We start from the raw sequence: 55,089 nt of genomic DNA on the forward strand, positions 1-55,089 counted from the left end.
CAGGCCATGGACGTGCTGGCCGGCATCAAGCTGGAGGTGCGCGGGCGCGAGCGGCTGCCGCAGGGCGCCTTCATCATCGCCGCCAAGCACCAGAGCTGGGGCGACGGCTTCACCGTCTACGACCGGTTTGAGGACCTCGCCTTCGTCACCGGCGACCACCTCGAGAAATTCCCGCTCATGGCCACGGTGCTGCGCAAGCTGGGGGCCATCGTGGTCAACAACTGCGGCGGCCGTGAAGCCCGCGAGGCGCTCAAGCACCGCGCCGCCGACGCCCATGCGGCCGGCCGCCGGATCCTGATCTACCCCGAGGGCAATCTGGCCAGGGTCGGCGAGAAATTCCGCTACCGGGCCGGCGTCTGGCACATGTACCGCGACTTCGACATGCCGGTCGTGCCGCTGGCCACCAACCTCGGCCTGTTCTGGCCGCAGGAGGCGTTCGAGAAGCGCCCGGGCACGGCGACGCTGGAGTTCCTCGACCCGATCCCGACGGGCCTGCCGAAGGACGAGTTCCTCGCCCGGCTGGAAGCCGCCGTCGAAGGCAAGACCGCCGAGCTGGTCTCCGAGGCGACCGGTCAGCCGCCCACACCGGCTGTTCGGGTTCTGGCCCCCGACGAGGCGGCGCGGGCGGCGCGCGTCGCCGCTACGGCCTAGACCGGGGCTTGCGCGGCTTTTTGGCGGCCGCCTTGCGCAGGGCCGCGTCGATCGATTTTCGCGCCCAGTCCGCGGCCTCGTCCGGGTCGTCCAGCGCGCTCTCCGGCAGCGACCAGTAGGCCATGGCCATCGTCGCCCCGTCCCGGGTCGGATAGGTGAACTGCCGCGCCCCCGCCTCCGCCAGCAGCGGCGCATTGAGCTCGTCGGCCTTCAGCCAGATCACCCCGTCGTCCAGCAGGGCGAAGATCAGCCCGTTCGCATAGACCGCCGCTCCGCCGAACATCCGCTTGATCTCAAGCGGGCCCAGCGCCGCCAGATGCTCGCGCACCCATTCGCCGAAGTCGGGATCGTAGGCCATCCGTCAGGCCGCCGGGATCACCGCGCCGTCGTATTTGGCGGCGATGAAGTCCCTGACCGCCTCGCTGCGCAGCATGGCGGCGAGCGCGACGATCCGCGGGTCGTCCCGATTGTCCGGCCGCGCCACCACGTAGTTCACATAGGGGCTGTCGGCGCCTTCCAGCGTCAGGGCGTCGGTCTTCGGCTTCAGTCCCGCGTCGAGCGCGTAGTTGGTGTTGATCACCGCCATATCGACCTGGTCCAGCACTCGCGGCAGGGTCGCCGACTCCAGCTCCCGGAAACGAAGGCCCTTCGGATTGTCGACGATGTCGCGCAGGCTCTGCAGCGGATTGGCCGGGTCCTTGAGCCGCACCAGTCCGGCCTTCTGCAGCAGGATCAGGGAGCGTCCGATCGAGGAGGCGTCGTTGGGCACCGCCACCTGGGCGCCCTGCGGCAGCTCAGCCAGCGACTTGTAGCGCCGCGAATAGGCGCCCAGCGGCTCGACGTGCACGCCGGCGACTGTGATCAGGTCCGAGCCGCGCGAGGCGTTGAACTCGTCCAGATAGGGCTTGGTCTGGAAATAGTTCACGTCGAGCCGGCGCTCGGCCAGCTGGGTGTTGGGCTGGACGTAGTCGTTGAACACCTTGATCTCGATGTTGACCCCCTCGGCCGCCAGCAGCGGCTTGATGTGTTCGAGGATTTCGGCGTGCGGCACGGCGGTGGCGCCGACGATCAGCGGCCCGCTCGCGTCGGCGGCCTTGTTCGCCCCCGGCCCGCAGGCGGCGAGCGCCCCCGCTGCTGCGACGGCGGCGGCGAGTGTCAGAAGAGTGCGGCGGATCATGGCGGGCCTTTCGGGGGAGCGATCAGCGGTGGGAAACGGCGGCGACCAGCCGGTCGCCGAGCATCTGGAGAGCCTGCACCAGCACCAGCAGCAGGACGACGGTGACGATCATGACATCTGTCTGGAAGCGCTGGTAGCCGAAGCGGATAGCCAGGTCGCCCAGCCCGCCCGCCCCGACCACGCCGGCCATGGCGGTGTAGCTGACGAGGGCGATGGCGGTGACGGTGGCGCCGGCGATGATCCCCGGCAGGGCCTCGGGCAACAGGGCCCGGATGACGATCTGGAACGTCGAGGCGCCCATAGCCTGGGTGGCCTCGACCACGCCCTTGTCGACTTCGCGCAGCGCCGTCTCGACGAGGCGGGCGTAGAAGGGCGCGGCTCCGACGACCAGCGGCGGAATGGCCCCGGCCACGCCCAGCGAGGTCCCGACCAACAGCACCGTCACCGGCAGCATGACGATCAGCAGGATGATGAAAGGCACCGAGCGCAGAATGTTGACGATCAGCGACAGCACCGCGTTGAGCAACGGATTGGCCGCCAGCCTCCCCCGGCCCGACAGATAGAGCAGCACGCCCAGCGGCACGCCCAGCGCCACGGTCAGCGCCATAGAGCCGCCGAGCATCAGCAGGGTGTCCCACGTCGCCCGCCCGATCTCGGGCCAATCGACATTACGGGCCACATTGGCGAACAGGGTATCCATCACGCCGCCTCCACCACGACGCCGCGCGCCGTCAGCTGCGCCACCGCCGCCTCCGCGTCGCCACCGGTGAAGGCGACCACCAGCTGGCCGTAGGGCTCGCCGCGGATGCGGCTGATGCGGCCCGACAGGATCGAATAGTCGACGCCGACCGAACGCGCCACGCGGCTCAGTTCCGGCTCATAGGTCGAGCCGCCGCGGAAGGTCAGCTTCGCCAGCCGCCCTCCGGCCGGAGCCAGGCTGGCGTCGAACGCCTCCTCGCCCTCGGCCAGCATGGCCTGCGTCGCCGGATGTTTCGGGTGCAGGAAGACGTCGGCGGTCGCCCCCTCCTCCACCACCCGGCCATCCTGCATCACCGCCACCCGGTCGCAGACGCGGCGCACCACCTCCATCTGGTGGGTGATGAGCACGATGGTCAGGCCAAGCTCGCGGTTCAGCTTGTCCAGCAGGCTCAGTATCTCGTCCGTGGTCTCCGGGTCGAGCGCGCTGGTCGCCTCGTCGCATAGCAACACCTTCGGCTCCGTCGCCAGCGCCCGTGCGATGCCGACCCGCTGCTTCTGCCCGCCGGACAGCTGCGCCGGGTGCTTCTTCGCGTGCTCCGTCAGCCCCAGCCGCTCCAGCAGCTCCGCCACCCGCCGGTCCGCCTCCGCGCCCGGCCGCCCTTCCAGCCGCAACGGGAAGGCCACGTTCTCGGCGATCGTCTTCGCGTTCAGCAGGTTGAAATGCTGGAAGATCATCCCGATCCGCCGCCGCGCTGCGCGCAATTCAGCCGGCGCCAGGGCGGTGATCTCCTGACCGTCGACGGTCACCCGCCCGGCGTCCGGCCGTTCCAGCAGATTGATCGTCCGGATCAGCGTCGACTTTCCCGCACCCGAGCGTCCGACCACGCCGAACACCTGTCCGGCCGCGACCGTCAGATCGACGCCATCCAGCGCGACGCGCTCGCCCGCGGCGCTCCGGAAGCGCTTCGTCACGCCCTCGAGCTTGATCATCAGCCGGCGTCCAGGGCCTTGGCGGGGATGATGGTGACGCTCTCGCCACAGCCGCAGGCGTCGGTCTGGTTCGGGTTCCGGAAGACGAATTTCGACGCCAGTTTCGTGGTCTCGTAGTCGATCTCCGAGCCGATCAGGAACAGCACCGCCTTCGGATCGATCAGGATGGTGACGCCCTTGTCCTCGACCACCTCGTCCAATGGCTCGACCGCCTCGGCGTAGGCGAAGGTGTATTCCTGTCCCGCGCAGCCGCCGTTCTTCACACCCACGCGTAGGGCGACGTAGGGCTTGTCCGCGTTGACCATGATCTCGCGCACACGGGCGGCCGCGGCCTCCGTCAGCGAGACGACCTTGGGCCGCGGACGGCGGGGACGGGTGCTGGTCTGAAGCTCGGTCATCGCGTCCTCAGAACATGTTCAGGGCCAGCTTGGCCTCGTCGCTCATCTTCGACGGATCCCATGGCGGGTCGAAGGTCAGATCGGTAGTCGCCGAGCGGATGCCCTCGACCTTCATCACCGCCTGCTCGACCCAGATCGGCATCTCGCCGGCCACCGGGCAGCCCGGCGCGGTCAGGGTCATCTCGACCGCGACATCGCGCTCGTCCGACAGGTCGACCTTGTAGATCAGCCCCAGCTCATAGATGTCGACCGGGATCTCCGGATCATAGACGGTCTTCAGCGCGGCGATGATCTCGTCGGTCAGCCGGTCCAGCTCGTCCTGGCTGATCTTGCCCGAGGCCACAGCCGCGGTCCGGCCGCCGTCGTCCTGCGGGGCGTTCTCGAGAGTGGTCGTCTGGTCGCTCATGCAAAGAACTCACGGGCCTTGATCAGGGCGTCGGCGAAGGCGTCGGCGTCCTCGAGGGTGTTATATAGGGCGAAGGACGCGCGGGCGCTCGACGTCAGGCCGAACCTTTTCGCCAGCGGTTCGGCGCAGTGCAGGCCGGCCCTCACGGCGACGCCGTAGCGGTCCATCACCTGGGCGATGTCGTGGGCGTGAGCGCCATCGACGGTGAAGGTCAGGATCGCGCCCTTCCCCTCCGCCTCGCCGATTACGCGCAGCCAGTTCACCCCTTTCAGCCGCGTCCGGGCGTGGTCGTACAGCGCCTTTTCGTGGGCCGTGATCGCCGCCTTGTCGAACTGGCTCAGCCATTCGACCGCCGCGCCCAGGCCGATGGCCTCGACAATCGGCGGCGTGCCCGCCTCGAACCGGTGCGGCGGCCTGGCATAGGTGACCCGTCCGGCCTCGACCGTCTCGATCATTTCGCCGCCGCCCTGATACGGCGGCAGGGCCTCCAGCGCCCCGGCCGTCCCGTACAGCGCGCCGATGCCCGACGGGCCGTACAGCTTGTGGCCGGTGAAGACGTAGAAGTCGCAGCCGATGGCCTGCACGTCCGGCGCGGCGTGCACCGCGCCCTGGCAGCCGTCGATCAGCACCTGCGCCCCGGCCGCGTGCGCCATTTCCGTGATCGCCCCCGCGGGATTGATGGTGCCCAGCACATTCGACATGTGTGTCACCGCCACCATTCGCGTCTTCGGCCCCAGCAGCTCGGCGTAGGCCGCCATGTCCAGCGAGCCGTCGTCGCGCGTCGGTATCCACCGGATCACCGCTCCGCGCCGCTCGCGCAGCAGGTGCCACGGCACGATGTTGGAGTGGTGCTCCATCTCCGAGACGATGATCTCGTCGCCCGGCTGGATCGACTGGCCGATGCCCGAGGCCACCAGGTTGATCGCCTCGGTGCCGCCCTTGGTCCAGACGATGTTGGTCGCCGCTTCCGCGTTGAGGAACCGCGCCACGCTCTCGCGCGCGGCCTCGAACGCCTCGGTCGTCTCGTTGGCCAGCGTATGCAGCCCGCGATGGACGTTGGCGTAGCTGCCCTCCATGGTCCGCACCATGGCGTCGATCACCGCCCGCGGCTTCTGCGCCGAGGCGGCCGAGTCCAGATAGACCAGCGGCTTGCCGTTTACCGTCCGCGACAGGATCGGGAACTGGGCGCGCGCGGCATGGGCGTCGAACGTCTTCACAAGCGAGCCGTCAGCCATTCCCGCACCACCTCTTTCGCGCCGTCATGTTCGATGCGATCGACCACCTCGACCAGAAACGCCTCGGTCAGCAGCGCCCGAGCCTCGTCGGCCGGGATGCCGCGCTGCTGCAGATAGAACAGCGCCGCGGGGTCCAGATTGCCGACCGTATTGCCGTGCGCGCACTGCACGTCGTCGGCGTAGATGACCAGTTCCGGCTTGGCGTCGACCTCGGCCCGCTCGCCGAGGATCAGGGCGTGGTGCCCCATCCGCGCATCCGTGCCGTCGGCGCCCCGCTCGACCACGATCCTGCCCTGGAACACGCCGCGGGCGGTGTCGCGGACCACGCCCTTGGTGAGCTGGGAGGTCTGGCCGTCGGCCGCCACGTGATCCACCACGGTCGTCAGATCCGTCTGCCGCGCGTCCGATAGCAGATACAGGCCATCGAGACGCACATCCGCGCCCTCGCCCCGGTGCGTCACCTCGGTCTCCAGCCGCTGCAGCTTCGCGCCGGAGGACACGATGGTCTGCCGGTAGCGGCCGCCCGGTTCGACTCGCGCCTGTGCCTGGGTGATCGATATGGCGTCTTCGGGCTCGTCGGTCAGAACGATCCGCGTCACCTCGGCGCCGCGCGCGACATCCAGATCCAGCCGATTGTGCGCGACATAGGCCGAGCCTTCGCCCTCATGGGTCTCGAGCAGCAGCAGCTTCGCCCCAGCCCGCACCGAAATCCGGACGGCGGCCGCGTGGCCGGTCGCCTCGGCCTTCGAAATGAAGCGTAGCCGCACGGTCTGTTGGCCGGAGACCACAAGGGTGTTCACGCCAACGGCCCGGCCGTTGACGAACACCATCGCCTCGCCGCCCAGCGTCTCGAAGGGCCCGCCGCCGGCCACCGGCACTTCCGCCGACGGCGAGGGCGTGGGCGCCTCGCGCAGGTATTTGCGCAGGTCGCTGTATTTCCACGCCTCGACGCGGCGCGAGGGGAAGCTCGACGCGTCCTTCAGATCAATGAGCGGAAGGGCGTTCACGCCGCCTCCGGAAGGTATTTGTCGTAGCCCTCGGCTTCCAGTTGGTGCGCCAGTTCCGGCCCGCCCGAGGCCACGATGCGGCCGGCCGCCAGAACATGCACCCGGTCCGGTTTGATGTAGTCGAGCAGCCGCTGATAGTGGGTAATGACCAGCATGGCCCGCTCCGGCGAGCGCAGGGCGTTGACCCCGTCCGCCACGATGCGCAAGGCGTCGATGTCGAGGCCGGAGTCCGTCTCGTCGAGGATCAGCAGCGACGGCTCCAGCAGGGCCATCTGCAGGATCTCCATCCGCTTCTTCTCGCCGCCCGAGAAGCCGACATTGAGCGGCCGCTTCAGCATGTCGAAATCCATCCGCAGCGCCGCCGACGCCGCCTTGACCATCTTCAGGAAGGCCGGCGCCGAGACCTCGTCCTCGCCGCGCGCGCGCTTCTGGGCGTTCAGCGCCGTGCGCACGAAGGTCAGGGCCGGAACGCCGGGGATTTCGATCGGATACTGGAACGACAGGAAGACGCCCTTCGCCGCCCGCTCGGCGGGTTCAAGGGCCAGCAGGTCCTCGCCCTTCCACGACACGGCGCCCTCCACGGCCTCATAGCCGGGCCGGCCCGACAGGGCGTAGCCCAGCGTTGACTTGCCGGCCCCGTTCGGCCCCATGATGGCGTGCACCTCGCCCGCCGGCACATCGAGCGTCAGCCCCTTGAGGATCGGCTTGTCGCCGACGGAGACGTGGAGGTTGTTGATCTTCAGCACGCGATTGAACCTTGAACCAGAAATTCCGTCGCCCTCGGGCTTGTCCCGAGGGCCCATTCGTCAGCACACGTGGACCGCCGATCATGGCACGCGAACCGCAGGGCCGAACTCGAAGGATTCGGCCGGTTGAACCACAGGTCCTCGGGAGAAGCCCGAGGGTGACCGCGGGTGGGAGCGCGAGCGGGACCTACTCGTCCGTCCGCCCGTGCTTCCAAACCGGCGGCTGAGCCCAGTCCAGTGACAGGTCCAGCCAATGAGGGTTGTCGCGCTCGATCAGGTTGATCTTCCAGTCGCGCAAATACCGCTTGATCGACTTCTCGCGCTTGATGGCCGTGGTCATGACCTCGAACGTCTCGAACCAGACCAGCCGTTTCAGCCCGCAGGTCTTGGTGAAGCCACCGAATGTCTCCTCGCGATGCTGGCGCACTCGCTGGTACAGGTTGCTCGTCACCCCGACATACAACGTTCCGTACGGCCCGTGGATGTAGACGGCGATCAGGACGCGTTCCCTGCCCATATGGTCGAGCTTGCGCCGCAATGGGTCCTCGGGACAAGCCCGAGGATGACGGACGGAAGGGATCAGCCAACGGAACCCTCCAGCGAGATCGCCACCAGCTTCTGGGCCTCCACCGCGAACTCCATCGGCAGTTCCTGCAGCACGTCGCGTACGAAGCCGTTGACCAGCAGGGCCACCGCCTCCTCCTGCGACAGGCCGCGCTGCTGGGCGTAGAACAGCTGGTCGTCGGACAGGCGCGTCGTCGTCGCCTCGTGCTCCAGATGGGCCGAGCCGTTGCGGGCCTCGATATAGGGCACGGTGTGCGATCCGCAGTCCTTGCCGATCAGCAGGCTGTCGCACTGGGTGAAGTTGCGCACCCCGGTCGCCTTCGGATGCACCGAGACCAGACCGCGATAGGTCGAGTCCGACTTTCCGGCCGAGACCGCCTTGGCGATGATCCGGCTCTTCGAGTTCTTGCCCAGGTGCACCATCTTGGTGCCGGTGTCGGCCTGCTGGCGCCCGTTGGTGATGGCGATCGAATAGAATTCGCCCGAGCTGTCCTCGCCCTTCAGGAGGCAGGAGGGGTATTTCCAGGTGATGGCCGAGCCGGTCTCGACCTGGGTCCAAGACACCTTCGAGCGGTCGCCGCGGCAGTCGGCGCGCTTGGTGACGAAGTTGTAGATGCCGCCCTTGCCGGTCGCCGGATCGCCCGGATACCAGTTCTGGACCGTGGAGTATTTCACCTCGGCGTCGTCCAGGGCGACGATCTCGACCACGGCCGCGTGCAGCTGGTTCTCGTCGCGCATCGGAGCGGTGCAGCCCTCCAGATACGAGCAGTAGCTGCCCTTGTCGGCGATGATCAGGGTCCGCTCAAACTGGCCGGTCTGGCTGGCGTTGATACGGAAATAGGTCGACAGCTCCATCGGGCAGCGCACGCCCGGCGGGATGTAGACAAACGAGCCGTCCGAAAAGACCGCGCTGTTCAGGGCCGCGAAATAGTTGTCCGAGACCGGCACCACCGATCCCAGGTATTTCCGCACCAGCTCCGGGTGCTCGCGCAGCGCCTCGCTGATAGGCATGAAGATCACGCCGGCCTTGGCCAGTTCGGCCTTGAAGGTGGTCACCACCGAGACGCTGTCGAACACCGCGTCCACGGCGTAGCGCGGCGCGCCCTCGACGCCGGCCAGCACCTCCTGCTCCTTCAGCGGGATGCCCAGTTTGGCGTAGACGGCCAGCAGTTCCGGATCGACCTCGTTGAGGCTCTTCGGCCCCTCCTTCTGCTTCGGCGCGGCGTAGTAGAACAGGTCCTCGTAATTGACCGGCTCGTATTTCACCGAGGCCCACGTCGGCTCTTCCATCGCCTGCCAGCGCTCATAGGCGGCAAGGCGCCATTCCAGCATCCAGTCCGGCTCGCCCTTCTTTTCGGAGATGAAGCGCACGATGTCGGCGTTCAGCCCCCTGGGTGCGAACTCGGTTTCGATGTCCGAGGTGAAGCCGTGCTCGTATTTCTCGAGCGCGGCGACCGCTTCGATGGTTTCCTTAACAGCGGCCATGACTTACGCGACTTCCCTCACGCGGTCCGAATGGCGCGCGCGGTACTTCTGATATGAGGTCACCCAGGCCTCGGCGAACCGCGACCAATCGTCCTCGACCGTGCCCCAGCCGCCCGAGACCCGGACGCCGCCGGTGGCCAGGTGGTCCAGCCCCATCGCCGAGATGGCCTTCGAAGGCTTGGTCTTGCCCGACGAACAGGCGCTGCCCGCCGACACCATCACGCCCATCAGGTCGAGGGTAATCAGTTGCTGGGGACTGTCCCAGCCCTCGACGGCCATGAACAGGGTGTTGGGCAGCCGCTCGACCGCGCCGCCGATGATGGTCGCGCCGGCGGCCCTGACCTTCGCCTCGGCCGCATCGCGCCACGCCTTGTGCGCCATGGCCGACGGCAGGTCGCGCGCCGCGCAGTCCGCGGCTGTGCCGAAGCCGGCGATGCCCGGCACGTTCTCGGTGCCGGCGCGCAGCCCGCGCTCCTGCCCCGCCCCGTGCAGGGTGCGGATGATCGGCGCGCCCTCCTTCGACACCAGAGCGCCGACGCCCTGCGGCCCGCCCAGCTTGTGCGCTGACAGCGTCAGGGTGTCCGCGTCCAGCGTCCGCATGTCCACCGGGATCTTGCCGGCCGACTGGATGGCGTCGACGTGCAGCCAGCCGCCCGCGGCCCGCACCAGCTTCGCCGCCCCGGCGATCGGCTGGATGACGCCGCTCTCGTTGTTGGCGTGATGGATGGCCACCACCGCCCGGCCCGGTCGCTTCAGCGCCCCGGCCAGCCAGCCCAGATCGACCACGCCGTTGCTGTCCACCGGCAGAATCTCCACCGGCTTGCCGCTGACGTTGGCCGCCTCGGCCACGCACGGATGTTCGGTCGCGCCAACGATCAACCGTTCGCAGCCCGCCGCCAGCGCGCTCAGGATGGCCTGGGCGTTCGACTCCGTGCCGCCGCTGGAAAACACCACCGCCGTCGGATCGGCCCCGACCAGATCGGCGACCTGCGCCCGGGCCGTCTCTATGCGCGCCCGCGCCCGCCGCCCGGCCGCGTGCACCGCCGAGGGATTGCCGTTGTCGGCCAGCGCCCTGGCGATCACGTCCTGCACTTCCGGCCGGACCAGACCCGAGGCGTTGTAATCGAGGTAGACCGGACTCACGCCGCCACCCCCACGCCGGCCGCAGCCTCGCGGCGGCGCCCCGTGCGGTTCATCACCACATCCTCCAGCGACACGCCGGCCAGATAGCGGTGGATCTCGTCGCCGAGGTCTTCCCACAGATTGTGGGTGATGCAGCGTTCGCCGGCCATCATGCAGCCCTTGGGCGAGGAATGGCCGATGCAGCGCGTGGCCCGGATCGGCTCGTCCACCGCCAGCACGATTTCGGCCACGACGGTCTCGTGCGCGCCCTTGGCCAGCCGGTAACCGCCGCCCGGTCCGCGCACGCTCTGAACCAGACCGCTCTTCCTGAGCCGGGCGAACAGCTGCTCGAGATAGCTCAGCGAGATTTCCTGGCGCGCCGCGATCTCGGCCAGCGACACCGCCCGCTGCACCCCGTCCGTACGGCCGTTCTTGGCCAGATCGGCCATGGCCATCACGGCGTATCGTCCCTTGGTCGACAGTCGCATCGCGCACCTTCAAAAATCGCGCGCTTTTCGAGGGTCCTGTGCTAGAACCCGCGCCTTCGCAAAAGCGCTGGCACGCAGGGCGGACTTAGAAAGTCCTACCGCTGCGGTCAAGTATTACGCAGCTGCGAAATGATGTTTGAACACGGGAATTCGCGCCGCCCATGCCTGAAGTCATTCTGCCCGGGGCCTCGGGCCGCATCGAAGGCCGTTATTCGCCGGGCAAGCGCCCGAACGCCCCGATCGCCCTGATCCTGCACCCGCACCCCAAGGCCGGCGGGCACATGAACAATCCGGTCACGGTGACCCTCTACCAGCTGTTCGTGAAGCGCGGCTTCGCCACCCTGCGCTACAACAGCCGCGGCGTCGGCAAGTCGCAGGGCGAGTTCGACTCCGGCATCGGCGAACTGGCCGACGCGGCCACGGCGCTGGACTGGCTGCAGGCCTCGAATCCCGCCGCCAGCCAAACCTGGGTCGCCGGCTACCAGTTCGGCGCCTACATCGGCATGCAGCTGCTGATGCGCCGGCCCGAGACCGACGGCTTCATCTCCGTCTCGCCGCCGTCCAACATGTACGACTTCAGCTTCCTCGCCCCCTGCCCCGCCTCGGGCCTGTTCCTGCACGGCGCCGCCGACACCATCGTGCCGCCGGTCGAGGTCGAGCGCGTCGTAAACAAGCTGCGCACCCAGAAGGGCATCGTCATCGACTACGAACTGGAAGAGGGCGCGACCCACTTCTGGCAGGACCACATCGACGCCGTTGACCGCCGGGTCGGCGCCTACCTGGACAAGCGGCTGGAAGAAAAGCCGGCGTAAGGCTCTCTCTTCCCCCTCTCACCGCCGTCACCCTCGGGCTTGACCCGAGGGCCAGACCATCCGGTGCTCCGTCGAAAACGATGGGTCACCGCGCGCGCGGCCCTCTGCGATGGCCAGTCACGCCACCACGTCTGATCCTCGGGTCAAGCCCGAGGATGACGGGTCAGGTGGTAGTCCTCAGTACAGCAGGAACCGCTTCCGCTCTTCCCGCCACGCCAGCTCGTCCGGCACGGCCAGCGCATCCAGCTCGGCCGGCGTCGACCCCGGCGCATCGACCCAGTCGCGCAGCGCCGGCCCGCCGTTGATCACGTCGATGGCCAGCTTGCCGAACTCGTATTCGTACGGGAAATCCCGCCACAGATCGTAGTCCGGATACAGCCGCCGGATGGCCTTGAAGGCCAGCGCCTGCACCCGCCACGGCCTGAACGCCGCATGGTCGTAGCCCGGCCCGGCGACATGCATCTGCACCCCGTTGCACAGCGTGCCGACGTGCTTGTGGAAGGTCGGCTCGAACCAGATGTCGCGCAGCACGCAGCCCTTCAGCCAGTCCGGCGCCAGCGCCTGCATTTCGGCGATCACCGCCCGCGCGTCGATATCCGGCGCCCCGAACAGCTCCAGCGGCCGGGTCGTGCCGCGCCCCTCCGACAGCGTCGTCCCCTCCAGCATCACCGTGCCGGCGTAGGCCCGCGCCATCGACACGTTCGGCGCGTTGGGGCTGGGGTTGATCCACTCCCGCCCCAGCAGCGGCCAGCCGTAGCCGGGGCCTTCCTCGGGCCGCCACCCTTCCATCTCGATGACCCGGTAATCGACGTCCAGCTTGAACCGGTCGATGAACCACAGCCCCAGCTCGCCCAGCGTCATGCCGTGCCGCATCGGCATCGGCCCGGCCCCGACGAAGCTCTCCCAGCCGGGCCGCAGCGTCAGCCCCTCGACCGGCCGCCCGGCGGGGTTCGGCCGATCCAGCACCCACACCGTCTTGCCGTGCTGCGCCGCCGCCTCGAGCACATAGAGCAGCGTCGTGATGAAGGTGTAGATGCGGCAGCCCAGGTCCTGCATGTCGACCAGCAGCACGTCGAACGTGCCCATCGCCTGCCCCGTCGGCCGCCGCACCTCGCCATACAGGCTGAACACCGGAATGCCGTGCCGCGGATCGGTGAAGTCCGGCGACTCCATCATATTGTCCTGCAGGTCGCCGCGCATGCCGTGCTGCGGCCCGAAGGCGGCGGTCAGCTTGATGTCCGGGCAGGCCGCCAGCGCGTCCATCGCGTGCGTCAGGTCCGCCGTCACCGAGGCCGGATGCCCCAGCACGGCCACCCTTTTCCCCTTCAGCGGGGCCCGCAGTGCGGGATCGGACAACAGGCGGTCGAGGCCGGTCTTCATGCGGGCTCCAGGGGCGGCAGGGTCAGGGCGAAGGAATCGGGGTGGTGGAAGTCTGGCTTATCGGACGGATGCGCCAGGGCCCAATAGGAGATGCCGCCGTCGATGTCCTCGATGACGGCGGACAGGCCAATCCGCCAGTCCGGCGCCGGCAGATCAGGCCGAGCAAGCCGACCGGTCTCGATCTCGATCGAGAGCCAGCCGTCTCGAGCCGACCCTTCGATGAGGCAAGGCTCAACGGCGGCCTCGACCATGCCTTCCCGATAGCCCGAGAAGCGGTAGGCGGCCCACTGAAGCCCGGCAAAATTGCACTCCAGATAGCCCTCGCCGCCTTCGGGTTTCACGAAGGCCTCGAAACAGGTGCTCCGCCACAAACCGTCCGTCCGGCCTGCATGCTCGAAGTCCGGTGGACGTATTCGGTCTAGGTCGCCGAACACCTGATAGCGCAGCTTCAGCCCGACCTCGCCAAGGCGTTCGATCTGGACTTCGATTCGGTCCACCGGCGTCGGGCCCGTCGTCGGATGAGGCGTCAAAACGTGCATCCAGGCTGTCTGCCACGGGCCCTGCGCAGACGCCAATGGCCGGCCCGCGCTTCCGACAATCGCTCAAATCCTTTCGTCATCCGGACAAGCCGCACAGCGGCGCGATCCGGGACCCGGCGGCGCCGAAGACGGCGGCGAAACACCGGCCCTGGTGAACTGGGGCGTTCGGCGGCATCGGCGCTCCCGACAGCTTCGCGCTCGCGCGCGCCGCTGGGTTCCGGGTCTTCGCTGCGCTTCGCCCGGGATGACGAAAGCAAGGGAGCGCCAAGCGTTTCAGCCCGGCGCGGCTCCGTGCTACACGCCCCTTCCCTCCCAAGCCAAGCCTGATCCCCCGCCATGACCGCCGAGCCCGCCTTCAAGTCCGACTTCCTGCGCACGCTCCGGGACCGCGGCTACATCCATCAGATCACCCACCCGGCCGAGCTCGACGAAGCCGCCGCCTCGGGCGTGGTCACCGCCTACATCGGCTTCGACGCCACCGCCCCGTCACTGCACGTCGGCAGCCTGATCCAGATCATGATGCTGCGCCGCCTGCAGCAGGCCGGACACAAGCCTGTCGTGCTGATGGGCGGCGGCACCACCAAGGTCGGCGACCCGACCGGCAAGGACGCCTCGCGGCCCCAGCTGACCGACGAGACCATCCAGTCGAACATCGCCTCGATCCGCACCGTCTTCGAGCGCTTCCTGACCTTCGGAGACGGCCCGACAGACGCCGTCATGGTCGACAATGACGAGTGGCTGTCGACCTACGGCTATATCCAGTTCCTGCGCGACTACGGCACGCATTTCACCGTCAACCGGATGCTGGCCTTCGACTCGGTCAAGCTGCGCCTCGAGCGCGAGCAGCCGATGACCTTCCTCGAGTTCAACTACATGCTGATGCAGTCGGTGGACTTCCTCGAACTGAACCGCGCCCTCAACGTCACCCTGCAGATGGGCGGCTCGGACCAGTGGGGCAACATCGTCTCGGGCGTCGACCTGGTCCGCCGCGTCGACCAGAAGGCCGCCTTCGGCCTGACCACGCCGCTGCTGACCACAGCCTCCGGCGGCAAGATGGGCAAGACGGCCCAGGGCGCGGTCTGGCTCAACGCCGAACAGCTGAGCCCGTACGACTACTGGCAGTTCTGGCGCAACGTCGACGACGCCGACGTCGGCACATTCCTGCGTCTGTTCACCGACTTGCCGCTGGACGAGATCGCCCGGCTGGAGGCCCTGCCCGGCGCCGGCATCAACGACGCCAAGAAGGCGCTGGCCGACGCCGCCACGACCATGCTGCACGGTGCCGACGCCGCCGCCCACGCCCGCGGCGCGGCCGAAGCCGCCTTCGAGCAGGGCAAACTCTCCGCCGATCTGCCGACTGTCGAGATCCCGCGCGACGAGGTGATCGGCGCCATGATCGCCGCCGTCGCCGCGCGCGCTGGCCTGACTGCCTCCAACGGCGAGGCCCGCCGCCTCGCCCAGGGCGGCGGCCTGCGCCTCAACGACGAGGCCATCGCCGATGGCGGCCGCCCGATCGGAGCTGCCGACGTCAACGCCGACGGCGTCTTCAAACTGGCCGCCGGCAAGAAGAAGATCGTGCTGGTGAAGCCCCTCTAACCCGCCGTCACCCTCGGGCTTGACCCGAGGGCCGGACGGTCCGGTGCTGCGTCGAGCGTCAGGCGCACCCCGGTCCAGGGGCCGTCCCGGACCCACAGTCCGCATCAACATCTGATCCTCGGGTCAAGCCCGAGGATGACGGGAGAAGAAGATGGAAATCACCGAAGGCCAGACGGCCCCCGCCTTCGACATGGCCACGGCCGACGCCGGCCGCATCTCCTCCGCCGCCTTCGGCGGCCGCCCCTACGTCCTCTATTTCTACCCCAAGGCCGACACACCCGGCTGCACCTCGGAGGGCCAGGACTTCTCCGCCCTCGCCGACGACTTCGCCGCCGCCGGCGTGCCGGTGATCGGCGTCTCGCGCGATCCGGTGAAGAAGCTCGACCGCTTCAGGGCCAAATACGACCTCCGGGTCGTCCTCGCCTCCGACGAGCCCGGAGATGTCACCGAGGCCTTCGGCGTCTGGGTCGAGAAATCGCTCTACGGCCGCACCTACATGGGCGTGGAGCGCGCCACCTTCCTGATCGACGGCGCGGGCGTCGTGCGCCGCGCCTGGCGCAAGGTCCGGGTCAAGGGCCACGCCGCCGAAGTGTTGGCTACCGTACAGGCGCTCTGACGACGCGCGAATCTACACACGCCCAGTTGTAACAGCTGTTCCATAGATTCGCCGTTTCGCCTGACAGGCGAAGACTGGCGGCGAATACCGGCCAAATTCAACTGAACACCATTCAGGATGGTTAACAGGTCGTAAACAGACTTGTCCCCAGCGCCAAAGGTGGCGCATAACCCGTCCCCGTGCGTGGGGGCGTAGCGTAATGACCAAACAGGCGACTGGCGGAAGGTCTCTGATGGGTCGGTGGTTTCCGACCCGGTATGTGTATCTGAGGGACGGCGACGAGGTTCGGGCCTGGGCCCTGACCCCCCGCCGGCAGGCGCTCGGCGCCGTGGCCGCCGTCCTGGTCGGCGGCTGGTGCCTCGTCGCCTCGGGCGGTTTCGCCCTCGACCTGTTCATGCAGAGCCAGGCCGACCGCACGGTCGCCCGCGCCCGCGCCGCCTCTGAGCGCCTCAACGCCGATCTGCAGGCCCGGCTGGACAGCGCCGTGGTGCGCATGACCGCCACCACCGGCTCGCTCGACGAGATGGCCCAGATGGTCGAGCGCCGCCACGCCGCCCTGACGCAGGTGATGGGCATGTTCCGCGGCGTCGACGGCGCCGAAACCGCCCTGGCACCGGCCCCCTCGCTGGATCCCGCCGAACACACGCCGGTCCAGCGCATGCTGGCGGTGCGGATGGATCAGGAACGTCTGATCGACCGCGCCGAGTCCGTGGCCCACACCCGCGCCGAGCGTCTGCGCCTCGCCTTCCGGCTCGCCGGCCTGAATCCGTCGGCCTATTCGCCGACCAACGGCTCAGGCCTCGGCGGACCCCTGGTCGAGGCCCGCGATCCCCGCGCGCTCGCCGCCATCCTCGACGTCGACGAGGCCTTCGCGGTGCGCATCCGCAGCGCCGCCGACAATCTGTCGGACATGCGCGGTCTGGCCGACGCCGCGGAGGGCATGCCCTTCCATCGCCCCACCAGCGCCCGCACCACCTCGGGTTACGGCGTCCGCTTCGATCCGTTCAACCGCCGCCCGGCCCTGCACCAGGGCCAGGACTTCGCCGCCCCGCTCAACACCCCGATCCACGCCCCCGCTCCCGGGATCGTGTCTTTCGTCGGCGTGCGTTCAGGGTATGGCAACACCGTCGAGATAGATCATGGCCGAGGTTTCAAGACGCGTTACGCCCATCTGAACTCCATGGCCGTCCGCCCCGGCCAGCGTATCGCGCTGGGCCAGCGCATCGGGGCCATGGGCACGACCGGACGCTCCACCGGCGTTCACCTGCACTATGAGGTGTGGATGAACGGCCGCCCGCAAAACCCCGCCCGCTTCATGAGAGCCGGAGACCAACTTGTTCAACAAGACTAAATCCCCCGCCCCGCAGCCCCGCTCCGACACGGGCTCCGCCATTCCGCCGCTGCCCGACCTGCCGATGCCGGGCGCGCCCGCCGCGGCTCCGGCGGCGGCGTCCGCCGCGCGTCCCGCCCCGTCGCCGGTGTCGCAGCGCGGCCTCTCGACCCTGTCCTCGGACCTGCAGTTCGACGGCAACATCTCGGGCGGCGGCGACCTGCAGATCGACGGCGCCATCAAGGGCGACGTCCGCGTCGGCCGCCTGATCGTCGGCGAGACCGGTGCGGTCGAGGGCAGCGTCTCGGCCGACTATGTCGAGGTCCGCGGCCGCATCGTCGGCAATGTCTCGGGCAAGCAGGTCAAGCTGATCGCCACGGCCTATGTCGACGGCGACATCACCGCCGAGCAGCTGTCGATCGACATCGGCGCCTATTTCCAGGGCCGCGTCCTGCAGGGCCGCCGCGACGCCCCCGCCGCCGCGGCCAAGCCGTCGACGCCGGCCGCCAGCGCCACACCCCCGCACGGCGACGACCGCCCGCAGATCATCGACATGAAGCCCGGCGCGTAATGCTTCTCCCTCCCCTTGGGGAGGGTCGTCGCACAGTCACGGGGTTGGGGCGGCTCGAAAGAGCCGCCCTTTCCTTTTGAGGTCGTCCCGACCCGACTTCGCTGCGCTCAGCCACCCTCCCCGAACGGGAGGGAGAACGCCCTATTCGACGGTCGAACCGCGCGTCTCGCCCACCCGGGCGGCCAGCGCCGCGCCCATGAACTGGTCGAGGTCGCCGTCGAGGACGCCCTGGGTGTCCGAGGTTTCGACGTTTGTCCGCAGATCCTTGACCATCTGGTACGGCTGCAGAACGTAGGACCGGATCTGGTGCCCCCAGCCGATGTCGGTCTTGGCGTCGGCCAGCGCCTGCGCCGCCGCCTCGCGCTTCTGCAGCTCCAGCTCGTAGAGCCGCGCGCGCAGCATCTTCCACGCCTGTTCGCGGTTCTGATGCTGCGAGCGCCCGGCCTGGCACGCCACGACCGTATTGGTCGGGATGTGCGTCAGCCGCACCGCCGAGTCGGTCTTGTTGATGTGCTGGCCGCCGGCCCCCGAGGCCCGGTAGGTGTCCGTGCGCACGTCGGCGGGGTTGATATCGATCTCGATGGCGTCGTCGACCACCGGCGAGACCCCGATCGAGGCGAACGATGTGTGCCGCTTGGCCGCCGCGTCGTACGGGCTGATGCGCACCAGCCGGTGCACGCCCGATTCCGACTTCAGCCAGCCGTAGGCGTTCGGGCCCTTGATCAGGATGGTGGCCGACTTGATTCCGGCCTGTTCGCCGCCCTCCTCCGCCTCGACCTCGACCTCGTAGCCGTGGGCTCGGGCCCAGCGGCTGTACATGCGCAGCAGCATGCCGGCCCAGTCGTTCGACTCCGTGCCGCCGGCCCCGGAGTTGACCTCCAGATAGGCATCGTTGGCGTCGGCCTCGCCGGAAAGCAGGGCCTCCAGCTCGGCGCGGGCGGCGCGTTCCTTGATAGCCTTCAGCTGGGCGCGGGCCTCCTCGAGGGTGGCCTCGTCGCCCTCCTCGTCGGCCATGTCGGCGAGCATGACGCCCTCCTCAAGACCGGTCTCCATGTCGCGGACGGCGTTGATCTGCGTCTCGAGCCGCGAGCGGTCGCGCGACACGGCCTGGGCGGCCTCGGGATTGTCCCACAGGGTCGGGTCCTCGACCCGGGCGTTCAGCTCATCGAGCTTTCGGACGGCGACATCCCAGTCAAAGACGCCTCCTGAGCAGAGCGATGCTCTGCTCGATGTCGGCCTTCATGGCCTCGACATCCGGTCTCATCGCGAACTCCTGCGATACAAAGGGAGGCGCGACATAGGCCGCGCCGGGGGAAAGGGAAAGGGGCTAGGGACCAGACTCTGATGCCGGGGACGGGCGCGGCTTTCCCCTAGCCCCTGGACCCAGGACCCCAGCCGCTAGTAGAGCCCGCTCAAGTCCTCGGCCGGCTCCTTCTTGGGCGGCGGAGGCGTCGTCGGGGGCGGCGCCGGGGTCGGCGTCGTCGGCGGCAGGCCGGCGGCCTCCTCGCGCTCGCGGCGCAGCACGTCGTTGTAGTTTTGCGGCCCGGTCGGAACCTCCGGCCGCGGCGTCTCCTCCTCGCGGCGGCGCTCGGTGCCGGGGCGGAAGGCCTCCTCGATCCCGTTGACGGTGCGGAACACCGCGTTGCGAGGCCGCACGAACGGCCGCGCCGGCCGCTTCTTCAGCGCCACCTGCATGAAGTCGTTGAACACCGGCACCGGCCCGGTCGCGCCTGTCTCGCCGGAGCCCAGCGGGCGGTTGTCGTCGAAGCCGATGAACACCCCGACCACGATGTCCGACGAGAAGCCGACGAACCAGGCCGAGCGGTATTCGTTGGTCGTGCCGGTCTTGCCCCCGACCCACCGGCCGAGGCCGCGGGCGCTCGCCGCCGTGCCCCGCTGGACCACGCCCTCCAGCATCGAACTTATCTGATAGGCGGTGATCGGGTCGATGACCTGTTCGCCGCGCGGTTCCAGCCGGGGCGACTCCTGGCCGCTGAACGGCCGGCTGCACTCGCGGCAGCGGCGGTCGTCGGCCCGGAAGATGGTCTCGCCATTCCGATCCTGCACCACCTCGATCAGATAGGGGTCGACCCGGCGCCCGCCGTTGACGAAGGCGGCATAGGCGGCGGTCAGCCGGTAGGGCGTCGTCTCCCCCGCCCCCAGAGACACCGAAAGATTCGGCTGCAGCGTGTCCGAGACGCCCATCTTCTTCGCCAGATCGACGACGTTGCGCATCCCGACCGCCTGGGCCAGCCGCACCGTCATGACGTTGCGCGACAGCTCCAGCCCGCGCCGCAGACTCTGCGGCCCGTAGTACTGCCGGCTGTAGTTCTCCGGGCTCCAGCGCGTGCCGTTCGGCCCGCCGGCGAAGCTGATCGGCGCGTCCAGCACGATCGAGGCCGGGGTGTAGTCGCCCTCCAGCGCCGCGGCATAGACAATCGGCTTGAAGGCCGAGCCCGGCTGCCGCTCCGCCTGGGTCGCCCGGTTGAAGCTCGACAGGGCGTAGGAATAGCCGCCGACCATCGCCAGCACCCGCCCGGAGTGCGGCTCGATCGCCACCAGCGCCCCGTTCACCGCCGGCACCTGCTTCAGGGCGAACTGCCCGCCCCTCGGCTCGACGAAGATCAGGTCGCCACGCTTCAGCGGCCGGTTGGCGTTGGCCCAGGCCGCGTCCTCGGCCAACAGGCTCCCCGAGCCGCCGTTGTCGGCCCGGCGCACCCGCACATTGTTGCCCGAGACGCTCTCCACCGCCGCCGCGCGCCACGCCCGGCGCTCCGGCGGCCGGGTCTGCGCCAGCGCCTTCTCCTGCCAGCCCTCGGCGAAGTCCGTCGTGCCCCACGCCCCGCGCCAGCCGTGCCGGCGATCATAGTTCTCCAGCCCCTTCATCAGGGCGTCCCGCGCCGCCGACTGCAGCTCCGGATCCAGCGTCGTGCGCATATAGTAGCCGCCGCGGTTGATCTCCTCGCGGCCGAACTGGCGGATGGCCCGCCGGCGCGCCTCCTCGACGAAGAAGTCGGCGTCGGCGTACTGGGCCCGGCGCGGCGCGTCCTGGGTCACCAGCGGCCGGGCCAGCGCCACGGCCAGCTGCTCCTCGGTGATGAAACCGCTCTCGCGCATCTCGCCCAGCACCCAGTCGCGGCGGTTCCTGGCCGCCTCGGGGTAGCGCTTCGGATGGTAGTTGTTCGGCCCCTTCGGCAGGGCCGCCAGGAAGGCCGCCTCGTCCGGCGTCAGCTGGTCCAGCGACTTGCCGAAATAGTTGTAGGCCGCCGCCGCCACGCCGAACGACCGGTAGCCGAGGTAGATCTCGTTCAGATACAGCTCGAGGATCTGCGGCTTGGTCAGGGTCGCTTCCAGCCGGTTCGCGAGAATGGCTTCCTTGACCTTGCGGTTGATGCTCGATTCCGGCGTCAGCAGCACGTTCTTGGCGACCTGCTGGGTGATGGTCGAGCCGCCCTCCAGCCGCCGCCCCGTTGCGGCGTTGAAGATGTTCTTGAACATGGCCCGGCCCAGGCCCGAGACGTCGACCCCGCCGTGGCTGAAGAAGTTGCGGTCCTCGGCGGCGAGGAAGGCCTGCACCACCGGCTCGGGAATCTGCTCGTACGACACATAGATGCGCCGCTCGTCCGAGAATTCGCCGATCAGCGTCCCGTCGCCGGCGTAGACGCGCGTCGCCGTCGCCGGCCGGTAGTCGGCCAGCTCCGAGGCGTCGGGCAGGGCGTGGAACAGCCAGGCGGCGTAGATCGCCACGATCATCCCCACCAGCGCGATCCCGGCCAGCAGGGCGACGCCCGCCATCACGAACCAGCGTTCGGCAATCTTCACCTGTTACTCCGAATGACGCGCCCGGCCGGCAGGTTTAGCCCGCGTCGGCGCCCGCCGCCAGTGTCCCTGTCGCTCCGCCGGCGCGACGGTCCAGTTCCTGTCGCGCCGCGGCCACGACATCGGCGTCCATGTCGCCCTGCCCCGTCATCCAGCGCAGATAGTCGTCCGGCGCCTCGGCCCACGCCCGCCCACGATGCTTACCGAACGGAATCCGCTCCAGCCGCCGCGGCTCGCGCGTCCACTCCAGCATCTGCTCGACCGTCGCCTCCTTCAGCAGGTCGATCAGGATATGCGCCGTCACCCAGGCGTCCGGCCCCGCCCGGTGCGGCGGATTCGCCAGCGCCGGGTCCAGCCTCAGCCCGCGCCAGTAGCGCAGCACCTGGTTCGAATGCCCCGGCGCCTGCGGCCACACCTGCTTGGCCGACCGCACCGTGCAGATCCACGGCAGCCCGCCCGTCGCCGTATCGGCGATGAACCCGCGCTCAAACCGCGCCGAATGCGCCACCATCACCTCCGCCGGCTCCGCCATCAGCATTTCGCGCAGCCGGTATTCGTCGCAGTGCGGATCGTCCTCGCAGAAGTCGCCCGGCGTCAGGTGATGCACCGCCATGGCGTGGAACGAGATCGGCCCGCGCGGCCGGAACAGCCTCGAAACCGGCGGCAAGGCCCGCCACCCGCCGGCGCCGTCCCCCACCACATCCACCACCCCGACCTCGATGATCTCCGAGGCCCGATCCCCGCCGGTGGTTTCCAGATCGACAACACGCAGGCGCATGGGCAAGAGATAGAGGCCGGCGGGCGGAAGTGCGAGACGCGGGCCATGCTCCCCGAGCCCGCGTCAGAAAACGCGCACTTCGGACACCATGGCGGCGTGCCGTTCGGAACTCCTGGTCGGCTCAGATGTTGGAGTGTTGGGGCCGCATTGTGCGCGCCTGTCTTGAGCGTTGACGGCAGGCGTTTTGCAGTGCGTCCGGGCGATAGGGGGGCATAGTTCCACGATGGTTCAGCCTTTGATTGTGACGCGACCGGTCTCCGTGCCAAGGGACACGGCCGGAGTTCGCCCCGGAAACCGGTCATGACCCAAGCCGAAGTCCAGTATTCGCAAGCTTCGCGCCTCACCGAGTTCGAGGCGCTCGTCGCGGCGGCGCCCAGCGCCATCGAAGCCATTCCGGGGGCGGTCTATCTCTGCGACGCCGACGGGTGGCTGGTCCGGTACAATCGCGAAGCCGTGGCGATGTGGGGACGGGATCCGGCACAGCATGGGCCGCAACGGTTCTGCGGCTCGCACCGGTTGTTTCTGCTCGACGGGACCTTCCTGCCCCACGAGGACTGCCCGATGGCCGAGGCCGTCGTGTCGGGAACCGAAACGCGCAATGTGGAAGTCGTCGTCGAGCGTCCGGATGGTTCGCGTCTCACGGCGCTGGTGAACATAAGGGCGCTCCGCGATCACAACGGGAAAATCCAGGGCGCCATCAATTGCTTCCAGGACATCAGCGCCCACAAGGAACTCGAGAAGGCGATGACCCGGTCGAACCGGGATCTCGAGGATTTCTTCGAGAACAGCGCCGTCGGCCTTCACATCGTCAGCGGGGACGGGATTATTCTCCGGGCGAACAAGGCGGAACTCGCCCTGCTCGGCTATACGGCGGACGAGTACGTCGGCCGCCACATTGCGGAGTTTCACGCCGACGAGCAGACCATCGGCGAAATTCTGACGTGCCTGTCCCATGGCGGCACGCTGGACCGCCATCCCGCGCGGCTGCGGGCGAAGGACGGCTCGCTCCGCCACGTCCTGATCACCTCGAACAGCCGCTTCGAGGACGGCAAATTCCTGAGTACTCGCTGCTTCACCGTCGACGTCACCGAGTTGCAGCAGTCTGAAAGGGCTCTACGGGAGAGCGACGAGCGGCTCGCCGCAACCTACGAGGCCGCCACCGTCGGGATCGCTGAAGTCGACGAGTCCGGCCGCTATATCAGGGTGAATGACGCCCTCTGCGGCATTCTGGGCCGCTCCCGCGAACAGCTCCTCGCCACCACCCTGCTGGACATCACCCATCCGGACGATCGCGAGCTGGAACGCGAGCAGTATCAGCGTCAGGTGCGAGGGGAGCAGCCAAGCTACACCACCGCGAAACGGGTCGTCCGACCTGACGGCGAGATCGCCCACGTGGAGGTGTCCAGCTCATCCGTAAGGGACGACGAAGGCCGGTTCAGATATGGGGTTCGCGTCCTGCAGGATGTGACCGAGCGGTTGCGCATGCAGCGCCGGATCGAGGACGACGAACGACGGCTCCGGGAGTTGCTGGAGTTCCTCCCGGCCGCGATCTACACCACCGACGCTGACGGCCGGATAACCTTCTACAATGAGGCCGCGGTTCAGCTCGCCGGACGCGAACCGGTCCTGGGCAGCGACACCTGGTGCGTGACCTGGAAGCTCTACTGGCCGGACGGCACGCCGATGCCGCACGACCAGTGTCCCATGGCGGTCGCCCTTCGCGAGAACCGGCCCGTTCGCGATGGAGAGGCGGTGGCCGAACGGCCGGATGGAACCCGGGTCCCCTTCATCCCCTATCCGACCCCGCTGCGCGACGGCGACGGCCGACTGGTGGGTGCGATAAACATGCTGGTCGACATCAGTGACCGGAAGGAGGCCGAAGCTCGCCAGAAGGTGTTGATCGACGAACTGAACCATCGGGTGAAGAACACTCTCGCGACGGTCCAGTCGCTGGCGCTCCAGACGCTGAAACATTCAGACGACCTGCCGGATTTCGCCAACAACTTCGAGTCGCGCCTGATCGCGCTGGCGAGGGCCCATGACCTGCTGACCGAGCGGAACTGGATGAGCGCTCCGCTCTACGCCCTGGTGCGCGACATCGTCGCCCCCTATAGCGCCGGCACGGACAGGCTGCGCATCGGCGGGCCGACCATAGCCCTCAATCCACGCGCTGCGCTCGCCCTGACGATGGTGTTCAGCGAACTGGCCACGAACGCGGCCAAATTCGGCTCGCTCAGCGAACCCGACGGCGCCCTCACGGTAAGGTGGGAAATATCTCCGTCACCAGAGAGTGCTGTCACCCTTGAGTGGCTGGAGGCCGCCGGACCCGAGGTTTCCCTGCCCACCCGCCAGGGGTTCGGCACCCGACTGATCCGGAGGTGTATCGAGCGGGACCTGGACGGCGAGATAAATCTCCATTTCGACCCGGCGGGTTTCCGCGCCGACATCCGCATTCCCCTGGGAGTCGTCGGCGCCGATGGCTGAGTTCCCGGGCGTTCGGGTTCTGCTCGTGGAGGACGAGGGGGGCGTCGCGCTTCTGCTCGAGAGCCTGCTCGAAGACCTCGGGTGCGAGGTGACCGCTTCGGTCGCCCGCCTGTCCCGCGCTTTCGACGCCCTGGAGTCCCAAGACTTCGACCTGGCCGTTCTCGACGTCAATCTCGGAGGTGAAACGTCCTTCGATCTCGCGCGCGTGCTGCGACACCGGGGCATCCCCCTTGTCTTCAGCACGGGCTACGGCACGTCCGGCCTGCCGGACGATCTCAGGGCCTGCGCGGTTCTGTCCAAGCCTTTCACCCTCACGAGTCTTCAGCAGGCCATCGCCGGGTCCATGCTCCGGCGTGAGGTCTGACGTCGCCGCCGATGCGGCGCCCTCGAGTCGCGGGGCCCGCTGCTGCACCCCGGATGCGCCGCCGCGAAGAGGCCTGGCGGCTCATCCATGCCGACGGCAGCCGTGTCTGAAGAAGTCGGAGTGGTGATCCGGGCGCACCGACATCCCCGGAGCGGACCCCGGGGACGACGGCTGACGCGCTGTGCCGGCGGCGAGCCTCCGGCTACTGCGCCGGGCGGACCTCCACCGGCAGGCCCAGGCTCTCCAGCTGCGGGCGGACCACCGAGGCGTCGCCGACGACCACCCAGACGAACTGGTCCGGCTTGATGACCTGACGCGCGGCCTCGTCCAGCTGGGCGGCCGTGAGGGCGCGGGTCCGGCTGGCGATGGTCTCCTGATAGTCGTCGGGCCGGTCGTAGAGATCGTTGGACCGCAGCGCCGCGAGGATCTGGGCCGAGGTCTCGAAACCGCCGGCCAGCGAACGGGTGTTGCCGTTGACGGTCCGCTCCAGCTCCTGGGCGGTGACCCCGTCGGTCTCCAGGAAACGTTCGTACTGGGCGATCAGGGCGGCGACCGATTCCCCGGTCCGGTTGGCCTGCACCGGCGCGTTGACGATGTAGGGCACACGGTGCTCCAGCGCGTTCACATTGCCCCGCACCCCGTAGGACCAGCCCTTGGTCTCGCGCAGGTCCGCGTTGATCCGCGACAGGAAGTCCGAACCCAGGGTGACGTTGGCGGCGTTCAGCGTCAGCAGGTCGTCGGTCCCCGACACCGGCAGGACGGCGCCGCCATAGATCAGGGACTGCGGCGACTGCGGACGGTCGATCAGGACGATTCGGCTGCTCGGAGCCGGGATCGTGTCGCTGAACGCCTTGACCCCCTTGGGCGTGGACGGCACGCGCCAGTCGCCGAAGGCGGCTTCCAGCTGTTGCGTGATCTCGCCCAGCGGCTCGTCGGAGACGATGAAGATGGTCGCATTGTCCGGCCGCACCCAGGCCGCGTGCTCGGCGGCCAGGTCGGCGCGCGTCAGGGCGCCGACGATGCCCGGGTCGCCCGTGCCGGTGAAGGAGCGGCCATAGGGGCTGTCGGGGCCGTACAGCAGCGGCGGCAGGGCGCGGGCGGCGATGGCGCCCGGCTGCGTCGCCTCGCTGGCCAGCGACGCCAGCCGCTGGGCTCGCAGCCGCTCGACCTCCGACGGGGCGAAGGCGGGGTTGCGCACCACATCCGACAGCAGGGTCAGCGACGGCTCCAGATTGGCGGAAACCACCGACAGGCTGGCCGCGCTGCGGTCCATCGAGGCGCCGACGTTGATCGAGGCGCCCAGCCGCTCCTGCTCCTCGGCCAGCTGATTGGCGTCGCGCATCGTCGTGCCCTCGTCCATCAGGTCCAGCATCAGGCTGTGCGCGCCCAGGCGGTCGGCCCGGTCGGCGGCGTAGCCGGCGTCGAACTCCACCGCCACACGGGTCACCGGCACGGTGTCGACGTGGGCGTAGATCACCTTCACGCCGTTCGACAGGGTGGCGCGCTCGACCGCGGGGAAGTCCAGGTCGGACACCGCGCCGATCTCCGGCATCGGCGGACGGGCGACGCGCTGGATCTCGGCGGCGGGGACCGGCGTCGCACCCGACGGGGCGGCGGCGGCCTCGACATAGGCTTCGCGCTCCCCGGGAGCGATGGTCAGGTCGAACACGGGACGCGTCAGCCAGCGCTGCATGGCGGCCGTGACCTCGGCAGGAGTCACCGAGGCGTACTCGGCCAGCTCTTTCTTGTAGTGGTCGGGATCGCCGGCATACAGCTGGCCCTCGGCCAGCACATTGGCCTTGCCGTTGACCTGTTCCAGGCTCTGGATGCGGCCGGAGACATAGCGGGTGGCGACGCGGGCGACCTCTTCCTCGGTCGGGCCGTTGGCGATGAAATCGGCCACGATGGCGTCGAGGCGGCGGCCTACCTCGGCGGCGTCCTGGCCGGGCTTCACGTTCACCGAGATGTCGAAGATGCCGACGCGGTGGAAGTCGGAGAGCGACGACGACACGGAGACGGCGCTCTGCTCGCCGCGCACCAGCTGGTTGTCGAGACGCGAGGAGGCCAGGCCGCCCAGCACCTGGGCGGCGACGGACAGCGGCACCGCGTTGTCGCTCAGCAGGCCGGGCACGGCCCAGCTGCGTGTCAGACGGGTGGTGGCTACGCGGTCATGCATCGTGTCGATGATCGACGCGGCCAGCGTCGGCACGTCGGCCTCGGCCGGGGTGTTCACCGGGCCGCGCGGAATGGCGCCGAAATAGCGCTCCATCAGCGGGCGCGCGGTCGCCTCGTCAATGTCGCCCGACAGGACCACGACGGCGTTGTTGGGTCCATAGTTGTCGCGGAACCAGTTTCGCACCGTCTCGAGGCTGGCGGCGTCCAGGTCGGCCATCGAGCCGATGGTCGAGTGACGATATGGATGACCCTCGGGGAAGAGGGCTTCCAGCTGGGCGTAATCGAACAGGCCGTAGGGCTCGTTGTCGCCCTGGCGCTTCTCGTTCTGGACAACGCCGCGCTGCAGATCGAGCACCTCCTGGCCGACCGCGCCCAGCAGATAGCCCATCCGGTCGCTTTCCAGATACAGCGCCTGTTCCAGCGCCGGCGTCGGCACTGTCTGGAAATAGTTGGTGCGGTCGAACCAGGTCGTGCCGTTCAGATTGCTCGGCCCGAGGTTGCGCATCCGGCCCAGATAGCTTCCCGGGGCGTTCTCCGAGCCGCCGAACATCAGGTGTTCGAACAGGTGGGCGAATCCGGTCGACCCGGCGGGCTCGTCCTTGGAGCCGACGTTGTACCAGACCGACAGCGCCACGACCGGCGCCTTGCGATCCTCGTGCACGATCACCGTCAGACCGTTGTCGAGCGTGAAGCGCTCCCACGGGATGCTGACCTCCGAAACCAGCTCGGCGACGGGCGCGGCGCGCAGTTCGGGAGCCTGCGGCGACGTCACGGCCGCCGGCGCGGCCGAGGTCTGCGCCAAAACGGGCGCGGCAGGAGCAAGCGCGGCCAGAATGGCGGCGAGCGAGACGGAGCGAAGACGCATTGGGAACCGGGTCCTATTTCTTGGGCGGAGGGACCTTACCCGACAGCCGCACTCGCGCAATCGCCCGATTGTGGAAGGACGACAGGCGCCCGGCACTGGCAGGAGTTCAGTTCGCGCCCGCCGCCCCGGTCCCGGCCATCTGCAGATCGCCCGACGGTTCGCGGAAATAGCGGTCGATGCCCTCGGCCACGGCGCGCATCATCCGCCGCCGGGCGCGGGCGTCGTTGAGCAGGCGCTCGTCCTCGGGGTTGGTGATGAAGCCCATCTCCAGCAGCACCGCCGGTACGTCGGGGGCCAGCAGCACGGCCAGACCCGCATCGCGGTGGCTGCGGCGCAGCAGCGGGTGGTCGGCGCTTTCCAGCTCGCCCAGCAGCGTCCGGGCCAGCTGAGCGGAGCGGTTCTGGGTGGCGCGCTGCGTCATGTCGAGCAGGATGCGGTCGACCGAGGCGTCGCGCCCCGGCAGATTGAGGCTGCGCTGCCAGTTCTCGCCCCGGGTGAATTCGCGCACAGCCCGGCCGGCGCCCTGTTCCGACAGGGTGTAGACGCTGGCCCCGCGCGTCGCCGGGTCGGCCCCGGCGTCGGCGTGCAGGGAAATGAACAGGTCGGCCCCCGCCTGCCGGGCGATGGCCACGCGGCGGTAGAGGTCGACATAGGCGTCGCTGTCGCGGGTCAGGCGCACCCGGTAGCGGCCGCCGCGCTCGAGCTCCTGTTTCAGGGCCTGGGCGGCGGCGAGGGTGACGGCGCTCTCGCGGGAACTGGCACCCATGGCTCCCGGATCGCGCCCGCCGTGACCGGCGTCGATAAAGATCAGCGGCCGTTCCGCCGGCCGCGCCGGGGCGGCCCGCTCGGTGCCGGGGGCGCTGCGCGTCGGGGCCCGGCCGGTGGCCTTCAGGTCGATGACGTAGCGGTAGTGGGCCACCCCGTCGCCGGGCGGCAGCAGGAAGCGGCGCTCGATCTCGGCGCTGGTCGCCAGGTCCAGTTCGATGCGCGAGGCGGCCCCGGCGCCGGCGACGCGGAAGTCGCGCACCAGCCCCTGCCCCGTCCCGCTGCGGCGCTCTGGCGGCGACACGTGCGCCAGGCTCAGCACCACCCGGCCGTCGTCGCCGGCCTGGATGACCAGGCCGCGGGAGGTGCGATCGAGGTCGATGACCACCCGGGTGCGCTCGGCGTCGCCGCCGAACCGGACCCGCAGGATCTCGCCCATGGCTCCGGACGCCAGCCCTCGCCCCGCCGCCAGAAGCGCGACGGCGAACACCAGCAGGCCCACGGCGGCGATGACCCGCTCGCGGACGCTCCAATCGGACAGCTTGATACGCGACAGCCCGTGCATTCGACGGAGACCCACCTTCCTGGTTGGCCGGATCATGCCGCAACGTAGTGGCCAACGGGTTAAAGCCGGCGTGGCTTTTCATTCGCCTCCGGCATCCCTATGCTTGGTCCGCTCGCGAACGATCGCGTCCCCTGCTCCGCCAGGCCGGACGCGCCCTCCTCGCGGCATGACTTTCACTGATCCGAGAGCCGGCCGGGCCCGTCCCGCCGATTCGACGACCGGGTCCGGGACGCCCCTGTCAACGGCGCGTCCGGTCCCAGGACCGTACTGAACCCTCATGGGCCAACCCGCCTGCGCTCCCTTCCGGTCTGATCTGACCGACCTCGCCACCGGCCTTCGCCGCGGCGACGGGATCGCGCTCGCGCCTGCCCGCAATCCCATTCGGCGAGCCGCCTGCCTCCTTCGCGGGGATGGCCGAGCGCGCCAGAAAGAAACACTCCATGTCAAAGACCATGTTGATCGACGCCGCCCACGCGGAGGAGACCCGCGTCGCGATCGTCGAGGGCCGTCAGATCGAGGAATTCGACTTTGAATCCCGCTCGAAGCGCCAGCTTCGGGGCAACATCTATCTCGCCAAGGTCACCCGCGTAGAGCCGAGCCTGCAGGCCGCCTTCGTCGAATACGGCGGCAACCGCCACGGCTTCCTGGCCTTCAACGAGATCCACCCGGACTATTATCAGATCCCGGTCGCCGACCGCGAAGCCATCATGGCCGAAGCGCCGTCGGAAGAGGACGAGCACGACGATCTCGGCCGCGAGAGCGACGAGGGCGAGCACGAGGGCGGCCTCGCCGAGGAGGAGCGCCTCAAGCGCCGCCTGATGCGCCGCTACAAGATCCAGGACGTCATCAAGCGCCGCCAGGTCATGCTGGTGCAGGTCGTCAAGGACGAGCGCGGCGGCAAGGGCGCGGCCCTAACCACCTGGCTGTCGCTGGCCGGCCGCTACTGCGTTCTGATGCCCAACACCGGCAAGGGCGGCGGCATCTCGCGCAAGATCACCCAGGCCACCGACCGCAAACGCCTCAAGGCCGCGGCCGCCTCGCTGGACGTGCCGCACGGCATGGGCCTGATCATCCGCACCGCCGGCGCGAAGCGCACCAAGGCGGAGATCAAGCGGGACTACGAATACTTGCTCCGCCTGTGGGAGACGATCCGCGAGACGACGCTGCGCTCCAACGCCCCCTCGCTGATCTACGAGGAGGAGAACCTCGTCCGCCGCGCCGTGCGCGACATGTTCGACAAGGATTTCGACGGCATCCAGGTTGAGGGCGTCGAGGGCTTCAAGGAAGCGCGCGACTTCATGCGGGTGCTGATGCCCTCGCAGTCGAAGAAGGTGCACCTGTACCAAGGCGCGCGCCCGCTGTTCGCCTCCAACGGCATCGAGGAGATGCTGACCCAGATTCACCAGCCGACGGTGCCGCTGAAGTCCGGCGGCTATCTGGTGATCAACCAGACCGAGGCCCTGGTCGCCATCGACGTCAACTCCGGCCGCGCCACCAAGGAGCGCAACGTCGAGGCCACCGCCTTCAAGACCAATATGGAAGCGGCCGTCGAGGCCGCTCGCCAGCTGCGCCTGCGCGACCTCGCCGGCCTGATCGTCATCGACTTCATCGACATGGACGAGTCGAAGAACAACCGGGCGGTCGAGAAGGCGCTGAAGGATGCGCTGGCCAAGGACCGGGCCCGCATCCAGATGGGCCGCATCTCCGGCTTCGGCCTGATGGAAATCAGCCGTCAGCGCCGCCGTCTCGGCGTCATCGAGGGCGCCACCGAGGTCTGTCCGCACTGCCAGGGCGCCGGCCGCATTCGTTCGGCCGAGAGCGCCGCCCTGATGACCCTGCGCGGCGTCGACATCGAGGCCGGCCGGAACGGCGCCGGCACGGTCAACCTGCGCGTCTGCACGGCGGTGGCCCTCTACATCCTGAACCACAAGCGCGACTATCTGCAGCGCCTGCTGACCCAGCGCGGCCTCAACGTCATCATCCAGATCGACGACAGCCTGTCCCAGGGCGAGCACGCCATCGAGCGCACCGAAACCAACGAGGACTTCACCCCGCCGGAAGGCGTCGAGGCCTTCATCGACCTCGACGACGACTTCGACGACAGCGCCTTCGCCGATGAGGAAGAGGACGAGGACGAATTCGTCGACGATGTCGTCGAGGACGACGAGGACGCCCTCGGCGACGAAGACGCCGACGGCGAGCCCCGCGAACGAGCCGAGCGCGCCGAAGGCGAGCGCGGTCGCGGTCGCGGCCGTCGCCGGCGCGGCGGACGTCGCGAGGACGGCGAGGCTCCGGCTGGCGAAGCCGCCGCCCCGGCCGCCGAGGACGACGATGACAGCGAAGCCGGCCGCCGGCGCCGCCGGGGCCGCCGCGGCGGCCGCCGTGTGCGCGAGGAAGGCGGCGAGCGCGACGCCTTCTTCTGGGTCCGCGGCCGCACGCCGTCGCTCGAGGACCCCTACGTCTGGTTCGATCCCATCAACCCCGGCGCCGCGCCCCGACCGACGGCCGAGGCCGAGCCGGCGGAAGCGCGCCGCGACCGCGTCGAGGCCGAAGGCGCCGAAACCGGCGAACGGGCCGGCCGCTCGCGCCGCCGCCGCGGCCGGGGCCGGGGCCGCGACCGCGGCGACCGGGAGCTGACGCCCGAGTCCGCGGCCGCCGACGCCGTCGCAGGCGAAGCTCCGGCCCTCGAAACCGCCGACGAGGCGCCTGCCGCGCCTGCCCCGGCGGCCGTCGAGGAACCCAAGCGCCGCCGCGTGCGCCGCAAGGTCGCGGCGGAGTCCCCCGCCGACATCGCCGAAGCCGCGCCCCGGCTCGAGGCCCCGGAAGCCGAGGCGGTGGAAGCTGAATCGGTCGAGGCCGAAGCGCCGGAACCGGTCGTGGAGCCGGTCGCCGAGCCCGCCCCGGTCGTCGAGGCCGAAGCGCCCCCCGCGCCGGAGGTCGACCTCGCCGCCCTGGTCGCCGAGGATCCCGCCCAGATCGTCGCGCCGCCCGAGAAGCCGAAACGCGGATGGTGGCGCCGTTGAATGGCCGCGATTAGATAGTGAGGATCGGGGCGGGGGCGATCGACGGTACCGGGAGTACGCCATGAGCTGGCTGACCAGACACGCCGCCCGCCTCGTCGGGGCCGCCGTCGCCGCCGGCCTGGTGCTGTCCGCCGCCGCGCCCGCTTCGGCTCAGAGCCGGAGCGCCATCCGCGACACCGAGATCGAGACCATCATTCACGAATGGGCCGATCCGGTGTTCGCGGGCATGGGGCTGGAGCCGTCCGAGGTCGAGATTCTCCTGATCGCCGAGCAGGACCTGAACGCCTTCGCCACCCGCGGCCGGATCATGGGCCTGAACACCGGCCTGATCCTGCGCACCCGCAATCCGAACGAGCTGCTCGGCGTCATCGCCCACGAGGCCGGGCACATCCGCAACCGGCACACCCTGCGCGACGGCGCGCAGGACGCCGGCATGCAGCCGATGCTGATGACCATGGCCCTGGGCGCGCTGGCCATCGCCGCCGGCGCCCCCGACGCCGGCGCCGTGCTGCTCGGCAACAGCCAGTATTTCGGCACCCTCAGCGCCCTGCGCTATATGACCCACCAGGAAGGCGAGGCCGACAACACCGGGGCACGGGCGCTTGAGGCCGCCGGCGAGTCGGGCCGCGGCCTGCTCACCTTCTTCGAGAATTTCCGCTCCCAGGAGGTGTTCTCGGACGCCCGCCGCTATCCGTATTTCCGCAGCCACCCGCTGTCGTCGGACCGCATCGAGAACCTGCGTCGCTTCGTGGCGGAACAGTCGAACTACGGCCGCCGCGACAGCCCGGAGCGGATGGCCCAGCACGCCCTCATCCTGGCCAAGATCCACGCCTTCATGGACCATCCGCGCGACACCCTGCGCGACTATCCCGAGACGGATGCCGGCCTGCCCGCGCGCTACGCCCGCGCCATCGCCTGGTACCGCGACGGCCAGACGGACCGGGCGCTGTCCGCGGTCGACGCCCTGCTGGCCGAGCAGCCGGAGAATCCGTATTTCTGGGAGCTCAAGGGCCAGATCCTGTTCGAGGAAGGCCGGCCCGAAGAGGCGATCGGCGCTCACCAGCGTTCGGTCGACCTCCGGCCCGACGCGCCCCTGCTGCGGATCAACCTGGGCCACGCCCTGATCGAAACCCGCGACCCGGCCAGGCTCGACGCCGCCGTCGAACACCTCAAGCGCGCCACGGCGCTGGAGAAGGACAACAGCATGGCCTGGCGGCTGCTGGCCCAGGCCTATGACAGCCAGGGCAAGGAGGGCGAGGCTCGCCTGGCCTCGGCAGAGATGTATTTCGCCGCCGGCGCTGAACAGCAGGCCACCCAGTTCGCCCTTCGCGCCCGCGACATGCTCGAGCCGGGCACGGCCGAATGGACCCGGGCCATGGACATCGTCTTCGCCTCCGGCGCCACCCAGGAAGACGTGGACGACATGGACCGCCGCAACGAACGCCGACGTCCCGCCGTCATCCCGGCCGGCGGCTGACCTCCTTTCGAGAGCCTGAATGACCGAGACGCCCGAACCCCGGCCCACGCCGACCCTGTTCAACCGCCTGCTGGGTGAGGGCCGGGCCGGCGTGGCCGCGCTGGCGGTGTCGGTCGTGGCGCTAATCGTGGCGCTCTCCCCCTACGCCTCCGGGACCGACTTCGGCTCGCGGGTGAAGGCCTACCTGATCCAGAATCCCGAGGTGCTGCAGGAAGTGAGCGTCGCCCTCGACCAGAAGGCGCAGCAGCAGCAGATCGTCGACCAGCGCCAAAAGGCCGTCGAGATCACGGCGCGCGTCGCGGCCAATCCGGGCCTTCTCGCCATCGACGCCGGCGACCCCGCCTTCGGCCCCGCCGACGCGAGGGTGACGGTGATCGAATATTTCGACTTCCGCTGCCCCGGCTGCAAGGCGACCGCGCCGGACGTGCTGCGTATGATCCAGGCCCACCCGGACGTCCGCTTCGTGTTCAAGGACTGGCCAATCCTCGACGGCCCGACCAACGGCGTGTCCCACTACGCCGCCCGCGCCGCCCTCGCCGCGCACCAGCAGGGCAAATACCTTCCCGTCTTCCAGGCGTTGATGGCCGAACCGGCCCTGTCGGAGCCGGCGATCGACGCCATCCTCGAGGCCAACGGCGTGACCCTGCCGCAGGCCGAGGCGGCCATGGCCGGTCCGGCGATCGCGCGGCGCCTCGCTGACACCCAGACTTCGGCGACGGCGATGGGTCTGATCGGCACGCCGACCTTCTTCGTCAATGGCACGGCCATGGAGTCGATTCAGCCCGCCGCCCTCGACCGCGCGATCCGCGAGGCCAAGGCGCGCTGACGGTACCGGCCAATCAGGCCAGCTTCAGGCTCATCGCCCCGCCCACCCATTCGACCCGCGAGCGCCGCTCCGCCTCGGCCGCGGCGGCCGCGTTCCCGAGGGCGGCCTCGGCCTGCGCGAGCACGAAATAGCTGTAAGGATCGTTCGGCCAGTCTTCCAACAACTCCAGCACCTTGGCGCGCGCGCCTGCGGCGTCGCCTGAGCTCAGCATGGCCGCCGCGAGGCTGCGCCGCGTGGGGAACCAGATCACCGGCGGATCGCCCCCCTCGTCGTCCATCCCCTGCAGTTCCGCCGCCCGGCCGTAGGCCGCAATCGCCGCTGCGCTGTCGCCCTCGATCATCGCCGCCCGCCCCTCCAGCACCCGCTGGGACAGTTCTGTGAACGCCCGGCGGGCCTCCTGCATCGGCCCGGCGGCGAACGACGGGTCGCCGCGCAACTCCGCAATGGCGGCCGCCTCGGCGCGCACGGCGTCCGCGTCACCCGCCCTCGCTGCGGCCTCCCCCCGGGCGTAGCGCCAGCTGATGCGCAGCATCGGATGGCTGGCTGGCGGTTCCTTCAGCGCCGCCACCCGTTGCGGATCGGCGAACCGGCCGTAGACGGCGTAGGCGTTGTTGGCGACCATCTGGCGCCACAGGTTGTCGGCCGGAATGTCGGGATAGGTGGCCAGATACCAGTCCGCCAGCTTTAGCCCCTCGACGTCGCCGCCCGCCATCAGCGCTCCGCCCATGCCAAAATGGATGTTGTGCCCGTGCAGCGGCATGCCCGGCACCCCGCCCGGCGGTCTCGCCAGTTCGTCGTAGCGACGGTCCAGCGCCACCGCGGCGACATTGGACATCATCGCGTCCCTGTAGCGTCCGACGCGGTAGAAGGTGTGCGACGGCATATGCACCAGATGGCTCGCGCCCGGCGCCAAGGCCGCCAGCCGCTCGCCATACGGAATGGCCTTGTGCGGATCGTCCGACCATTCGGTCAGGTGGATGTAGAGGTGGATGGCGGCCGGATCATCGGGCGACCGCGCCAGCGTCTGTTCGAGGATTTCCATGGCCCGCACGATGCCCGGGTCGGCCGGCCTGCCCTCGTCGTCCCACCAGCGGTCGGCCTTCAGCATCCAGGCGTCGGCGGCGATGGCTGCGACGGCCACATCGCCCGGATTACGCCGGGCGATCCGGTCCATGCCTTCCGCGAACCGCCGCGCCCGCGAATCCTCGCGGCCCGAATAGCGCTGCACCAGCGCGTCGATCATCTGGCGCTGTACCGGCGCGGCGTCGCGCGCCAGCCGGCGGGCGTCGCGGGCGGCCTTCAGCGCGGCCAGCCGGGTCTCCTCCCCGCCGCCCCCGCCGTTAAGGTTCGGACCCATGGCCCACGCTTCGCCCCAGGCGCACATCCCGCAGGTCGGGTCGAGCATCCGCGCCTTGCGGAAGGCCCGCACCGACTCGCCATGCTCGAAGGCCCAGCGCAGCCGCACGCCGTGGTCGAACCAGGCCTGGGCCTCGGCATTGGCGGTGTCGACCCTGAAGCCGCCCGAGCCGAAGCCGTCGACCATGACCATCGCGGCCACCGGCGCGCCGTCCACGTCATCCGCCCCGCCCGGTCCGCAGATTCGCGGCCGCTCGATCAGATCCATGACAGCCCGGTCGGCCGTGGCGTCGGCCAGGGCGGATGGCCCGATCAGCACGGTGGCGGCGGCCGCGCCAAACATCAGAAGGCTGCGCATCGGCGAATTTCTCCCCTGTCCCCAGCCCATAGTGACCTAACCCCAGAGCGAGACCAAGCGGCGCTTCTCCCTCCCGGCGGATCAGCCCATAGTTCCGGGTCCATGCCCATCCGCCGACTCCCGCCCGAGACCGTCAACCGCATCGCCGCCGGCGAGGTGGTCGAGCGCCCGGCCAGCGCCATCAAGGAGCTGGTCGAGAACGCCCTCGACGCCGGCGCGACCCGGATCGAGATCCAGGCCGACGGCGGCGGCCTCAGCCGCATCCTGATCGCCGACGACGGGCATGGCATGGCCGCCGACCAGTTGGCGCTGGCCGTCGAACGCCACGCCACCTCCAAGCTGGAGCCCGACGACGCGGGCGACGTCGACCTGCTGCGCATCCACACCCTCGGCTTTCGCGGCGAGGCCCTGCCCTCGATCGGCTCGGTCGCCCGACTGACCATCACCAGCAGGCCTCGCGACGGCGGTGACGCCCACCAGATCACCGTCGAGGGCGGCGATCAGCGCCCTGTCGCTCCCGCCGGCTTCCCCGGCCCGCACGGCGCCCGCGTCGAGGTCCGGGACCTGTTCTACGCCACCCCGGCCCGGCTCAAATTCATGAAGTCCGAGCGCGCCGAGGCCATGGCCATCTCCGAGGAGATCAAGCGCCAGGCCATGGCCCACGAGGCCGTTGCCTTCACCCTCGATCTCGACGGCCGCACCACCCTGCGTCTGCCCGCGGAACACCCGGGCGACGGCGGACGGCTGAAGCGGCTCGCCGCCCTGCTCGGCCGCGACTTCGAGGCCAATGCCCTGTTGATCGACCAGGAGCGGGATGGGGTCCGCCTGACCGGCTACGCAGGGCTGCCGACCTACTCGAGAGGTAACGCCGGGCACCAGTATCTGTTCGTCAACGGTCGCCCGGTCCGCGACCGCCTGCTGCAGGGCGCGCTGCGCGGGGCCTATGCCGACTTCCTCGCCCGCGACCGCCATCCGGCGGCGGTGCTGTTCCTCGATGTCGATCCGCTCTACGTCGACGTCAACGTCCACCCCGCCAAGGCCGAGGTGCGCTTCCGCGATCCGCAGCTGGTGCGCGGCCTGATCGTCGGAGCCCTGCGCCACGCGCTCGCCGGCGCCGGCCACCGCGCCTCGACCACGGTCGCCGCCGACGCCCTCGCCGGCTTCCGCACGCATTCGGGTGTCGGCTCCGGCCCCGCCTTCAGCCCCTCCTCCCCTTCGGCGCAAGGCTGGAGCGGCTGGCAGGGCTGGGCCGGTTCGGCCGCGACCGCCGCCCAGGTGCTGCCGGGCCTCAACGAGCGCTCCGCCCGGGTCGAGGCGCCGGACCTCGCGACGCCTCATCCCGTTTCCGGCGGCGCGGAGGTCATCGACCCGCTCGATTACCCGCTCGGCGCCGCCCGGGCCCAGCTGCACGGGACCTACATCGTCGCCCAAACGCGCGACGGCCTCGTGGTCGTCGATCAGCACGCCGCCCACGAACGCCTCGTCTACGAGCGGATGAAGGCCCAGATGGCCGCCGGCTCGGTCACCCGTCAGGCCCTGCTGACGCCCGAGGTGGTCGAGCTTGATCCCGCCGAGGCCGAGCGCGTCTCGGCCCGCGCCGAAGACCTCGCCCAGCTCGGCCTCATCGTTGAGCCGTTCGGCGCCGGGGCGGTGCTGGTCCGCGAGACCCCCGCCCTGCTCGGCGACACCGACGTCCAGGGCCTGATCCGCGACATCGCCGACGATCTGGCCGAGCACGGCGCGGCCCTGGCCTTGTCCGAACGCCTCGGCGAGGTCTGCGGAACCATGGCCTGCCACGGCAGCGTCCGCGCCGGCCGCGTCCTCTCGGCCCCCGAAATGAACGCCCTGCTCCGCCAGATGGAGGCCACGCCCCACTCCGGCCAGTGCAACCACGGCCGCCCGACCTACGTCGAACTCAAGCTCGCCGACCTCGAGAAGCTGTTCGGGCGGCGATGATCCCGTCGGTCCTGTTCGTCTGCCTCGGCAACATCTGTCGCTCGCCGCTCGCGGAGGCGGCCCTGCGCGTCGAGGCCGAACGGAGCGGCCTCGATCTCATCGTCGACTCGGCCGGGACCGGAAACTGGCATGCGGGCGAGCCGCCGGACCGCCGCGCCATCGCCGTCGCCCGGCGCCACGGCGTCGACATCTCGGGCCTGCGCGCCCGGCAGGTGCGACCCGACGACTTCCGGCGCTTCACCCACATCGTGGCCCTGGATCACGACAATCTGTCCGACCTGCGTAAGCTCGCCCCCGCCGACGCCATGGCCGAACTCAGCCTGCTGCTCGATCATGTGGAGGGCCGCGCGGGTCAGGCCGTGGCCGATCCCTGGTTCGGCGACGAGGCCGCCTTCGATGTCACCTGGGCCGAGGTCACAGCGGCCGCAAAGGGGCTCGCCGCGCGGCTACGCGCCGGACGCTAGAGCCTGAACGCCTCGACCACGCTTCCGGCCCGTCCGCCGGAGACCACTTCGCCGCCGGCGATGGCGTAGACCACATCGCCCACCGCCGCCGCGGCCAGCCCGTGCCGCGGCGTGCGCATCGGCGGACCGGCGTCCCAGCGGTCCGCGGCCGGGTCGTAGATCCACGTCTCCGCGAACACGCCGCCGCCCCCGCCGCGCTGGAACCACTCGCCGCCGAACGCGACCAGCCTGCCTGCGGCCGCCGCCATGGCCAGCCCGCCGCCGACTTGCTGGCCCGTCGTCGGCGAGGGCGGGATCGGCGCCAGCGTGTCCCAACGATCTTCCGCCGGATCGTAGCGGTCCAGCCTTCCCGTGCCGCCGCCGCTGACCGTCCGCCCGCCCGCGACCCAGATGGCCCCGTCCAGCACCGCCGCCGCCGCGCTGTTGCGCGCCATCGGACAGGGTCGGGCAGTCTCCCAAACATCCGCGCCGGTGATATAGACCCGATGCGCATCGGTGTCGGCCTGATCGTTCCAGTTGCCGTTCGCCGCGCCCCCGGGCGTCCGGCCCGTGATCAGATGCAGCAGACCGTCAAGGGCCACCCCCACCGCCTCGCTCTGCGGCGCGTCGAGCGGAATGGTCGCGACCCATGCGCCCTCGTGCAGGACCCAGCAGTCCCGCATCGAGGTCCACTCTCCCGCCGAGCGCCCGTATCCGCCGAACACGAACAGTTCGCCGCCGCTGGCGAAGACCATCGGATGATGGCGCGGCGACGGAAGCCTCGGCAGTTCGCTCCAGCCATCCGTCGACGGGTCATAGAGTCCGACCCTGTCCTCGATATGCAGCGGCTCGCCTCGCCGCGAGACCAGCCCGCCGCCGGTGACGATCCTGCCGTCATGCACTGCGGCGTAGATCTCCTGCACCGGCCACGGCATCGCGGCGCGCGGCGTCCAGCCCTCCGCAGCTTCCTGCGCGCAGGCGGCGAACGGAACGGCCGCCGAGGCTCCGGCGGCGGCGAGGAAGGCGCGGCGGTCGAGGGTGCTCATGCCGCCAATCTGGCGCAGAACCGCCACCTGCGCTATACGCCCGCGCTCAACCCCCTTTCGGGAAGCCTATGTCCGAGATTGCCTGCAAGGCCTGAGGCCTCACGGCGACGCCTGTGAAGAGCCTCTGAACCCGCTGACGCCACCGGCGCCGGCGCACGCGTTCACGCCTTTCGGACATTCCACCCATGAACATCTCCCGTGCGGAGCAGCGCACGCTGCACGCCCTGGCGCAAGGCGGCGGCATCCTGCTGATCCGCGACGAAAACGGCGGCCTCGTGCGCGCCGACTGCTTCACCCGCGACGGCCTGCTGCTCACCGACTGCACCCTGTCGGTATGGCGCAAGCTGAAGAAGAAGGGGCTGATCGCCTCGGTCGGCGGCGGACCCTACCGGGTCAACCGCGACGGTCTGGCGCGCATGCGCAGCCAGCTCGACAACCGGGTCTCAGAGCGCCGCTGGTGACGCCCTGAGAAAGAGGACACGCGCGGCTCCGTAGTCGCGCGCGTCCAGCCGCTCGTAGCCGGCCGTGTCGATCTCCGGCTCGTCGGAGCCGCGCTCGAACACCACGATGGCTCCCGGTTTCAACCAGTTCCCCTCCAGCAACCGCTGGAGCGTCTGCTCGCCCAGTCCCTGGCGGTAGGGTGGATCGAGGAAGGCCAGATCGAAGGCCTCGCCATCGGAACCCGGCCGCACGCCCAGATCCGTGGCGCTGCGCCGGTGCACCCTGGTCCGACCCATGAGACCATAGGCGTCGGCGTTCTCCCGGATCGCGCCCCTGGCGTCCTCGTCGGTCTCGACGAACAGGCAGAAGGCCGCGCCCCGGCTGATCGCCTCGAAGCCCAAGGCGCCCGATCCGGCATAGACGTCCATCACCCGCGCGCCCTGCAGGCCGTCGGCCCACGCGGCGTGCTCCAGCACGTTGAACACCGCCTGCCGCGCCCGGTCCGACGTCGGGCGCGTGCCCTGGCCCTCCGGCGCGACGATGCTTCGCCCCTTCAGGCTGCCTGCGACGATCCGCATGACTCAGCCCTTGGAGCGGGGACCGCGCGGACTGCCGCGTCCGCCCGCGGGCCCTGCGCCGGGACGGGACGGACGCGAACCACCCGGCGGATTGCTCCGCGTCCCCCCGCCCCGCTTGAAGCCGCCGGACGGCCCTTCCCCACGCGGAGCCCCGCCCTCGCGCGGCGTGAACGGTCGCTTCGGACGGTCGCCGTCGGCGGCCGGCCTGGAGAACGACCGCTCGCCGCGCGGCTTGTCGATGAACTGGTCCTCGCGCGGCTTGAAGGCCCGCTTCGGCCGGTCGCCGGTCTCGCCTTCCGGCCGGGCCCGGGGCGTGAAATTCTTCTTCGGGTGCTCGAACCTGGGCTTGGCCTTCGCCCAGCCGGGCTTCTTCTGAACCCGTTCGGCGCCCTCCGCGGCGGCGGTTTCGGCGGCCCGCACGCGGCTCGGCTTGCGCGACGGATCGGAGATGGCCGAGCCCGAGACCCCCTTGACGATGGGCGTGGAGACGCGCCGTCCCGGGATCGGCGCCGGCGTGGCCACCGTATTGCCGGTCGGCAGGTTCTCGGGCCGGATATGCCCGGCCAGCAGCTCGCGGATCACCCTCGGCCCCACCTCCTCCACCGACCCGACCGGCAGCGTCCCCAGCTGGAACGGCCCGTAGGCCAGGCGGATCAGCCGGTTCACCGTCAGGCCCAGATGCTCCAGCACCTTGCGGACCTCGCGGTTCTTGCCCTCGGTGATCGAGACGCTGATCCACAGATTGGCCGACGACTTCTCGCCCTCGGCCTTGTCCTTGACCTTGTCCAGCGTCGCCTCGATCGGCCCGTAGCGGACGCCGTCGACCGTCACCCCGTCCTTCAGCGTATCCAGCTGCGCCTGCGTCACCCGACCGCGCGCCCGGGCCCGGTACTGGCGCACCAACTCGGTCTGCGGCAGCTCCAGCGCCCGGCTCAGCTCGCCGTCGTTGGTCAGCAGCAGCAGGCCCTCGGTGTTGAGGTCGAGTCGGCCGACCGAGATCACCCGGGGCAGGCCGCTGGGCAGGGCGTCGAACACCGTCGGCCGTCCGGCGGGGTCGGTATGCGAGGTCAGCAGGCCGGCGGGCTTGTGATAGCGCCATACCCGGGTTGCCTGGACCGAGCCGATCGGCTTGCCGTCGACGGTGATGACGTCGTCTCGGGTCACCAGCGTCGCCGGTGTGTCGAGAATCTTGCCGTTGACCGCCACCTTGCCCAGCCCGATCAGCCGCTCGACCTCGCGGCGGGAGGCGATGCCGGCCCGGGCCATGGCCTTGGCGATGCGCTCGCTGCGCTTCGGACCCTCGTCGGCCTTGGGCGCCGGCTTGCCGTCCTTACCGCCGGCCTTGCTGAACGGCTTCCCACCCCCCTTGGCGAAGGGTTTGCCGCCCTTCGGCGGGCCCCGGTCGTCAGCGCCCTCGGCGCGTTTGACATAGGGTTTGCGGGGGCCGTCGCGGTCGCCGTCTTGACGCGGGCGCGGCTTCTTGTCGTTGTCTCGGGGATGGAAGGCCATGATGAGCGGTTCATGCACATGGCCTTGGCCTGTGCGCAAGCGGCGGCGGACGCGGGCGAGACTCCCGTCGGCTGCGTCATCGTCGACGAAAGCACCGGCGAGGTTGTCGCCGAGGGCCGCAACGGGCCGATCGGCGCCCACGATCCGACCGCCCACGCCGAGATCGTGGCCCTGCGCGCGGCCGCCGCGAAGCTTGGCAACTACCGCCTCACCGGCCTGACCCTGTATGTGACGCTGGAGCCCTGCGCCATGTGCGCCGGGGCCATCAGCCACGCCCGCATCGGCCGCGTCGTCTGGGGCGCCGACGATCCCAAGGGCGGCGCCGTGGTCCACGGACCCCGTTTCTTCGACCAGCCGACCTGCCACTGGCGGCCGCAGACGACCGGCGGCGTGCTGGCGACCGAGGGCGCCGACCTGCTGCGCGCCTTCTTTCGGGCCCGGCGCAAAGGAACGGCCGCCTGAACGGCGCGTTCAACCGCCGATCCGTACCGCAAGGCTTGTCTGAATGCGTCTGACGCCCCTCGCCGCCGCGGCCGCCCACGTTCTGATGGCCCTCGCCCTGACCGCCTGCGGCCCGAATCCGTCCGAAGCGCCCGACGACGGAGACGCCGTCCGCGACCGCGCCGAAAAGGCCCAGACCGCGCGCCGCCGCACCGGGGCGGAAGTCCAGCAGCGGGCGCTGAATCGCGTTATCCGCACCACCTACCTGTGCAACAACGGCGAACGGCTGACGGTCGATTTCGACAATCCACGGGCCATGGCCACGGTGCGCAACTCGTCCGGCGAGGCGGTGGACCTGTTCCAGGAGCGGGCCGCGGACGGCCTCTGGTATCGCGCCTCGGGCTACGAGCTGCGCGGCGAGGGTGTCATGGCCACCTGGACCGGCGACGGCCGCGAGCCCACCGACTGCCGCGCCATCGACTAGAGCGAAATCGGTTGGGTTGGGCCCGTCCAACCGGGCTCAGAGTTCGCTCCAGCATGGGTCTGGACCATTTTTTGGATTCAGGACGATCCAACCTGAAGCAAAAATCTAGCCGAACGCCGCCAGCCGGGCGTCCAGCCGCGCGCGCACCTCCGGCCAGTCCTGATCGGTGATCGCGAACATCACCGTATCCCGCACCCGCCCGGTGTGGGTGATCTTGTGCCGGCGCAGCACCGCCTCTCGGACGGCGCCCAGCCTGGCGATGGCCGCCTGGCTGCGGGCGTTGATCGCGTCGGTGATGATCTCGACCCGCACGATGCCGCTGTCGAAGGCGTGCTGCAGCAACAGCCGCTTGCTGGCGGGATTGACCGCGCCGCCACGGGCGTCGGGATGATAGAAGGTCGAGCCCAGCTCCACCCGCCGGTGCTGGGGAAACAGGTCGTGCAGGCTGCTGGTCCCGACGATGCGGCCGTCCGACTGGCGCCGCACGGCGTAGGGCGTGTCCCGCCCGGCGGCCATGCGTTCGACGAAGCCGTCCCACCACGGATCGAAATTCTCGCCATAGGCCGTCGAGACCATGATCGACCAGGCCTCCGGATCGACGCTGATCGCCGCGCGTACCGCCTCCTTCTGCTCCGGCGCGAACGGCTCAAGCCGCACCCAGCGATTCTCCAGTACGACCGGCTCGATCCTCATCCGCCCGCAATCTCCCGATCGAGAAAGGTCGTAACCGCCGCCGGATCGACGTCCCTGGCCACAAAGGCCTCGCCGATCCGCCGGGCGAGAATCAGGGTCAGCCGCCCGCCCTCCGCCTTCTTGTCGCCGGCCATGCGCTTCAGCAGGGCCGCGCTCCGGAAGCCTCCGGCCTGCGCCAACCGTGTCGGCAGCTTCGCCGCCTTCAGAACCGCCTCGACCCGCTCGGCCTCATCCGCCGCGCACAGGCCGCTCGCCACCGAGAACCGGAACCCCAGGGCGCAGCCCAGCGCCACCGCCTCGCCGTGCGTCAGCTTCGTTTCGTCGAAGCCGAGCTCCGCCTCGATGGCGTGGCCGAAGGTGTGGCCGAGGTTCAGCAGGGCGCGCCGACCCGCCTCCCTCTCGTCCTCGCCGACGATGGCGCTCTTGATCTCGACCGAGCGCACCACCGCCCGCTCCAGCCCCTCCGGATCGCCGGCCGCGCCCGCCGCGCCCTCGCCGGCCAGCCAGTCAAAGAAGCCGGCGTCGCAGATCAGCCCGTGTTTCAGCACCTCGGCCCAGCCCGAGCGCAGCTGCCGCTCCGGCAGGGTCGCCAGCACATCGATGTCGGCCAGCACCAGCCTTGGCTGGTGAAAGGCCCCGACCAGGTTCTTGCCGCGCGGCGTGTCGATCGCCGTCTTGCCGCCCACCGACGAGTCGACCTGGGCCAGCAGCGTCGTCGGAACCTGCACGAAATCGATGCCGCGCATGAACAGCGCCGCGGCCAGCCCGGCCAGATCGCCGACGACCCCGCCGCCCAGCGCCACGACCACGTCCCGGCGGTCCAGCTGGAAGGCCAGCAGCCGGTCGATGACCCGCTCCAGTTCCGAGAACGACTTGGAGCCCTCGCCGGGCGGCACCGTCAGCAGCCGCCCGTGCACACCCGCGGCCCTCAGTGACGCCAGCGCCGCCTTGCCGTGCAGCGCCGCCACCGTCTCGTCGGTGATCACCACGGTTCGGCCCTGCGCCAGCGGCGCGACCCTCGCGCCCAGTTCCGTCAGCAGTCCGCGGCCGACGATCACCTCATAGGGCCTGAAATCGCCGCCCGAGACCGGCACGGTCGTGGTCACGATTCCACCTCCGACTGGTGGGCGGCGAAATGCGCCTGCAGGGCGTCGTGGATGGCCTCGACCGCCTGGGCGTGAGCCCCGCCGGCCACGTCGACGACCAGATCGGCGGTGGCGTAGACCGGGTAGCGCACCTCCGCCATCGCCTTCAGCGCCGTCAGCGGATCGCGTCCGCGTAGCAGGGGCCGGGTGTCGCGCCGCTGGACCCGCTGCGCCACCGTCTCCAGATCGGCCCGCATCCACACGGTCACGGCGCGCTCCTTGAGCAGGCCCCGGGTGTCGGGGTTGAGGATGGCCCCGCCGCCGGTGGCCAGCACCATCCGCGGCCCCTCCAGCAGCCGTTTCATCACCCGCGCCTCCCCGGCCCGGAATTCCGACTCGCCCAGTTCGGCGAAGATGTCCGAGACGGTCATGGCCGCCGCCGCCTCGATCTCGATGTCGCCGTCGGCGAACGGCAGGTCGAGCCGCTTGGCCAGCCGCCGTCCGACCGTCGATTTCCCCACCCCCATCAGCCCGACCAGAGCTATGGTGCGCTCATGGACCGGAATCGCCGCGCCGCCCGTCATGACCGGCCTCGCGAGAGGCGGCTGAGCGGCGGCGGGACGGACGGCGGCAGGCAAGGCGGCATGACCCGACCACCCTCTACACCAAGCGTCGCCGACGCAAAGCGGTCCCGCGCATGACCACGCCCCCCGCGACCCCGCAAATTGAGGCCTTTCTGGAAATGATGGCGGTCGAGCGCGACGCCTCGCCTCACACCCTGTCCGCCTACGGCCGCGATCTCGCCGACGCCGAGGCCGCCCTGCCCGGCGGCCTGATGCGGGCCGACGAGGCCGCGGTCGAGGCCTGGTACGGCGGGCTGGGGGCACGGGGTCTGTCCGCCGCGACCCAGGCCCGCCGCCGCTCCGCCGTGCGGCAGTTCTACCGCTTCGCCCTCGGGGAAGGCTGGCGGCAGGACGATCCCTCGCGCCGCCTGGACGCTCCGGAGCAGGGCCGCAGACTGCCGAAGACTCTCAGCCGGGACGAGGTCGGGCGCCTGCTCGCCGCTGTCGCGGCCCGCGACGGCGCTGCGGGCCTGCGCCTCGTCGCCCTGGTCGAATTGGCCTACGCCTCCGGCCTGCGGGTGTCGGAACTGCTCGGCCTGCGCGTCGAGGCGGTGCGCCGCGACCCGGCCTTCCTCATTGTGCGCGGCAAGGGCGGCAAGGAACGGCTCGCCCCGCTCAACGCCTCGGCCCGCGAGGCGGTGAAGGCCTGGCTCGTGGCCCGCGACGCCGCCCGCCCGGAGAAGGCCCCCGACAGCCCCTGGCTGTTCCCGTCGTCCTCCGCCAAGGGGCACCTCACCCCGCGCCGCTTCGCCCAGCTTCTTGATCAGGCGGCCGTCGACGCCGGCGTCGATCCGGCCCGGGTCAGCCCCCACGTCCTGCGCCACGCCTTCGCCACCCACCTGCTCGAGGGCGGCGCGGACCTGCGCGTGGTCCAGACCCTGCTCGGACACGCCGACATCGCCACCACCCAGATCTACACCCACGTCGCTGTCGACCGCCTCGCCCAGGTGGTGCGCGACAAGCATCCGCTCGCCCGTGACGACTGAACCCCGCTTGCCCCCCGGCGTTGACCCCACTAGGTTCCGCCGCCTCCCGATGCGCCGCGTGGCGCGCCTGATCCGGACGCCTTGATGGCCGTGCACTACCTCGAATTCGAAAAGCCGATCGCCGACCTGGAGGCGAAGATCGAGGAGCTGAACCTGCTCTCCTCGACTTCCGGCTCGTTCGACGCCGAGGTCGAGGGCCTGCGCAAGAAGGCCGAGCAGCTGCGCAAGAAGACCTACGCCGACCTCGATCCGTGGATGAAGACCCAGGTCGCGCGCCACCCGCAGCGGCCTCATTTCGTCGACTTCTGCGAAGGCCTGTTCACCGATTTCGTCGAGCTCAAGGGCGACCGCCAGTTCGGCGACGACCAGGCCATTCTCGGCGGCCTCGCCCGCTTCCGTGGCGAGCCGGTGGTCGTCATGGGCCATGAGAAGGGCCACGACACCCAGACCCGCCTGACCCACAATTTCGGCATGGCCCGGCCCGAGGGCTACCGCAAGGCGGTCCGGCTGATGGATCTCGCCGAGCAGTACGGCCTGCCGGTGCTGACCTTCGTGGACACCGCCGGCGCCTATCCGGGCCTCGGCGCGGAGGAGCGCGGCCAGGCCGAGGCCATCGCCCGCTCGACCGAGCGCTGCCTGACCCTGGGCGTGCCGTCGATCGCCACCGTCACCGGCGAAGGAGGTTCGGGCGGGGCCATCGCCATCGCCGCCGCGGGCCGGGTGCTGATGCTCGAGCACTCGATCTATTCGGTCATCTCCCCCGAGGGCGCGGCCGGCATCCTGTGGCGCGACGGGGCGCGCGCCCGCGACGCCGCCATGGCCATGAAGATCACGGCGCCCGACCTCCTTGAGCTCAAGATCATCGACCGGATCATCCCTGAGCCGGTCGGCGGCGCCCACGCTGATCCGGCCGCCGCCATCGCCAGCGTCGGCGACGCCCTTGCCGAGGAACTGGCCGCCCTGTCCGCGCTTTCGCCCGATCAGATCCGTCAGGCCCGGGCGGACCGCTTCTACGCCATCGGCCGCATGGGCTGAGGGTTTCGTTAACCAATCAGCGACGGTTGCCTGACTACTCTATCGCGATGCTGGGTTGCAGCGGGGCGACCAGCTGGAGTTGTTCAGGATGAGCGTCGTCGGCGAGGCCCTTCGCGAGAGCGCGATCATCAACCTCACGGGCGCCGTGACCATGGTGGTGGATGATTCCACCTTCGCCGCCGACATCACCTCCAGCGCCCTGCTCGGCTTCGGAATCAAGACCCGCTTTTCGATGCGCAGCGCCGCCGAGGCCATGGAGGTCCTGAGCGAGACCGAGGTCGATCTGCTGGTCGTGGACTGCGAGATGCCGGGCATGGACGGCTTCGAGCTGGTCCACTGGCTGCGACGCTCCGGGCCGCCCAACGCCTTCGTGCCGGTGATCATGACCGCCGCCCATATCCGCCGGTCCATGGTGACCAGGGCCCGCGACTGCGGGGCCAATTTCGTCATCACCAAGCCCTTCAGCGCCTCCCGCCTGCTGGAGCGCATCGTCTGGGTCGCCCGCGACGGCCGGCCCTTCCTCGAGGTCGGCGAATACTTCGGTCCTGATCGTCGCTTCCGCGAGGCCGAGCCTCCGGGCGAAGAGCGCCGGAGCGACGTGATCCGGCGCGCCCGCTTCGAGGCCGAGAAGGCGGCCGCGCTGGCGGCCTCGTCCCAATGACCGCCATCACCCACCCCCGCCGCACATCCCGCCTGGCGAAGATGATCGACAGCGCCGGCGGGATCAGCATCGGCGTCGCCCTGACCCAGGCCCGCGCCAACATCGCCGCCCTGCGCGCCCGCGGGCTGGAAGAGGTCAGCCGCCATATCGACGAGCTCGTGGCGCTCGAACCGCCGACCGATCCCGAGGCGACGATCCGCACCCTGCAGCAGGTCTACCGCTCGGCCAATCACGTCATCGACGCGGCCGCGCCTTTCGATCTCGAGGAAATCTGCGCCGTCGCCATCAGCCTGTGCGACGTCGTCGATCGGACCTCGGGCGGGGCCGAGTTCGACTGGCGCATCATCACCGTGCACATCCAGTCGCTGCGGCTGCTGAACACCCTGCCGCCCGGCGCCGCCGCCGAGCGGGCCCAGGTCACCACCCGCCTGTCCGAGATGGTGGCCAGGAAATTCGGTCAAGCCGGCTGACGGTCGGTCCGCGCGCCCCGCGTCTGCTTGCGCCACAGCGCCGCATATTCCCCGCCCTGCCGCGCCACCAGTTCGTGGTGCGCGCCGCGCTCGACGATCCGCCCGGCCTTCAGCACCACGATCTGGTCGGCGTCGGCGATGGTCGACAGCCGGTGCGCCACCACCAGCGTGGTCCGGCCCGTCCGCACCCGCCGCAGGGTTTTCTGGATCGCCGCCTCGGTGCGGCTGTCCAGCGCGCTGGTCGCCTCGTCGAGGATCAGGATGCAGGGATCGGCCAGCAGGGCCCGGGCGATGCCCACCCGCTGGCGCTCGCCGCCGGACAGCTTCAGCCCCCGCTCTCCGACCATGGTGTCCAGCCCCTGTGGCAGGGCGCGGATGAAGTCGCCCAGCTCGGCCGCGTCGGCCGCCGCCCAGATCGCCGCCTCGTCCGCGTCGGGCCGGGCGAAGCCGATGTTGGCGCGTATCGTGTCGTTGAACAGGGCCACGTCCTGCGGCACCAGCGCCACGGCGGCGCGCAGCGACTCCTGCGTCACCCGGCGCACGTCGACGCCGTCGATCAGCACCGCCCCCTCCTGCGCGTCGAGCAGGCGCAGGGCCAGTTTCACGATCGTGGACTTGCCTGAGCCCGACGGCCCGACCAGCGCCGTCGTCGTCCCCGGCGCGGCGACAAAGCTGACGTCCTCAAGCCCGTTCGCCCGCGCGTCGTGGCGGAAACCCACCTGCTCGAAGGTCAGGGCCGCGCCCCGTGAATCCGCCGGTCGCGGCAGAGGCGCCGCATCGGGCGCGTCGGCCACCTGCGGCGTCTGACGCGTCACCTTCAACATCTCTTCCATGTCTATGAAAGACTGACGGATTTCGCGATAGGCGAAGCCGAGAATGTTCAGCGGCGCGTACAGGGAGATCATGATCAGCACCGCCGCCATTACGTCACCCGGCCCCATCCGCCCGGCCGCCGCCTCGAACCCGGCCATCACGGCCATGACAGCCAGACCGAGGTTCATGATCACCGCCTGCACGATGTTGAGCAGGGCCAGCGAACTGTTCGCCTTCAGCGCCGCCCGCGTGTAATCGCCCAGCGCCATGTCATAGGCCCGCGCCGCCCGCGCCTCGGCCCCGAACGACTTGACCGTCTCATAGTTGAGCAGGGCGTCGACCGAGACCCCGGCCGCCTGGGTGTCGGCGGCGTTCATCTCGCGCCGGTGCTCGATCCGCCAGTTCGACAGGGCGAAGGTGCAGACGGCGTAGATCGCCACCACGGCCACCGCCACGGCCCCGAATCGCCAGTCGTAGCGGCCCGCCAGCACGCCCGCCGCCAGCACCAGCTCGACCCCCGTGGGAATCAGGTTGAAGGCGAGTATCCGCAGCAGGAAGTCCACCGCCCGCGCGCCCCGGTCCATGGTCCGCGACAGCGCGCCCGACCGCTTGGTCTGGTGGAAGTCCAGCGACAGGCTCAGGGCATGCGCGAAGGTCTCGGCCGCCGCCGTCCGCTGGGCCGCCGACCGCACCGGGGCGAACACCACGTCCGAGGCGTTGGGCGCGATCGCCGACAGCAGGCGCACGAAGGCCCAGCCGAGGGCGAACGCTCCGAAGCCCCAGGCCAGGGCCACGCCCGTCCCCTGCCCCGCCGCCAGCCGGTTCACGGCCGCGCCCAGCACCAGCGCCGCAAGCACGCCCAGCGCCTTGCCGCCCAGCGTCATGCCGATCGCCGCGATCAGTCTCAGGCCCAGCTGCGGCGCGTTCGACCGCCGCACCAGCTGCATCAGGTCCAACAAGGCCCGGCCGGTCGGTGGTCCTTTCGGAAGCTCGGCCGGAGGCGCGCCCTGCGCCGCCTTCGCTATCGAATCGCCCCGCCGCCCCGTCCGCTCGCCCGTTCTCGCCATGGCGCCCATATGGCCCCGCCCCGCCGGCTTGGCAAAGCCAGGCGCGGATGAAACCGTCGCCATACTCTGGCATGATGGCCGCATGTCCTTCTGCGCCGCCCCCGCCGAAGCCGCCGTCGAGACCGCGTTCGCGCCGGCCTCGGCCAAGGCGGCGGCGGGCGCCGTCGACCGTCCGCTGGTCTGCGCCGTCAACCACCAGCAGGACCGCGAGCGCGACGGGCGCACCACCGTCGTCGTCATCCAGCCCTTCGGCTACATCAACGAGCGCACCGCCCGCGCGATCTGGGTGCCCGCCGGCTATCTGACCGACTTCGCGTCCATTCCGCGGGTCGGCCGCTGGCTGATCCCGCCCTTCGGCCGCCACGCCATCGCCGCCGTGGTCCACGACTGGCTGTATTCGATCGGCGAGCCCGGGCGGCGCGGAGAGGCCGACGACATCTTCCGCGACGCCCTGCAGGAGCTCGGCGTCGACATCGCCCGGCGCAACATCATGCACGGCGCGGTCACCGCCTTCGGCGCCGGCGGCTACGCGCGCGCCGGGGCCACCTGGGGAACCCAGTTCATGGACTGGCGCACCGGCGAGCATCTGCCGCCGCCCGCCCCCCGCGAGGATTTCTTCGGCGACGGAGACCCGGCCCTGATCGAACGGATCAAGTCACAGCCGCCCGCGAACTGCGGCCCATAGCAGCCGCAGCCGCTTCCCCAGCGGACCCGCGTTCGGCCGCCGCGCCAGCGTGGCGGGCAGGACCGCCGGAAACCCCGCGACGGGCAGGTTCCGGGCGGCCCGCGCCGCACCGGGAAGCGTGGCCCTCGCCTCCTCGAAACGACCGGTCTGCGCCAGACCCCAGACCCGGCCGGCCTGCGCCGCCGCCGCGTCATGTCCCGGGCCGGAGAGGATTCGCACCGCCGCCTGCATCGGTCCGGCGTAGAAGGCGTCCAGATCGTGCGGTTCGCCATGCACGCGGTCGATATGCGCCTCGATCAGGGCGTCGAACGGCGCCCGCTCCAGCCCGCGTCGGGCCACGACGTCGGTCAGCGCCTCCAGCACAGGATGGCCCTTGCGCGCCACGCCCTCGAACACGCCGTCCATCTGATCGCGCCACCAGACGTAACGCATCTCCGCCAGCAGCGGCTGGGTCACCCGCGTCGGAATCGCCAACAGTTCCGCCTCGAAGGCGTAGAGGACGATCAGGTCCGCCCGTGTCTGGGGATCGGCCACGAACCGGCTCGAAAGCCATCGGTCGGGATCGGCCGCGCGGACCTGCTCGTCGAGGGAAGTCGTCACTCTCTGCCCGCTCCGGCCAGGGCCGGCCTCAGATACGAAAACGCCGCGCCCGAACGGACGCGACGTTTCCTTAGGTCATCCCGGGCGCCCGCAACAGCAGTGGAGCGATGGCAGTCAGCCGACGAGCGTCTGATACATCGCCATCGAAGTGAGCATCGGCAGCGACAGCAGCATGTTCGTGCGGCTGGCCAGCATCGCCACGCGGGCGGCCTTCGCCTTGGCCTCGTCATCCACCACAACGATTCCCAGCGCCCGCTTCTGGTTCGGCCAGATGATGCCCCAGACGTTGAGGAACATGATGATGGCCAGCCAGACGCCGATGCCCATCAGGGTGAAGCCCTTCTGGTCCTCGGTCAGGCCCTGCGCCAGGCCGAAGCTCAGCACCTCGATGGCGTAGGCGTGGCCGCGGGTGAAGGCCAGGGCCAGACCCGCCAGCACCGTCGCCAGCGCCGACCAGCGGAACCAGAACAGCGCCTCGGGCGCGATGTGCTTGCCGATCGCCGGCTTCAGCTCGGCCGGGATCGACGGCATGACCCGGATCTGGACGAAGTTGAAATACCACAGCAGCCCGATCCACAGGATTCCCGCCGCGACGTGAATCCAGCGGAAGATCGCCTGCCAGGTCGTGGAGTCGTTCCACTCGTGCGGGGTCACCTGAACGAAGGCGTAGATCATCACGCCGGCCAGAACGAGGCTCAGCAGGACGGTGGTGCGGAAGTTCGAGAGCAGCTTGCCAAACATGTCGGTCGCCCCTCCCCGGGCGAGAATCGTTGAAGCGCGATCATACATCTCCCTCCCCGTCCCGGGGAGGGTGGTCGCGCAGCGACCGGGTGGGGACGGCTCAGGAAAGCGCGTGCCTTGGCCGTCGCCCCCACCCTGTCTCCGCTTTCGCGGCGACATCCCTCCCCGGGACGGGGAGGGAGAAAGTCACCTACGGCCGGCTCGCCATGCCCAGCTTGACCGGCGACGCGTCGTCCGCCGGGCCGCCGCGCTTGACGCCCCACAGCAGGATGATCGGCGCAGCCACATAGACCGACGAATAGGTGCCGATGATGATGCCGGCCATCAGTGCGATGGAGAAGCCGAACAGAGCCTCGCCGCCGAAATAGGCCAGCGCCGCCAGCACCATGATCGCGGTGACTCCGGTGATGATGGTCCGCGACAGCGTCTCATTGATCGACAGGTCGATCACCTCGCGCAGCGGCATCTGCTTGTACTTGCGCAGGTTCTCGCGAAGGCGGTCGAACACCACCACGGTGTCGTTCATCGAATAGCCGATGACGGTCAGGATGGCGGCGACCATGTTCAGGCTGAACTCCAGCCGCATCAGCACGATCAGACCGAAGACCAGGATCACGTCGTGGACGAGACCGGCGATGGCCCCAAAGCCGAACTGCGGCTCGAACCGGAACCAGATGTAGGCGAACATCAGCACGACGGCGAGGCCGAGCGCCAGCATGCCGGAGGTGAACAGCTCGCCCGACACCTTGGAGCCCACGACGGCGACGTCCGAGTAGGTGACCTGGCCGACCGCTCCGGTGATGGCCGCCTCGACCTGCCGGACCACCGCGGTCTGATCGCGTCCCTCGGGAATCTGGAAGCGGACGATGGCGGTCGAGCCGTCGTTCACATCGGTGCCGCGCCGCGCGATGCCCTGCACCCCGACGTCGCCGAGGCCGAGTTCACGAACCGCTCCCCGCAGCTCTTCGAGGGCCACCGTCTGGCCCGCCGGCTTGGAGACTTCCATCGAGGCGCCGCCGCGGAAGTCGATGCCCATGTTCAGGCCGGGATAGAAGCAGCCGATGATCGAGGCGATCACCAGCACGGCGGAGAGAATACCGAACGCCTTGGAGAACTTCACGAAATGGAAGTCGGTCTTGACCGGCAGCAGTTTGATGAGGGGCCATCCACGCATCGCCATCACTCCGCGATCGGCAGTTTTTTGGGCTTGGCGAGCTTCAGCCACCAGGCCAGTCCGACCTGTGCGACCAGAACGGCCGACAGCATCGAGGTGAAGACGCCGATAGTCAGCGTCCAGGCGAAGCCGCGCACCGGGCCCGCGCCGAAGATGAACATGATCAGCGCCGCCACCAGGGTCGTCAGGTTGGCGTCGACGATCGTGCCCATGGCCTTGTTGAAGCCGGCGTCCAGCGAGGCGATGACGGACCGTCCGGCCCGCGCCTCGTCTCGCATCCGCTCGTAGATCAGCACGTTGGCGTCAACGGCCACGGCGAAGGTCAGCACCAGGCCGGCGATGCCGGGCAGGGTCAGGGCCGCGCCGGTCATCGACATGGCGGCGATGATCAGCAGGCCGTTCAGCACCAGGCCGATGACCGAGATGCCGCCGAACAGGAAGCCGTAGGCCAGCAGCATGAAGACCACGATGATGACGGCGCCGATCGCGGTCGACAGCGCGCCCGCGGCCACGGCGTCGGCGCCCAGTTCAGCGGTCACCGTGCGGCGTTCCTCAACCTTCAACGGCGCCGGCAGGGCCCCGCCGTTCAGCAGGTTCACCATCTCCGACGCTTCCTCGATCGTGAAGCTGCCCTCGATGATGCCCGAGCCGCCGGTGATGGCGCTCTTGATGTTCGGGGCCGAGATGACGACGCCGTCGAGGATGATCGCGAACGGCTTGCCGATGTTCTGGGCGGTCGCCTCGCCGAAGCGCTGCGCCCCCGCTCCGTCGAAGCGGAAGCCGATGGCGGTCTGCCGGTTCTGGTCGGTGGTCACCTCGGCCTTGGTCAGGTTCTCGCCCGACACGAGGATGCGCTTCTTGACCAGCATGGGGGCGCCACTGGCGTCCGGA

At 69.9% G+C, this 55,089-nt stretch carries 53 protein-coding genes (1 of these 53 only partly in view); 21 read left to right on the forward strand and 32 right to left on the reverse strand.

From position 1 onward, the window contains the following. Nucleotides 1–651: lysophospholipid acyltransferase family protein (locus tag VEC04_RS03245; RefSeq protein WP_324773781.1), on the forward strand; the 651-nt coding region annotated here is incomplete at its 5' end. Here VEC04_RS03245 and VEC04_RS03250 read toward each other — a convergent pair. From VEC04_RS03250 to VEC04_RS03310, 13 genes are all read right to left on the reverse strand, one after another. Further along, nucleotides 641–1,009, reverse strand: a complete 369-nt coding sequence (locus VEC04_RS03250) for a TfoX/Sxy family protein (protein ID WP_324773782.1) — start codon at nt 1,007–1,009, stop codon at nt 641–643. The genes VEC04_RS03245 and VEC04_RS03250 overlap by 11 nt on opposite strands. A gap of 3 nt (nt 1,010–1,012) precedes the next feature. Next, nucleotides 1,013–1,828 carry a MetQ/NlpA family ABC transporter substrate-binding protein gene (locus VEC04_RS03255; protein WP_324773784.1) on the reverse strand — a complete coding sequence of 272 codons (816 nt, stop codon included), beginning with the start codon at nt 1,826–1,828 and terminating at the stop codon, nt 1,013–1,015. A gap of 22 nt (nt 1,829–1,850) precedes the next feature. Beyond that, nucleotides 1,851–2,528: a methionine ABC transporter permease gene (locus VEC04_RS03260; RefSeq protein WP_324773786.1), complete on the reverse strand. Its 678-nt coding sequence runs from the start codon at nt 2,526–2,528 to the stop codon at nt 1,851–1,853. Then, the gene (locus tag VEC04_RS03265) at nt 2,528–3,517 is read right to left on the reverse strand and encodes a methionine ABC transporter ATP-binding protein (protein ID WP_324773789.1); all 990 of its coding nucleotides are present in this window, start codon (nt 3,515–3,517) and stop codon (nt 2,528–2,530) included. The genes VEC04_RS03260 and VEC04_RS03265 overlap by 1 nt, the downstream gene beginning before the upstream one ends. Continuing rightward, nucleotides 3,517–3,915, reverse strand: a complete 399-nt coding sequence (locus VEC04_RS03270) for an iron-sulfur cluster assembly accessory protein (RefSeq protein ID WP_324773791.1) — start codon at nt 3,913–3,915, stop codon at nt 3,517–3,519. The genes VEC04_RS03265 and VEC04_RS03270 overlap by 1 nt, the downstream gene beginning before the upstream one ends. Before the next feature lie 7 nt (nt 3,916–3,922). Continuing rightward, entirely contained in the window at nt 3,923–4,321 is a 399-nt protein-coding gene (locus VEC04_RS03275) for an SUF system Fe-S cluster assembly protein (protein WP_324773793.1), read from the reverse strand. Continuing rightward, a complete protein-coding gene (locus tag VEC04_RS03280) occupies nt 4,318–5,556 on the reverse strand; it encodes a cysteine desulfurase (protein WP_324773795.1) in 1,239 nt (412 codons plus the stop codon). The genes VEC04_RS03275 and VEC04_RS03280 overlap by 4 nt, the downstream gene beginning before the upstream one ends. Beyond that, entirely contained in the window at nt 5,535–6,563 is a 1,029-nt protein-coding gene (gene sufD, locus VEC04_RS03285) for a Fe-S cluster assembly protein SufD (protein ID WP_324773797.1), read from the reverse strand. The genes VEC04_RS03280 and sufD overlap by 22 nt, the downstream gene beginning before the upstream one ends. Continuing rightward, the gene (gene sufC, locus VEC04_RS03290) at nt 6,560–7,309 is read right to left on the reverse strand and encodes a Fe-S cluster assembly ATPase SufC (RefSeq protein WP_324773798.1); all 750 of its coding nucleotides are present in this window, start codon (nt 7,307–7,309) and stop codon (nt 6,560–6,562) included. The genes sufD and sufC overlap by 4 nt, the downstream gene beginning before the upstream one ends. A 187-nt stretch (nt 7,310–7,496) precedes the next feature. Next, nucleotides 7,497–7,826, reverse strand: a complete 330-nt coding sequence (locus VEC04_RS03295; protein ID WP_324773799.1) for a GIY-YIG nuclease family protein — start codon at nt 7,824–7,826, stop codon at nt 7,497–7,499. A gap of 62 nt (nt 7,827–7,888) precedes the next feature. Next, a complete protein-coding gene (gene sufB / locus VEC04_RS03300) occupies nt 7,889–9,358 on the reverse strand; it encodes a Fe-S cluster assembly protein SufB (RefSeq protein WP_324773801.1) in 1,470 nt (489 codons plus the stop codon). Nucleotides 9,359–9,361: 3 nt separating this feature from the next. Beyond that, a complete protein-coding gene (locus VEC04_RS03305) occupies nt 9,362–10,501 on the reverse strand; it encodes a cysteine desulfurase family protein (RefSeq protein WP_324773803.1) in 1,140 nt (379 codons plus the stop codon). Beyond that, a complete protein-coding gene (locus VEC04_RS03310; protein ID WP_324773805.1) occupies nt 10,498–10,968 on the reverse strand; it encodes an Rrf2 family transcriptional regulator in 471 nt (156 codons plus the stop codon). The genes VEC04_RS03305 and VEC04_RS03310 overlap by 4 nt, the downstream gene beginning before the upstream one ends. A 161-nt stretch (nt 10,969–11,129) precedes the next feature. On the opposite strand from VEC04_RS03310, the gene VEC04_RS03315 reads away from it, so the two are divergent. Next, on the forward strand, nt 11,130–11,780 hold the full coding sequence (locus VEC04_RS03315; RefSeq protein ID WP_324773807.1) for an alpha/beta hydrolase: 651 nt from the start codon (nt 11,130–11,132) through the stop codon (nt 11,778–11,780). A gap of 177 nt (nt 11,781–11,957) precedes the next feature. Here VEC04_RS03315 and VEC04_RS03320 read toward each other — a convergent pair whose 3' ends face one another. Then, nucleotides 11,958–13,160, reverse strand: coding sequence for a DUF1343 domain-containing protein (locus tag VEC04_RS03320; protein WP_324773809.1), 1,203 nt, complete (start codon nt 13,158–13,160; stop codon nt 11,958–11,960). After that, nucleotides 13,157–13,657, reverse strand: coding sequence for a DOMON-like domain-containing protein (locus VEC04_RS03325; protein WP_324773811.1), 501 nt, complete (start codon nt 13,655–13,657; stop codon nt 13,157–13,159). Before VEC04_RS03325 ends, VEC04_RS03320 begins: the two co-directional genes overlap by 4 nt. A gap of 378 nt (nt 13,658–14,035) precedes the next feature. On the opposite strand from VEC04_RS03325, the gene tyrS reads away from it, so the two are divergent. The 4 genes from tyrS (at nt 14,036) to VEC04_RS03345 (ending at nt 17,812) form a co-directional block, all read left to right on the forward strand. Continuing rightward, nucleotides 14,036–15,295 (forward strand): tyrosine--tRNA ligase, encoded by a 1,260-nt coding sequence (gene tyrS / locus VEC04_RS03330; protein WP_324773813.1) that lies wholly within the window; start codon nt 14,036–14,038, stop codon nt 15,293–15,295. 151 nt (nt 15,296–15,446) lie between these two features. Then, nucleotides 15,447–15,911, forward strand: a complete 465-nt coding sequence (locus VEC04_RS03335; protein ID WP_324773815.1) for a peroxiredoxin — start codon at nt 15,447–15,449, stop codon at nt 15,909–15,911. A gap of 232 nt (nt 15,912–16,143) precedes the next feature. After that, nucleotides 16,144–17,262, forward strand: coding sequence for a peptidoglycan DD-metalloendopeptidase family protein (locus VEC04_RS03340; RefSeq protein ID WP_324773817.1), 1,119 nt, complete (start codon nt 16,144–16,146; stop codon nt 17,260–17,262). Beyond that, nucleotides 17,246–17,812: a polymer-forming cytoskeletal protein gene (locus VEC04_RS03345; RefSeq protein WP_324773819.1), complete on the forward strand. Its 567-nt coding sequence runs from the start codon at nt 17,246–17,248 to the stop codon at nt 17,810–17,812. The genes VEC04_RS03340 and VEC04_RS03345 overlap by 17 nt, the downstream gene beginning before the upstream one ends. Nucleotides 17,813–17,953: 141 nt before the next feature. Here VEC04_RS03345 and prfB read toward each other — a convergent pair. The 3 genes from prfB to VEC04_RS03360 form a co-directional block, all read right to left on the reverse strand. Further along, nucleotides 17,954–19,076 (reverse strand): peptide chain release factor 2 gene (gene prfB / locus VEC04_RS03350; RefSeq protein ID WP_324773821.1). Its coding sequence is split into 2 segments (ribosomal slippage): nt 17,954–19,006 and nt 19,008–19,076, totalling 1,122 coding nucleotides; the frame shifts between segments, so codons are not numbered across the junction. A 134-nt stretch (nt 19,077–19,210) separates the two neighbouring features. Then, complete coding sequence (locus tag VEC04_RS03355; RefSeq protein ID WP_324773916.1) at nt 19,211–21,607, reverse strand: penicillin-binding protein 1A; 2,397 nt, start codon at nt 21,605–21,607, stop codon at nt 19,211–19,213. Between the two features lie 61 nt (nt 21,608–21,668). Continuing rightward, entirely contained in the window at nt 21,669–22,409 is a 741-nt protein-coding gene (locus tag VEC04_RS03360; protein WP_324773823.1) for a putative quorum-sensing-regulated virulence factor, read from the reverse strand. A gap of 300 nt (nt 22,410–22,709) precedes the next feature. On the opposite strand from VEC04_RS03360, the gene VEC04_RS03365 reads away from it, so the two are divergent. After that, complete coding sequence (locus VEC04_RS03365) at nt 22,710–24,893, forward strand: PAS domain S-box protein (protein WP_324773825.1); 2,184 nt, start codon at nt 22,710–22,712, stop codon at nt 24,891–24,893. After that, nucleotides 24,886–25,257 carry a response regulator gene (locus VEC04_RS03370; protein WP_324773827.1) on the forward strand — a complete coding sequence of 124 codons (372 nt, stop codon included), beginning with the start codon at nt 24,886–24,888 and terminating at the stop codon, nt 25,255–25,257. Before VEC04_RS03365 ends, VEC04_RS03370 begins: the two co-directional genes overlap by 8 nt. Nucleotides 25,258–25,459: 202 nt before the next feature. Here VEC04_RS03370 and VEC04_RS03375 read toward each other — a convergent pair whose 3' ends face one another. Then, the gene (locus VEC04_RS03375) at nt 25,460–28,297 is read right to left on the reverse strand and encodes a pitrilysin family protein (RefSeq protein ID WP_324773829.1); all 2,838 of its coding nucleotides are present in this window, start codon (nt 28,295–28,297) and stop codon (nt 25,460–25,462) included. Nucleotides 28,298–28,403: 106 nt separating this feature from the next. Beyond that, nucleotides 28,404–29,627 carry an N-acetylmuramoyl-L-alanine amidase family protein gene (locus VEC04_RS03380; protein WP_414642641.1) on the reverse strand — a complete coding sequence of 408 codons (1,224 nt, stop codon included), beginning with the start codon at nt 29,625–29,627 and terminating at the stop codon, nt 28,404–28,406. A gap of 440 nt (nt 29,628–30,067) precedes the next feature. Here VEC04_RS03380 and VEC04_RS03385 point away from each other — a divergent pair, with 440 nt between their 5' ends. The 3 genes from VEC04_RS03385 (at nt 30,068) to VEC04_RS03395 (ending at nt 34,953) form a co-directional block, all read left to right on the forward strand. Further along, nucleotides 30,068–32,650: a ribonuclease E/G gene (locus VEC04_RS03385; RefSeq protein WP_324773833.1), complete on the forward strand. Its 2,583-nt coding sequence runs from the start codon at nt 30,068–30,070 to the stop codon at nt 32,648–32,650. A 61-nt stretch (nt 32,651–32,711) separates the two neighbouring features. Further along, on the forward strand, nt 32,712–34,127 hold the full coding sequence (locus VEC04_RS03390; RefSeq protein WP_324773835.1) for a M48 family metalloprotease: 1,416 nt from the start codon (nt 32,712–32,714) through the stop codon (nt 34,125–34,127). 19 nt (nt 34,128–34,146) lie between these two features. Next, the gene (locus tag VEC04_RS03395; RefSeq protein WP_324773837.1) at nt 34,147–34,953 is read left to right on the forward strand and encodes a DsbA family protein; all 807 of its coding nucleotides are present in this window, start codon (nt 34,147–34,149) and stop codon (nt 34,951–34,953) included. A gap of 13 nt (nt 34,954–34,966) precedes the next feature. On the opposite strand, the gene VEC04_RS03400 is transcribed toward VEC04_RS03395, so the two are convergent. Next, the gene (locus VEC04_RS03400) at nt 34,967–36,667 is read right to left on the reverse strand and encodes a hypothetical protein (protein ID WP_324773839.1); all 1,701 of its coding nucleotides are present in this window, start codon (nt 36,665–36,667) and stop codon (nt 34,967–34,969) included. Nucleotides 36,668–36,769: 102 nt separating this feature from the next. Between VEC04_RS03400 and mutL the strand changes: the two genes are divergently transcribed. Together mutL and VEC04_RS03410 are read left to right on the forward strand one after the other, a co-directional pair. Continuing rightward, nucleotides 36,770–38,623, forward strand: coding sequence for a DNA mismatch repair endonuclease MutL (gene mutL, locus VEC04_RS03405; protein WP_324773841.1), 1,854 nt, complete (start codon nt 36,770–36,772; stop codon nt 38,621–38,623). Then, on the forward strand, nt 38,620–39,087 hold the full coding sequence (locus VEC04_RS03410) for a low molecular weight protein-tyrosine-phosphatase (protein WP_324773843.1): 468 nt from the start codon (nt 38,620–38,622) through the stop codon (nt 39,085–39,087). Before mutL ends, VEC04_RS03410 begins: the two co-directional genes overlap by 4 nt. On the opposite strand, the gene VEC04_RS03415 is transcribed toward VEC04_RS03410, so the two are convergent. Beyond that, nucleotides 39,084–40,112: a Kelch repeat-containing protein gene (locus VEC04_RS03415; protein ID WP_324773845.1), complete on the reverse strand. Its 1,029-nt coding sequence runs from the start codon at nt 40,110–40,112 to the stop codon at nt 39,084–39,086. The genes VEC04_RS03410 and VEC04_RS03415 overlap by 4 nt on opposite strands. Before the next feature lie 185 nt (nt 40,113–40,297). Here VEC04_RS03415 and VEC04_RS03420 point away from each other — a divergent pair, with 185 nt between their 5' ends. Then, nucleotides 40,298–40,573: a YjhX family toxin gene (locus VEC04_RS03420; RefSeq protein ID WP_324773847.1), complete on the forward strand. Its 276-nt coding sequence runs from the start codon at nt 40,298–40,300 to the stop codon at nt 40,571–40,573. Here VEC04_RS03420 and rsmD read toward each other — a convergent pair. After that, nucleotides 40,556–41,131, reverse strand: coding sequence for a 16S rRNA (guanine(966)-N(2))-methyltransferase RsmD (gene rsmD, locus VEC04_RS03425; protein ID WP_324773849.1), 576 nt, complete (start codon nt 41,129–41,131; stop codon nt 40,556–40,558). The genes VEC04_RS03420 and rsmD overlap by 18 nt on opposite strands. Before the next feature lie 3 nt (nt 41,132–41,134). Beyond that, the gene (locus tag VEC04_RS03430; protein WP_324773851.1) at nt 41,135–42,640 is read right to left on the reverse strand and encodes a pseudouridine synthase; all 1,506 of its coding nucleotides are present in this window, start codon (nt 42,638–42,640) and stop codon (nt 41,135–41,137) included. Here VEC04_RS03430 and tadA point away from each other — a divergent pair. Beyond that, on the forward strand, nt 42,629–43,102 hold the full coding sequence (tadA, locus tag VEC04_RS03435; RefSeq protein WP_324773853.1) for a tRNA adenosine(34) deaminase TadA: 474 nt from the start codon (nt 42,629–42,631) through the stop codon (nt 43,100–43,102). The two genes, VEC04_RS03430 and tadA, sit on opposite strands and share 12 nt — an antisense overlap. A 43-nt stretch (nt 43,103–43,145) precedes the next feature. Next, nucleotides 43,146–43,565, forward strand: coding sequence for an MliC family protein (locus VEC04_RS03440; RefSeq protein WP_324773855.1), 420 nt, complete (start codon nt 43,146–43,148; stop codon nt 43,563–43,565). Nucleotides 43,566–43,670: 105 nt separating this feature from the next. Here the strand turns inward: VEC04_RS03440 and VEC04_RS03445 are convergent, their stop codons facing one another. The 3 genes from VEC04_RS03445 to VEC04_RS03455 are packed head-to-tail and all read right to left on the reverse strand — an operon-like array spanning nt 43,671 to nt 45,927. Further along, nucleotides 43,671–44,258 (reverse strand): GNAT family protein, encoded by a 588-nt coding sequence (locus VEC04_RS03445; RefSeq protein ID WP_324773857.1) that lies wholly within the window; start codon nt 44,256–44,258, stop codon nt 43,671–43,673. Beyond that, complete coding sequence (aroB, locus tag VEC04_RS03450; protein ID WP_324773859.1) at nt 44,255–45,364, reverse strand: 3-dehydroquinate synthase; 1,110 nt, start codon at nt 45,362–45,364, stop codon at nt 44,255–44,257. The genes VEC04_RS03445 and aroB overlap by 4 nt, the downstream gene beginning before the upstream one ends. Further along, nucleotides 45,361–45,927: a shikimate kinase gene (locus tag VEC04_RS03455; protein WP_324773861.1), complete on the reverse strand. Its 567-nt coding sequence runs from the start codon at nt 45,925–45,927 to the stop codon at nt 45,361–45,363. Before VEC04_RS03455 ends, aroB begins: the two co-directional genes overlap by 4 nt. Before the next feature lie 113 nt (nt 45,928–46,040). Here VEC04_RS03455 and VEC04_RS03460 point away from each other — a divergent pair, with 113 nt between their 5' ends. From VEC04_RS03460 to VEC04_RS03475, 4 genes are all read left to right on the forward strand, one after another. Beyond that, nucleotides 46,041–46,952, forward strand: a complete 912-nt coding sequence (locus VEC04_RS03460) for a tyrosine recombinase (protein WP_324773863.1) — start codon at nt 46,041–46,043, stop codon at nt 46,950–46,952. Nucleotides 46,953–47,036: 84 nt separating this feature from the next. Beyond that, a complete protein-coding gene (locus VEC04_RS03465) occupies nt 47,037–47,987 on the forward strand; it encodes an acetyl-CoA carboxylase carboxyltransferase subunit alpha (RefSeq protein WP_324773865.1) in 951 nt (316 codons plus the stop codon). An 88-nt stretch (nt 47,988–48,075) separates the two neighbouring features. Further along, entirely contained in the window at nt 48,076–48,648 is a 573-nt protein-coding gene (locus VEC04_RS03470) for a response regulator (protein WP_324773867.1), read from the forward strand. Continuing rightward, the gene (locus VEC04_RS03475) at nt 48,645–49,118 is read left to right on the forward strand and encodes a chemotaxis protein CheE (RefSeq protein ID WP_324773869.1); all 474 of its coding nucleotides are present in this window, start codon (nt 48,645–48,647) and stop codon (nt 49,116–49,118) included. The genes VEC04_RS03470 and VEC04_RS03475 overlap by 4 nt, the downstream gene beginning before the upstream one ends. On the opposite strand, the gene VEC04_RS03480 is transcribed toward VEC04_RS03475, so the two are convergent. Continuing rightward, entirely contained in the window at nt 49,106–50,878 is a 1,773-nt protein-coding gene (locus VEC04_RS03480; protein WP_324773918.1) for an ABC transporter ATP-binding protein/permease, read from the reverse strand. The genes VEC04_RS03475 and VEC04_RS03480 overlap by 13 nt on opposite strands. Before the next feature lie 202 nt (nt 50,879–51,080). Here VEC04_RS03480 and VEC04_RS03485 point away from each other — a divergent pair, with 202 nt between their 5' ends. Continuing rightward, entirely contained in the window at nt 51,081–51,683 is a 603-nt protein-coding gene (locus VEC04_RS03485; RefSeq protein WP_324773871.1) for a DUF1353 domain-containing protein, read from the forward strand. On the opposite strand, the gene VEC04_RS03490 is transcribed toward VEC04_RS03485, so the two are convergent. The 4 genes from VEC04_RS03490 to secD form a co-directional block, all read right to left on the reverse strand. Next, nucleotides 51,654–52,283, reverse strand: coding sequence for a squalene/phytoene synthase family protein (locus tag VEC04_RS03490; RefSeq protein ID WP_324773873.1), 630 nt, complete (start codon nt 52,281–52,283; stop codon nt 51,654–51,656). The two genes, VEC04_RS03485 and VEC04_RS03490, sit on opposite strands and share 30 nt — an antisense overlap. A 114-nt stretch (nt 52,284–52,397) precedes the next feature. Next, nucleotides 52,398–53,024: a hypothetical protein gene (locus VEC04_RS03495; protein ID WP_324773875.1), complete on the reverse strand. Its 627-nt coding sequence runs from the start codon at nt 53,022–53,024 to the stop codon at nt 52,398–52,400. A 190-nt stretch (nt 53,025–53,214) separates the two neighbouring features. Continuing rightward, nucleotides 53,215–54,204 (reverse strand): protein translocase subunit SecF, encoded by a 990-nt coding sequence (gene secF, locus VEC04_RS03500; RefSeq protein WP_324773877.1) that lies wholly within the window; start codon nt 54,202–54,204, stop codon nt 53,215–53,217. Next, nucleotides 54,204–55,089, reverse strand: partial view of a protein translocase subunit SecD gene (secD, locus tag VEC04_RS03505; protein ID WP_324773878.1) — the 3' portion only. It continues 707 nt past the right edge of the window; only the last 886 of its 1,593 coding nucleotides appear in the window; its start codon lies beyond the right edge, outside the window; the stop codon is at nt 54,204–54,206. The genes secF and secD overlap by 1 nt, the downstream gene beginning before the upstream one ends.

The sequence above is a fragment of the Brevundimonas sp. genome (genome assembly GCF_035626535.1).
Lineage (GTDB): Bacteria > Pseudomonadota > Alphaproteobacteria > Caulobacterales > Caulobacteraceae > Brevundimonas.

Excerpts from the sequence above, each read along its gene's own strand:
- VEC04_RS03320 (WP_324773809.1), bottom strand. The coding sequence starts at position 13,160 with ATGAAGACCGGCCTCGACCGCCTGTTGTCCGATCCCGCACTGCGGGCC.
- VEC04_RS03485 (WP_324773871.1), top strand. The coding sequence starts at position 51,081 with ATGTCCTTCTGCGCCGCCCCCGCCGAAGCCGCCGTCGAGACCGCGTTC.
- VEC04_RS03295 (WP_324773799.1), bottom strand. The coding sequence starts at position 7,826 with ATGGGCAGGGAACGCGTCCTGATCGCCGTCTACATCCACGGGCCGTAC.
- VEC04_RS03460 (WP_324773863.1), top strand. The coding sequence starts at position 46,041 with ATGACCACGCCCCCCGCGACCCCGCAAATTGAGGCCTTTCTGGAAATG.
- mutL (WP_324773841.1), top strand. The coding sequence starts at position 36,770 with ATGCCCATCCGCCGACTCCCGCCCGAGACCGTCAACCGCATCGCCGCC.
- VEC04_RS03375 (WP_324773829.1), bottom strand. The coding sequence starts at position 28,297 with ATGCGTCTTCGCTCCGTCTCGCTCGCCGCCATTCTGGCCGCGCTTGCT.
- VEC04_RS03430 (WP_324773851.1), bottom strand. The coding sequence starts at position 42,640 with ATGGCCTTCCATCCCCGAGACAACGACAAGAAGCCGCGCCCGCGTCAA.
- VEC04_RS03335 (WP_324773815.1), top strand. The coding sequence starts at position 15,447 with ATGGAAATCACCGAAGGCCAGACGGCCCCCGCCTTCGACATGGCCACG.
- VEC04_RS03370 (WP_324773827.1), top strand. The coding sequence starts at position 24,886 with ATGGCTGAGTTCCCGGGCGTTCGGGTTCTGCTCGTGGAGGACGAGGGG.
- tadA (WP_324773853.1), top strand. The coding sequence starts at position 42,629 with ATGGAAGGCCATGATGAGCGGTTCATGCACATGGCCTTGGCCTGTGCG.
- VEC04_RS03465 (WP_324773865.1), top strand. The coding sequence starts at position 47,037 with ATGGCCGTGCACTACCTCGAATTCGAAAAGCCGATCGCCGACCTGGAG.
- VEC04_RS03315 (WP_324773807.1), top strand. The coding sequence starts at position 11,130 with ATGCCTGAAGTCATTCTGCCCGGGGCCTCGGGCCGCATCGAAGGCCGT.
- rsmD (WP_324773849.1), bottom strand. The coding sequence starts at position 41,131 with ATGCGGATCGTCGCAGGCAGCCTGAAGGGGCGAAGCATCGTCGCGCCG.
- VEC04_RS03260 (WP_324773786.1), bottom strand. The coding sequence starts at position 2,528 with ATGGATACCCTGTTCGCCAATGTGGCCCGTAATGTCGATTGGCCCGAG.
- VEC04_RS03385 (WP_324773833.1), top strand. The coding sequence starts at position 30,068 with ATGTCAAAGACCATGTTGATCGACGCCGCCCACGCGGAGGAGACCCGC.
- sufB (WP_324773801.1), bottom strand. The coding sequence starts at position 9,358 with ATGGCCGCTGTTAAGGAAACCATCGAAGCGGTCGCCGCGCTCGAGAAA.
- VEC04_RS03410 (WP_324773843.1), top strand. The coding sequence starts at position 38,620 with ATGATCCCGTCGGTCCTGTTCGTCTGCCTCGGCAACATCTGTCGCTCG.
- VEC04_RS03475 (WP_324773869.1), top strand. The coding sequence starts at position 48,645 with ATGACCGCCATCACCCACCCCCGCCGCACATCCCGCCTGGCGAAGATG.
- VEC04_RS03390 (WP_324773835.1), top strand. The coding sequence starts at position 32,712 with ATGAGCTGGCTGACCAGACACGCCGCCCGCCTCGTCGGGGCCGCCGTC.
- VEC04_RS03270 (WP_324773791.1), bottom strand. The coding sequence starts at position 3,915 with ATGACCGAGCTTCAGACCAGCACCCGTCCCCGCCGTCCGCGGCCCAAG.
- VEC04_RS03280 (WP_324773795.1), bottom strand. The coding sequence starts at position 5,556 with ATGGCTGACGGCTCGCTTGTGAAGACGTTCGACGCCCATGCCGCGCGC.
- VEC04_RS03275 (WP_324773793.1), bottom strand. The coding sequence starts at position 4,321 with ATGAGCGACCAGACGACCACTCTCGAGAACGCCCCGCAGGACGACGGC.
- VEC04_RS03310 (WP_324773805.1), bottom strand. The coding sequence starts at position 10,968 with ATGCGACTGTCGACCAAGGGACGATACGCCGTGATGGCCATGGCCGAT.
- VEC04_RS03400 (WP_324773839.1), bottom strand. The coding sequence starts at position 36,667 with ATGCGCAGCCTTCTGATGTTTGGCGCGGCCGCCGCCACCGTGCTGATC.
- VEC04_RS03265 (WP_324773789.1), bottom strand. The coding sequence starts at position 3,517 with ATGATCAAGCTCGAGGGCGTGACGAAGCGCTTCCGGAGCGCCGCGGGC.
- VEC04_RS03440 (WP_324773855.1), top strand. The coding sequence starts at position 43,146 with ATGCGTCTGACGCCCCTCGCCGCCGCGGCCGCCCACGTTCTGATGGCC.
- VEC04_RS03250 (WP_324773782.1), bottom strand. The coding sequence starts at position 1,009 with ATGGCCTACGATCCCGACTTCGGCGAATGGGTGCGCGAGCATCTGGCG.
- VEC04_RS03480 (WP_324773918.1), bottom strand. The coding sequence starts at position 50,878 with ATGCAGCTGGTGCGGCGGTCGAACGCGCCGCAGCTGGGCCTGAGACTG.
- VEC04_RS03455 (WP_324773861.1), bottom strand. The coding sequence starts at position 45,927 with ATGACGGGCGGCGCGGCGATTCCGGTCCATGAGCGCACCATAGCTCTG.
- VEC04_RS03445 (WP_324773857.1), bottom strand. The coding sequence starts at position 44,258 with ATGAGGATCGAGCCGGTCGTACTGGAGAATCGCTGGGTGCGGCTTGAG.
- tyrS (WP_324773813.1), top strand. The coding sequence starts at position 14,036 with ATGACCGCCGAGCCCGCCTTCAAGTCCGACTTCCTGCGCACGCTCCGG.
- VEC04_RS03420 (WP_324773847.1), top strand. The coding sequence starts at position 40,298 with ATGAACATCTCCCGTGCGGAGCAGCGCACGCTGCACGCCCTGGCGCAA.
- secF (WP_324773877.1), bottom strand. The coding sequence starts at position 54,204 with ATGGCGATGCGTGGATGGCCCCTCATCAAACTGCTGCCGGTCAAGACC.
- VEC04_RS03380 (WP_414642641.1), bottom strand. The coding sequence starts at position 29,627 with ATGCACGGGCTGTCGCGTATCAAGCTGTCCGATTGGAGCGTCCGCGAG.
- VEC04_RS03340 (WP_324773817.1), top strand. The coding sequence starts at position 16,144 with ATGGGTCGGTGGTTTCCGACCCGGTATGTGTATCTGAGGGACGGCGAC.
- VEC04_RS03360 (WP_324773823.1), bottom strand. The coding sequence starts at position 22,409 with ATGCGCCTGCGTGTTGTCGATCTGGAAACCACCGGCGGGGATCGGGCC.
- VEC04_RS03470 (WP_324773867.1), top strand. The coding sequence starts at position 48,076 with ATGAGCGTCGTCGGCGAGGCCCTTCGCGAGAGCGCGATCATCAACCTC.
- VEC04_RS03365 (WP_324773825.1), top strand. The coding sequence starts at position 22,710 with ATGACCCAAGCCGAAGTCCAGTATTCGCAAGCTTCGCGCCTCACCGAG.
- VEC04_RS03355 (WP_324773916.1), bottom strand. The coding sequence starts at position 21,607 with ATGGCGGGCGTCGCCCTGCTGGCCGGGATCGCGCTGGTGGGGATGATC.
- VEC04_RS03415 (WP_324773845.1), bottom strand. The coding sequence starts at position 40,112 with ATGAGCACCCTCGACCGCCGCGCCTTCCTCGCCGCCGCCGGAGCCTCG.
- VEC04_RS03255 (WP_324773784.1), bottom strand. The coding sequence starts at position 1,828 with ATGATCCGCCGCACTCTTCTGACACTCGCCGCCGCCGTCGCAGCAGCG.
- VEC04_RS03395 (WP_324773837.1), top strand. The coding sequence starts at position 34,147 with ATGACCGAGACGCCCGAACCCCGGCCCACGCCGACCCTGTTCAACCGC.
- VEC04_RS03495 (WP_324773875.1), bottom strand. The coding sequence starts at position 53,024 with ATGTTTGGCAAGCTGCTCTCGAACTTCCGCACCACCGTCCTGCTGAGC.